Source organism: Breoghania sp. (genome assembly GCF_030066895.1).
Lineage (GTDB): Bacteria > Pseudomonadota > Alphaproteobacteria > Rhizobiales > Stappiaceae > Breoghania.
On the sequence record NZ_JASJAV010000029.1, the window covers coordinates 1 to 57671 of the forward strand.

The following is a 57671-nucleotide window of genomic DNA, read 5'->3' on the forward strand; positions in this document are numbered from 1 at the left end:
GGGGCCCGGCGCCCCCCCCCCCCCCCCCCCCCCCCCCCCCCCCCCCCCCCCCCCCCCCCCCCCCCCCCCCCCCCCACGGAGGGATCGGGGTTTCAAGTCCTTGAAAGCCCCTAGCGCAGACACTCCAGCAAATCCGCCTGGCGGACGACACCGAGCACCTCGTCGTCCTCGCGCACGATGACCGGCTCGTTTGCATCGAGGCACATGTCGATCAGTTCGCGCACCGGGGTGCGGGCGCCGCAGGTTGGGTTGCCGTTCAGCTTCATGCCGTTCGCATCGCCCATGACATCGCGGGCGCGCAGCACGTTGAGCGGGTTCATGTGGGCGACGAAATCGCTCACGTAGTCCGTGGCGGGCTTGCGCACGATTTCCTGCGGCGTGCCGAGCTGCACCACCCGCGCGTTCTCCATGATGGCGATGCGCGAGCCGATCTTCACCGCCTCGTCGAGATCGTGGGAGACGAAGATGATGGTGCGGTTGAGCTTGGCCTGGAATTCCAGAAGCTCGTCCTGAAGGCGCGAGCGGATGAGCGGGTCGAGCGCGGAGAAGGGCTCGTCCATCAGCAGGATCGGGGCGTCCGTAGCAAAGGCACGGGCGAGGCCGACGCGCTGCTGCATGCCGCCGGACAGCTCGTGCACCCGGTTGTCGGACCATTCGGTGAGGTCGACCAGATCGAGCTGGGCGCGGGCGCGTTCGGTGCGCTCCTTCTTGTCGACGCCGGACAGCTCTAGCGCGAAGCCGACATTTTCCAGAACCGTGCGCCACGGCAGCAACGCGAACTGTTGGAAGACCATCGCGACGCGGGAGCGGCGCAACTGGCGCAAGCGTTCGGCCGAGCAATCAGCCGGATCGACCTGCTCGTCGCCGTCGCGCACCAGAATCCGGCCACGAATGACCGGGTTGAGGCCGTTGACGGCGCGCAGAAGCGTCGACTTGCCGGAGCCGGAAAGCCCCATCAGGACGAGCACCTCGCCCTCGTAGACGTCGAAATTTGCTCCCGTGACGCCGACGACCTGGTCGGTTTCGGCCTGGATCTCGTCCCGGCTCATTCCCTTGTCGATGAGCGGCAGAGCGGCCTTGGGTTTCTTGCCGAAGACGATGTCGACGTTTTCGAAGCTGACACTGGGAATGTTTTGGTCTGTCATATCCTGGTTGGCCATATCAGCGGCCTGCCTTGCGGTCGTCCATCTTCAGGAAACGGTCGAGCATGACGGCGATCATCACGATGGCCAGTCCGACTTCGAAACCCTTGGCGATGTTGGCCTGGTTGAGGGCTCGAAGCGTGGGAACGCCAAGCCCGTCGGCCCCCACCAGCGCCGCGATGACGACCATGGACAGCGAAAGCATGATGGTCTGCGTCAGGCCCGCCATGATGGAGGGCATGGCGTAGGGCATCTCGATCTTCCACAGAAGCTGCCAGGGGGTCGCGCCGAAGGCCTGACCGGCCTCGATCAACGGCTTGGGCGTGGAGGCGATGCCGAGCCGCGTCAAGCGGATGGGGGCGGGAATTGCGAAGATCATCGTGGCGATCAGGCCCGGCACCATGCCGAGGCCGAACAGGATCAGCGCCGGGATCAGATAGACGAAAGTCGGGATCGTCTGCATTAGATCCAGGATTGGGCGCAGCACGGTGTAGAAGGTGGCCTTGCGGGCCGCCAGAATGCCGATGGGAACGCCGACGACCATGCATAGGACGGAGGCGGAAATCACCAGCGACAGCGTCTCCATCGTCTCCGTCCAGTAACTCTGGTTGATGACGAAAAGGAGCGCGATGGCGACGAAGAGCGGGAAGCTCCAGTTGCGGCGGACGACCCAGGCGAGCGCCACTGCGCACAGTACGACGACGAGTGGCGGCGGGGTGAGCAGGACCCACAAAAGGCCGTCGATCAGTTGGGAGAGGAACCAGGCGATGCTATCGAAAACGCCAGCGGCGTTATCGGTCAGCCAGTCGACCAGCCATTCTACGCTGCGTCCGATCTGAAGTTTGTGCTCGGCTATCCAGTTCATGCTTGTTCATTCTTCGTGTGGGACAAGGGGATCGTGATCGCGAAATGGCTTCCAGCCGTCCGCACGGCCCCGTGAGGAGGCGGGCATGCGGGCGAAAGGATCAAAACGGAATGATGCGCGCGCTTATGCATGCGGTCGATAGCAAGCTGCGTTCCGGCGATTTCGCCGGGCGTTCGATGCGTGATTGCCGGTGGATAAACCGGTGGCACGGGGCGCCGTCGGTCGCGCGGAGCGGCGGCGTGTTTCGAACGGTCTGCCATGTGGGGCGGGAGCGTGCGTCAACATGATGAGCGGGAAGGCATGGAGGGCCGGAGCGCGAAGGAGTTCCGCGCACCGGCCTCGTGTCCTCAGAGTCCCAGCGAGGCCTTGACCGCGGGCAGGGCGTCCTTGCCGTCGATGGTCTTCACGCCATCGAGCCAGGCGTCGAGAACGTCGGGGTTCTTCTTCAGCCAGGCCCTGGCGGCCGGCTGGGCATCTTCGCCGTCATTGAGGATCGAACCCATGATCTCGTTTTCCATCTGGAGTGAGAACTTGAGGTTGTTCAGCAGCTTGCCGACGTTCGGGCACTCGTCCGTGAAGCCCTTGCGCACGTTGGTGTAGATGGTGGCGCCGCCGTAGTTCGGGCCGAAGACGTTGTCGCCGCCCGACAGGTACTCGATGTCGTAGTTGGAGTTCATCGGGTGCGGTGCCCAGCCGAGGAAGACGATGTTCTTGTTGCGGCGGATGGCGCGGCGGACCTGCGAGAGCATGCCCTGCTCTGAGGATTCGACGAGGTCCATGCCGCCGAAGCCGAACTGGTTGTTCTCGATCATGCCGAGGATCAGGCGGTTGCCGTCATTGCCCGGCTCGATGCCGTAGATCTTGCCGCCCAGGTCGTCGGAGAACTTGGCGATGTCCTGAAAGGTCTTGAGGCCCTTGTCGAACGTGTATTTCGGCACCGCGAGCGTGTATTTTGCGCCTTCCAGATTGGCGCGCAGCGTCTCAACCGAACCGTCTTCGCGATAGGGCTTGATGTCGGCTTCCATGGTCGGCATCCAGTTGCCGAGGAAGACGTCGATGTCATTGTTCTTGAGTGAGGTGTAGGTGACGGGGACGGACAGCAGCTTGATGTCCGGCTCGTAGCCCATGCCCTGAAGGATCACGGAAGTGGCGGCGGTGGTGGAGGTGATGTCGGTCCAGCCGACGTTGGAGAAGCGTACCGTCTTGCAGGCGTCCCCGGCCGCGGCTGCGGAACCGGCCAGACCGACCGCGAAGGCCGCGGCGGTGGCGAAGCGGACAAGGGTGCGGGCAACCGCGCTGGGGGCGGATCTGCTCGTCTGGGTCTGCATCGATAATATCTCCTCATTTATCTCAAGACCGTGCCGTCTGCGGCACATGATAAGGACTGGGTCGGCACCGGGATCGGCGCGTCGGACAAATGGGTCATCGCATCGCGAGCTTTGCAAGGCCCTATTCAGGCCCCTGCACTTTATGAACCGCGCATTGCGAGCCGTGGAAAGACGGTCGCCATCCGCGGTCAAAACGATCTCCGTCAAAGCCCCCGGCACGGACGTCCGAAGTGCCGGACCATGCCCCCGGACAGACAGGGACAGGACAGGCGCGATAAAACTACGCGCGCATGCGCGATGAAGCGCGCGCCCGACCGCATTCCCGTCAATGCGATACACCCTTGCGGGCGATATTGCCGTCGGGGCGAATCCGCCCGCACGACAACACGTTTCAAGCCCGATACGCCGGACACACCCGTTGCGATCGGATCGGCATGATCCAACCGGCCAACATGCCCGGCATTTTCGCAATCCCAAGGGCGAGCCCCTCCCCGCCCTTTTCGGCCGACTTCGCCGAAAGACACGCTACATGCGACAGGCCCACGCGGCGGGCCACCCGGATGTGGCGGATTGCCACGGATCCCGGTCTTCGCAGCATCGGACATGGTGCCGAGCGCGGGCGAGGTCTCTGCAGCCCACATAAGGAAAAACCGGGAATTCCACCCGGCCGACCCGCAGGCGGCGACGCCTCGAACCTTCGCACGCCGAACCTGAGTCCAAGCCGCGAAACTGAGACCATATAAGCACCAACCCGCATCAAAGGCAAATTTTTATTGATTGAGTGTTCAATCAAAAATACTTTAGTCAAAGCCTCAGGAAATTGGATATGCCTCGAATTGGAATGGAAGGCGCGCGCAAGCGTGCACTGATATCGGCGACTGTGGAGACCATCCACGAATGCGGATTCTGCGATGCGACGGTGGCGGATATCGCCCGTCGCGCCGGTGTCTCCGGTGGGCTGGCGCTGCACTATTTCGGATCGAAGAAATCGCTGCTGACGGAGACGATGCGTCATCTGCTCGCCGATCTGGCTCGCGAGCTAAAAGAGGAGCGGGAGAAGGCACATACGCCGCGACAACGGATTTCCGCCGTCATCGCGGCGAGTTTCGCACCCTCGCAGTTCCGGGCGCCGGTCATCTCCGCCTGGCTTGCCTTCTATCTGCAGGCGGAAACGGATCCGGAAACGCAGCGGTTGCTGCAGGTCTATCACCGCTGGCTGATTTCCAACCTGACGCATGAGTTCCGCACCTGCGTGCACAGGCGCGGTTCGGCAAAACAGGCGGCGGAAGGCACCGCCGCATTGATAGACGGGCTCTGGCTGCAACGTGCGCTTGCCAAGGGGCCCGCTGATGCCCGTACCGCCATGCGCCTGGTGGAAGACTATGTCGAACGGCAGATCGAGGCCGAGGCGCCGACAACAAGGGGTGGCCCGAAGGGTCAACGATAACAACGAAGAGAGTGACGCGTGAACCAGTTCGATTACATCATCGTCGGGGCCGGCTCGGCCGGCTGTGCGCTGGCCGCAAGGCTCAGCGAGGACCCGCGCAATGCCGTTCTGCTGCTGGAAACAGGAGGCTCGGATGCCGGGCCCTTCATCCAGATGCCGGCGGCGCTTTCCTATCCCATGAGCATGTCGCTCTATGATTGGGGATTTGAAAGCGAACCGGAACCACATCTGGGTGGGCGGCGGCTTCAGATCCCGCGCGGCAAGGTGATCGGCGGGTCGTCAGCGGTCAACGGCATGGTGTATGTGCGCGGACACGCGGGCGATTTCGATACCTGGGCGAATATGGGCGCCAAGAGCTGGGACTACGCGTCGGTGCTTCCCTATTTCAAGCGCATGGAAACGAGCCACGACGCCAAGAGCGCGTGGCGCGGCACGCACGGGCCGGTTCACGTGACGCGAGGAGCGCGCAAGAACCCACTCTACATTGCCTTCATCGAGGCCGGAAAGCAGGCCGGTTACGCCGAGATCGAGGACTATAACGGCGAACGCCAGGAAGGCTTCGGCGCGATGGAGATGACGGTCTGGAAGGGCAAGCGCTGGTCGACCGCCGATGCCTATCTGAAGCCCGCCCTGAAACGGGAAAACCTGACGCTCATAACCGGGGCGGCGACACGGCGCGTTCTCATCGAGGACAAGCGCGCGCTCGGCGTGGAATATGAGCGGCGCGGCAAGGTGGAGACGGTGCTTTCGGGTAAGGACGTGATCCTGGCGGCGTCAGCGATCAATTCGCCCAAGCTCCTGATGCTGTCGGGTGTCGGTAATGCGGAGGAGTTGAAGCGGGCGGGCATCGATCCGATCGTCCATCGTCCGGGCGTCGGGCTCAACCTGCAGGATCATCTGGAGGTCTACGTTCAACAGGCCTGCGTTCAACCGATCACGCTCTTCAAGTACTGGAACCTGTTCGGCAAGGCTCTGGTGGGGGCGCAGTGGCTGTTCACGCGTACCGGCGTCGGGGCCTCCAACCAGTTCGAAAGCTGCGGTTTCATTCGCTCGCGGGCGGGCATTCCCTATCCCGATATCCAGTTCCACTTCCTGCCGATGGCGGTGCGCTATGACGGGCAGGCGGCGGCCGAGGGACACGGCTATCAGGCCCATGTGGGGCCGATGCGCTCCAAGTCGCGCGGGACGGTGACGCTTGGCGGCGACAAGCCGGAAGATAAGCCGGTGATCCGCTTCAACTACATGAGCGAGACGGAGGACTGGGCGGAATTCCGCCAGGCGATCCGTCTGACGCGGGAGATCTTCGGCCAGAGCGCGTTCGATCCCTATCGCGGCAAGGAGATCCAGCCCGGCGACGACGCGGTGAGCGACGAGGCGCTCGACGATTTCGTGCGCGAGCACGCCGAAAGCGCCTACCATCCGTGCGGAACCTGCAAAATGGGGGATGCGAACGATCCCTTCGCGGTGGTGGACCCGGAGGGTCGGGTCATCGGCGTGGAAGGCCTCAGGGTCGCCGACAGCTCGATCTTTCCGCAGATCACCAACGGAAACCTCAATGCGCCCGCAATTATGGTCGGCGAGAAGATCGCAGATCACACCCTGGGCAAGAGCCTGCCGCCGGCAAGCGCCGTGCCTGCCTGGTGGCATCCGGACTGGCAGAACTCCCAGCGGTAGTGGGCGAGACGGGAACGGGATCGCAACCGTTTCTTGACCTCCGCCATGCTCCATTATCTGAAATCGGGTCGGCCCGCGGTGAAACGCGCGGCCGGCTCTCGACATTCAACACTCGACTCTTGAGGGCCTTTCGGGCCCCATTCGATAGAATTCAAGTCAAATAAGAACAGGAGACCGCCTTATGCGCGCCCAACCAGAAGCGTCCAATTGTATTCACGGTGTTTACTCGCAAGAGACCGAAGGTCCGGAATTCGACAGTGTCTATCCGGCGACCGGCGAGACAATCGCGAGCATGCGCGCGGCGCGCGAAGAGACCGTGAACCGGGCCGTGGCTTCGGCACGCGAGGGCTTCAAGGTCTGGTCTGCGACGCCTGCGATCGAGCGCGGACGAGTGTTGCGGCGCGCCGCCGAGATCCTGCGCGAGCGCAATCGCGAGCTGTCGGAACTGGAGACGCTGGATACCGGCAAGGCGCTGCAGGAAACGCTGGTCGCCGATGCGGCGTCGGCTGCCGAATGCTTCGACTATTTCGGCGCGCTGATCCCCACGATGACGGGCGAGCATATCGATCTGGGTGGGTCGTTCGCCTATACGCGGCGCGAACCGCTGGGCGTGTGCATCCGCATCGGGGCGTGGAACTATCCGATCCAGATCGCCGATTGGAAGGCGGCGCCGGCACTTGCCTGCGGCAATGCGATGCTCTTCAAGCCGTCGGAAGTGACGCCGCTCTCGGCGCTGAAGCTGGCGGAAATCCTGATCGAGGCGGGTCTGCCCAAGGGCGTGTTCAACGTTGTCGAGGGCGACGGGGAGACGGGACGGCTTCTGGTCTCGCATCCCGATATCGACAAGGTGTCGCTGACGGGCTCTGTGCCGACGGGCGAGAAGGTCGCGGCCCTTGCGGGCAGCGGCGTGAGGCAGGCGACGCTGGAGCTTGGCGGCAAGTCGCCGCTGATCGTGTTCGAGAATGCCGATATCGACGATGCGGTTTCCGGCGCGATGCTGGCGAATTTCTATTCCACCGGTCAGATCTGTTCCAACGGCACGCGGGTTTTCGTGCATCGTTCGATCAACGGGAAATTTATCGAGAAGCTGGTGGAGTGCACGAAGAAGATCGTCATCGGCGATCCGATGGACGAGGCCAGCCAGATGGGGCCGCTCGTTTCCAAGGCGCAGTATGACAAGGTGCTCTCCTACATGCGGCTCGGCTAGGCGGAAGGGGCGGAACTCGTCTATGGCGGCGAAGCGGTGCTGGCGACGGCTTTGTGAACGGCTGGTGGGTGCAGCCGACCATCTTCGCCGATGTGGCCGATCACATGAGGATCGCGCGCAAGGAGGTTTTCGGCCCCGTCATGTGCGTTCTGGATTTCGACACCGAGGACGAGGTGATCGCACGGGCGAACGCGACCGAGTTCGGTCTGGCGGTGAGGCTCTTCACCCGCGACATCGCCCGCGCCCATCGGGTCGTGGCGCAGCTTCAGGCGGGGACCTGCTGGATCAACAACTACAACCTGACACCGGTCGAAATGCCCTTCGGCGGCGTGAAAAAGTCCGGCATCGGGCGCGAAAACGGCAAGGCCGCGATCGAGCACTATTCGCAGGTCAAGGGCGTGTATGTGGAGACCGGCAAGGTGGACTGCCCGTACTGAGGGGGCGTTCGGGCGCGCTCTTGCTCTTTCCGATGTTTGGATTCGGAGAGTTGGCGTTAACGGTTGAGTATTGACCTTGTGCGTAATCTACGCACATATGGAATGTGTATCCAACTGGATGAACAGGCGCTCAATGCACACCGTTTGCCAGCTCAAAGCGTTTTATAGAGTGGCTCTTGCGGCTGGGGTGTCGGACGAGGATATCGGGAATCTGGTCACCTATCTGGCGAAGCATCCTGATGCCGGTGTGGAATTGAAGGGTACCGGTGGTTGCAGGAAGGTTCGCTTCGCCATAAGGGGCAACAACAAAGGAAAGAGCGGTGGCGGGCGTACCATTACGCTCTTTTCCGGCGAGGATCTGCCGTTGTTTCTCATAACCGTTTTTGCGAAAAGCCAAAGAATTACGCTCACCAAGGCGGAATGCAATAAACTGCGGATACTCTCGGAGGATATCGTTCAGGAGTATGCGCGACGCGTAACGCCCATTGCTGCTGGAGAAGGGTCATGAGCAAGGCTGTGTTCGATCAGATCGCCGAAGGCCTGGAGGAAGCTCTGGCTGTGTCTTGCGGGCAGAGTGCAGCGTACCAGTTGCACGTGCCCGCCGAAATCGACGTGAAGGCAATCCGGGGCCGCACCGGACTGTCACAGCGCGACTTCTCCTCTACCTTCGGCTTTGGTTTCGACCAACTCAAGCAATGGGAACAGAATCGATCGCGCCCAGTGCGCGCGTTGCGCGCTTATCTTCTGCTCATCAATGCTCGCCCGGTTGAAATGCTGGCGGCCTTGCGTGAGTTGGATCTCGACGGAGAATAATGGGTCTGACGATTCCGTTCAGAACGTGGCTGGATAGGGAAAATGCCCGGTCGCGTTCAAAGTCTCACCCCGTCAGCGGATCGGGCAACTCGTGCACAGTGGCCTGAGGGCAGACCTGCCGGGCGATTTCGCACAAATGCGGGTGGTGGGTGAGGTGGACGACCTGTCCCTTTTCCCCCATTTCCGCCAGAAGCCGGATGGTCTCTCTCGCGCGATCGTCATCGAAGGTTTCGAGAATGTCGTCGGCGATGAAGGGCAGGCTCGCGCGGTTGGCGACGAACTCGTAATAGCCCGCGATCCGAAGCGCCAGATAGAGTTGGAAGCGCGTGCCCTTGGACATCTCCGCCGCCAGCTTGGAACGCCCGGCATGGTCGAGGCCGATGAGCACTTCCCGGTCGCCGTCCGCCTGGGTGGTGAGGCCGGAATGGGCGCCGCGAGAAATCTCCGCAAAGGCCCGGCTGGCCCGGTCCATCATGGAAGACTGGTGGCGGTCGCGATAGGCGCGAAGCGCCTGTTCGGCGGTGAGAATGCCCGCCTGCAGTCGCAGCCAGTCGCGCGCCTTTTCCTCGATCTCCAGCAAAACCGTGCCGCGCTCTTCTTCAAGACGGGCGACGGCGTCGCCGCCGCCGCCGACGGCGGCAAGCGCCTTGTCCGCTTCCCTTTGCGCGCTAAAGAGTTCACGGGTGTGCTGGTCGTGATCCTCCGCGCGCCGCTTCGTCTCCTCAAGCTCTTCCGTCAGGGCCGCACGGTCGACCTTGTCGAGCCGGGCTTCGGCCTCGGCAAGGTCGGGGGCATCAAGCGTCGCCACGATTTCGCTTTCCAGCGCGCCGGTCTGCTCCGCCAACCGCTTGCGGCGTGCGAGGGCCTCGAGTTTACGGGCAACTTCGTCGAGGCTTTCGACCGCAAAATGGGCGGTCATCTCTGCCTTGCGCTGCGCAAGCGCCTTGCCCACCTCCTCGGTCTCATGCTGTGCCTTGCGCTCTTCCTCCAGCGCCTCACGCTTTTCGATGAGACGTTCCTGCGCCTTGCGGGCCGCGGCCGCTTGATCGGCTAGCGTACGGCTCAGATCATGCGAATCTGCTTCCGCTGCCAGGCCCATTTCCTCGGCCAGTGCGCGGGCGGCATCCGTGAACGCCTTTGCGTCGGCTTCCATCGCATCGATGCGCTCGACCAGCGCCTTGCGGGTCTCAAGTGCCGGGGCGAGGTCCGAAATTTGGTCGAGAAGCGCGCGCACGATATCGGGCGACGGCGGCTCATTGGCGCCGACGAACCAGAAGCGGGCGCAGGTGGCTGCCCAGTCCGTCTGCCAGGCCTGCTCAACCTCTTGCGCGCGGTTGAGTGCCTGTTCCCGGCGTTCCGTCTCCGCGCGGCGACGGTCGATGTCCTCGCGCAGGCGTTTCATCTGCGCTTCCGCATCGATCAGGATTTCGGCGCGATCCGTCAGGCGATCAAGCAGGACGTCGGGCTCCGGCGTCTCTCCGGCAGCGGTGAGTGCTGCGGCGAGCTGTGTGCAGGCCGTCTTGCCGTCTTCGATTGCCTGCTTCAGATCACCGTCGTGCCGACGGATTTCCGTGCGTGTTTCGAGTGCGGTTGCGCGGGCCGCCAGCCAGGCTTCGAGATGGGAGAGCGACAGCCCCGCCAACGCCGGATCGGCATGGCGCAGGGCGGCTGCGATTTCGTGGATAAGCGCTTCCGACTTCTCCCGCGCCGTATCCATGCGTTTGCGGGTCTCTGTCGCTTCTGCCGTGAGCCCCGCGAGTTCGACCGTCATGCGGCGATGGTCGGCGCGTTCCGTGCTCTGGGCGAGACGGGCTGCGGTGAGCGCGTCATCCTGTTTAAGGGCGGTCCGGAAGGCATCGGCGGTGGCTGCGTCGAGTTTTGCGCGATGGGTGGTCCATGCGATTTCGCGCGCCTCATGCGCCTGAGCGGCGGCGGCTTCATTGAAGAGACCGGCGGCATTTTCCAGCGCGTCGCGTTCCGCTTCAAGCCGGGCGAGCTTGGTCGACTGATCGGCAGCGCGTTCTTCCAGAAAGGAGAGCGTTTCGCGCAGGTCCTTTTCGCGCGCCTGCCAGTCGCGGATATCGGCATCGCTCGGAAGGGAGAGGCGTGCGAGCGCATCGGCATCGCCCTGCCAAGGGCTGAGTGCCGCGAGTTGTTCATCGAGCCGTTCGCGCGCTTGAGCGATATTGCGTTCGGCGAGACGGCGACGGGCGGCATGGTCGTCGGAACGCAAGGCGGAAAGCGTGGCCTTGAGGTTGGCAAGGGCGGTGCCGTCGGAGGCGCGCGCACCGGCATTCTCGGCAGCCTTTTGCGCGTCGATTTCCGCCTCGTGGGTCGCATCGCGTTCGCGGCGGGCGGTCTCGACATCGCGCGCGATGCCGGAGCGGGTCTCCATCAGCGTGCGCAGGCGTGCGAGGCTTGCCGCGGGCACGATCAGGCGGTCCGGATCCGGCTCGTCGGCACGCTCCAGCGCTTGCAGGATATGGGCGATGCGCGTTTGCGCCTCGCCGAGCTTCAGCCGTTCTTCCGGCAAATCGGCCCCGAAAGAGGCCTGACGGGCGACCTGTTCGCTCAACGCGTCGATGCGAGCGGCAAGCGCGAGGGCCGTTTCGTCCGGAACGATGGCGGCGAGTTCTTCACTCAGCGTTTCGATGCGCCGGGCCGCCTCGCGGCTTCGCTCGGCAAGCCGGGTTTCGTCCTTGATCAGGCCCGGCAGGGCGTCTGCCCAGCCAAGCGGAGCTTCCGGCACATCCTTCAAGGGATCAAGATCGGCGCGCAAGGCACGCAATTGCGCCAGACGCGGCAGGGCCGAGCGAAGGGCGGAAATCTCGGCAATGCGCCGCTTCAGGGCCGCGCCTTCGCTCAACGCGCTTTCGTAGGCGTCCTTAGCCGCATCTCGATCCTTGGCGAGCTTGTTGTAGGCAGCTGCCGTGGTGTCCAGATCCTTGCGCTGCGTGGTCAGATCGTCGAGCCGGGTGCGCAGCGCGCGCAGTTCCGTGTTGCGGGCGTTCTTGCGGTGGATGCCGCTTGCTTTCTCACGCAGATCGGCCAGCGTGTGCGAGAAAGCGGCGAGCCCGGAACTTGCGGAAAAGAGCAGTTGGCCGAGATCTCCTTCGCTTGCCAGAATTGCGTCGCCGCCGGTTTCCAGCGTCTCGTCATCGAGCGAGAACATGGTGCGGTAGGCATCGCGATCCACGCCGCCGAGGGCTGCTTGCAACAGGCCCTCCGGCAACGGGCGGTCGGCATCATCGAGCAGGCTCTGGTTCTGCTTCTTGATGCGCGCGAGTGTCAGCGTGTCGGCGTCCAGTTGCAGCTTCGCGCCGATCCGCATCGCGTCGTAGGAATGCAGGAAGTTGTACTTGCTCTTCATCGGGATCGAATAGAGCAGGTCCAGCCAGGCGGAGAGCAGCGTCGATTTGCCGGCCTCGTTCGGGCCGTAGACGATATGGAAATCGGGGCCTTCGCCGCGCGGGCCGAATTCAAGCGCGTGGTCGGTGAACTTGCCGTATCGGGTGAGGTCGAGGCGTTCGATCCGCATCACTCGTCCTCCGGTCCGGGCACGGCCTGAAGGCGGGCGAGAACGTCCTCAGCCCCTTCCGCGGCCAGCGCATCCAGTAGGGCTTCACGTGCGGCCTCGTCCTCGCCGAGATGGGCGCGGACCTCGCCGGGGAGCTGGCTTGTCAGAGCGTTTGCTAGATCCGCCATCTGGGTGCGAAAGCTTGGGCTTTTCAGGATCTCCTCGTCGATCAGCGCGCGCAGCTCATGCACCGGGGCGCCTGACGTTTCCTCGCCTGTGTTTGCGCTGCCCGCAGGCAGGCGGCAGGCATTGGCGACCTTGTCGATCCACGTGCCGTCGATACTGCCCGCGATCGCCTCTGCCTCGCTTGCCAGAAGGTCCGTATCGCGCCGCAGACGCCAGGCGAGCGGGGTCTCCCCGCTCAGGTCAAGGCGGGCGACCAGATGATCGCACACCGCTTCGGTGCGGGCGGCTCGCAAGGCCCGTTCAAGCGCGGCGACCATGTCGGCCCAATCCTCGATACCGGTGAGATCGATTGCGACGCGCTCGAACTGAGCGGGCGCGATGACGCGTTCCTTCACCGTGATCGAGCAATCGTCGGAGATGGTGACTAGGTTGACCGATTTCGCTCCCGCCTCGCCGATATCGCGGCCTTGCGGAATGCCGGGCATGACGATTGTCGCCTTCGTGCACTGAACGGAACGTTGGTGTATGTGGCCGAGCGCCCAGTAGTCGAAGCCCATGGCTTCCAGTTCTGCAGGCTGACAGGGGGCGTAGGGATTGTGGCCCGGCGCGCCGCCGAGGCTGGTGTGCAGCATGGCGATGTTGATCGCGCCCTCGACCGGCGGCTTGAACTTGTCGAGCAGGCTTTCGGGGGCGTGCGGCTGGTTGAAACTGATGCCGTGGACGGCGACGTCGAAGGGAGCATCGGTTTCCAGTGTCACGGCTTCGGCGCGGCCGGAGAAGGTCGTGACGCTGTCGGGCAGAGTCAGTTCGCAGGTGATGCGAGAGGCGGCGTCATGGTTGCCGCGGATCAGGAAGGTCTTGATGCCCGCTTCGTGCAGGCGGGCGAGTTCGGCGGAAAGAAACAGCGCTGTTTTCATCGAGGTCTGCGCGCCGTCATAGAGATCGCCCGCGATCAGCAGCGCGTCGACCTGTTTGTCCCGAGCCAGATCGACAGTGCGCGAAAAGGCTGTGCGGGTGGCCGCGCCGATCAGGTTCGCCAGATCCGGGTTTCTCAACGCCAGCGATTTCAACGGAGAATCCAGATGAATGTCGGCGGTATGGATGAAACGGAAGGGCAAAGGACTGCTGGTCTCCTGACGGGCAGGCAAAGGATTTCGGGCAAGGGATCAGTTAAGTCGACGCATGGCACATTTCTAGCCGGAGTCGGGAATGGGGGGAAGGCGAAAGGTATGGAGTGAACGATTGCCTTCTTCTCGAATTCCCCGTTTCCGCAACGTTTTCGCATCGCAAACGATGATATGTCGAATTTCCCCGGCTACAACTTTCCCAAAGGTTAGAACCAAGAGGCGAAAACGCCGGGGACAGGGACATGGCATCAATCGGAACGGAACGGGCGGCGCTTGCCGCGATGATGATTGCAGGTGCGGCGATGACCGCGCAGGGGGCACAGGCGGAGCCGGTCAAGGTCGGCATGATCACCACGCTTTCGGGCGGCGGGGCGAGCCTCGTGATCGATGCGCGCGACGGCTTCATGCTGGCGCTCAAGCAGTCGGGCACGAAGGACGTCGAGGTCGTCATCGAGGACGATCAGCGCAAGCCCGATGTGGCGGTGCAGCTTGCCGACAAGATGATCCAGTCCGACAAGGTGGACGTTCTGACGGGCATCATCTGGTCGAACCTCGCCATGGCGGTGGTGCCGTCCGCCACGCGGCAGGGCAAGTTCTATCTCTCCGTCAATGCCGCGCCCTCGCAGCTTGCGGGCCGGGGGTGCAGTCCGAACTATTTCTCCGTCTCCTACCAGAACGACAACCTGCACGAGGCGGCGGGCGCCTACGCCAAGAGTGCGGGCTACAAGAAGAGCTTCATCCTTGCGCCGAACTATCCGGCGGGGAAGAACTCTCTCACCGGCTACAAGCGCTTCTATGAGGGTGAGCTTGCCGGTGAGGTCTACACCAAGCTCGGGTAGACGGATTATGCGGCCGAGATCGCCCAGATTCGGGCTTCCGGCGCTGACAGCGTGTTCTTTTTCCTACCCCCGGCGGCATGGGCATCGCCTTCATGAAGCAGTACGCGCAGTCGGGTGTCGACCTGCTGTTGATCGGCCCGGCCTTCTCGTTCGATCAGGCGACCGTGCAGGCCGTGGGCGATGCAGCGATGGGTGTGAAGAACACGGCCAACTGGTCGAAGGACATCGACAACGCCGCGAACAAGAAATTCGTCGACGGGTTCGTGGAGGCTTACGGTCGGCTTCCCCCCATCTATGCCTCCTATGGCTATGACACCGCGAACCTGCTGCTCTCGGCCATGAGCAAGGCCGACATCTCCGATGCCGACGGTTTCCGTGCGGCGCTGTAGGCGGCCGATTTCGAGAGCGTGCGCGGCAAGTTCTCCTTCGCCTCCAACCACCACCCGGTGCAGGACATCTTTGTGCGCGAGGTGATCAAGGAGGGCGAGATCTACACCAACAAGATCATCGCCACCGCAATCACCGATTGTGACAACGCCTATGTCGGCGACTGCAAGATGTGAGTGAGGTGGTCGGGTGCGCCGTGTTCGATCTCTCCATCGTCATCACCCGGCGGAAGTTCGGGTGATCCATCCGGTCAGGGTGCCGGGATGAGAGCACAATGGATTGTCCGGACGGAGCCGGGCAATGACGGCGGCGGGGATGGGGTAATTCGCGCTGGTATGGTGCGGGCCGACCGCCTGGATGCGATTTTTCCGAATCTGCGAACGGTCCTGCGATGCCTTCCTCATCCCTCGATGTCATCCTCGCGAAAGCGGGGAACCAGCATTCCAGAGACCTTTCAATGATGTCCCTCACTTCGATCCTGTGGTTACTGGATCCCCGCCTGTGTCTTGTGTTTCGAGGGGATGACAATCGGGCGTGGGGTGGGGCTTGTGCCTCCCGTCTTGTCATGTGGGGCGACACGCAGAGGCCCAGTCCCCTCTCCCATGGGGAGAGGGTTAGGGTGAGGGGGTGTCGTCCCTTCCGTATCCACGAGAGCCCGATACCCATCACCTCTCCCCATGGGAGAGGTGATGGGTGCGTGTCGCATTCCTCTCTGCCGATCTGGTGACCGGGGGCATCAAGCGTGACTGCGGCTCTTCTTTTCGATCAGATCCTCAACGGGCTTCAATTCGGCGTCATGCTGTTTCTGATGGCGGCGGGGCTGACGCTCGTTTTCGGCGTGATGGGGGCTGATCAATCTGGCGCACGGTTCGCTCTACATGGTCGGTGCCTTCGCCTGTGCGGGCGTCGTTGGGGCGACGGGTTCCTATTCGCTGGGGCTTATTGCGAGCCTCATCGCGGCGGCTGCGGTCGGGGCGATTGTCGAGGTGGCGGTGATCCGGCGGCTTTACGGGCGCGATCATCTCGATCAAGTGCTGGCGATCTTCGCGCTGATCCTGATGTTTTCCGAAGGCACGCGCTGGCTGTTCGGCTCGTTTCCTCTGTTTCTCGATCTGTCCGTGGCCTTGCGCGGGGCGGTGCTGTTGCCGGGTGGGATCGAATATCCGCTCTTTCGCCTTGCGCTCATTCTGATTGGGCTGGCGCTGGCGGGGGCTCTGATGTGGCTCATTAACCGCACCCGGCTCGGCATCCGCATCCGGGCAGGCGAGGTCGACCGGGAGATGATCGCGGCGCTCGGCGTCGATATCACCAAGCTCTACACCATCGTCTTTGCACTGGGGGTGGCGCTCGCAGGGCTCGCGGGTGCGCTCGTCGGCACGGTGCAGTCGGTGCAGGTGGGCATGGGCGAGCCGGTGCTGATCCTCGCCTTCGTCGTGGTGGTGATCGGCGGGATCGGATCGATCAAGGGCGCGCTTGTCGGGGCGGTGCTGGTCGGTGTCACCGATACGCTCGGCCGGTTCCTGTTGCCCGCCGCCTTCGGCCTCGTGATGGATCCGGCGAGCGCCACGTCGGTCGGCTCCGCGCTTGCCTACATGTCGATCTACATCCTGATGGCGGCCGTGCTGGTGTTCAAACCCGTCGGACTCTACGGCGAGGCGTCGGGCGCATGAACCGGGAAATCGCGCTCAACACGGCTCTCGCACTCGGCCTGCCGGCAGTGGCGCTCATCGCGCAAGGGATGGGTGAGACCTTCACGATCACGCTGGCGACCAAAGTCGCGATCTTCGCGCTGGCAGATGCGGGGCTGAACATTGCGCTCGGCTTCGGCGGACTGGTGTCCTTCGGCCATGCGGCGTTCTTCGGTATCGGCGGATATGCGGCGGGCATTCTGGTGCGTCACGCCATGTATTACGAGCCGGTGCTGACATGGCCCGTCACGCTCGAGGGCACGCAATCTATGCCGGTCATCTGGGCGGTGGCGATTGTCGCGAGCGGACTGGCGGCTCTCGCCATAGGCGCCTTGAGCCTGAGGACGTGCGGTGTGTTCTTCATCATGATCACGCTCGCCTTTGCGCAGATAATCTACTATTTCGCGATCTCCTGGCCGACCTATGGCGGCGGGGACGGTTGTTGCTGGGCTTGCGCAACTCCTTTCCGGGCATCGATACGCTCGATCCGTTGAGCTTCTTTCTCCTCAGCTAGGTTCTGCTGATGATCGTTCTCGACCTGTCGGCGCTGATCACGCGCTCGCGTTTCGGGCTGGCGCTTCACGGTGTGCGGTAGAATGCGGAGCGACTGAAAAACCTCGGCATTCACCCGACCCGCGTGTTGCTGACGGCCTTTGCGATCTCCGGCATGGTGACGGGGCTTTCCGGCGTGTTCTATGCCGATCTCAACCGCTTCGTTTCACCCGCCATGCTGTCCTGGCAGACATCGGGCGAGATCATGGTTTTCGTCATTCTGGGTGGTGTCGGGCGACTCTTTGGGCCGCTGGCCGGAGCCGCGTTCCATATCGTGCTGGAACACAGTCTGGGCTGGGTGTCGGAACATTGGCAGTTCCTGCTAGGGCTGCTGCTTCTGCTCGTGGTGCTGTTTGCGCGTGGTGGTCTGATCTGACTTCTGGCTGGGGAGCGGCGGCATGGCTGATCCGGTTCTCGATATTCGCGGTTTGAGCAAGCATTTCGGCGCGCTGCGGGCGGGCGATCACGTCGATCTCGATCTGCGGCCCGGTGAAATTCATGCGCTGATCGGGTCGAATGGGGTGGGGAAGTCGACCCTTATCAAGCAGATCGCCGGGGAGCTTTCACCCGATGCCGATACGATCCGTTTTGCCGGGCGGGACTGACGGTGCTGGGTGCGGTGGCGCGGGCGCGCATGGGGCTGGCGCGCACGTTCCAGGTCTCTTCCGTGGCGGGCGAATTCTCCGTCTTGCAGAACGTCATGCTGGCGGTGCAGGGGCGCTTGCGGCGGACCTACCGGTTTCTCCGGCCCGCGCTTTCCGATTTGAGACTGTGATCGATCCGGCGCGCAAGGCGATCGCGCGTGTGGGCCTGTCTGAGCGCGAGAGTGTTCGTGCCGCCGATCTTTCGCACGGCGAGCGCCGCGCCCTGGAAATCGCCATCACGTTGAAGGCCTTCCTGCTCGATGAACCCATGGCCGGGATGGGACCGGAAGGCGTGCGGCAACTGACCGGGCTTCTCGACGGATTGCGCAGCCAGGCTCCGATCCTGCTGTTGGAACACGACATGGAGGCGGTCTTCGCGCTGGCCGACCGGATTTTGGTACTCGTCTACGGCCGCATCATCGCCTGCGGAACGGTGGAGGAAATCCGCAACGACCGTGAGGTGCGCGCGGCCTATCTCGGCGAGGAGGCGGGAGCATGAGCACCCTTCTTGAGGTTGCCGGGCTGACGGCCTTCTACGGCGCCTCGCAGGCGCTTTTCGGTGTGGACTTGCGTGTCGGGGCGGGTGAGGTCGTGGCACTTATGGGGCGCAACGGCATGGGCAAGACGACCACGGTGAAATGCGTCTGCCGGATGATGCCAGCTGCCGCTGGTCGTGTCTCCTTTAAAGGAGCCGATCTCACCGGTTTGCACTCTCACAAGGCGGTGAGATCGGCATCGGGCTTGTGCCGGAGGGGCGGCGATGTTTTGCGCCGTTGAGCGTGGAGGAAAACCTCGTCTGTGCCGCGCGGCCGGGCGAATGGGATATGGCCCGGGTCGGGGATCTCTTTCCTCGGTTGATCGAACGCCGTGTCCAGCCCGCGCGCACGTTCTCAGGCGGCGAGCAGCAGATGCTCGCCATCGGCCGGGCGCTGATGACCAATCCGAAATTGCTCATTTCGGACGAGGCAACCGAAGGGCTCGCCCCGGTGGTGCGTCAGGAGATCTGGCGGGCGATCGCGGATCTCAAGCGCGCCGGGCTCGCCATCCTGATCATTGACAAGTCGCTGGCCGATCTCACGGCGCTTGCGGACCACTGCGTGATCCTGGGACGCGGCGCGACAGCCTGGACCGGAGCCCCTTCTGCTTTGAGCGAAGATATCTGCGATAGCTACCTCGGCGTCTGATTTTCTGACTTCGTCATTATTGTCTAATTATAATGATCTTCCGTGTTTTCATAATCCTCTATCCTGTGAACGAAGGTTAATTCTTAAATTATATTAACCATAATATAATTAAAAAGAAAATTATTTTCCAGTTTTTACTTCATAAAAATCGACGGTTAAGCCGAAAAGTGCAGGAATAAAGGGAATGACGCGCGTTCTCGTGATCGATGACGATAAGCTTATTCGAAATGCGCTGCAGGCTGCATTGAAACGACGCAGGTTCACCGTGCGCTTGGCGCAGGATGGCGTGGAGGGCTTGAGGGAAATCGCTTGGCGGCCGGTCGATTCCGTTTTCGTCGATATCTTCATGCCGGGCATGGACGGATTCGAGTTCATGCGTGCCCTGCGCAAGGCGGATCATCAGACCCCGGTCATCGTCATGTCGGGCGTGCGGATCTGTCCGCCCCATCTTTTCGGCGGGTCGGAGGGCGCCGGATTATCTGCGCATGGCCCGCGCACTCGGCGCGGTGCAGGCGCTGCAGAAGCCGTTTTCGCCGGAGGAATTGTCGGAAGCGCTGGAAGCAAGCCTCGGCGCGCCGCGCGATGCCGCAATCGCGACAAGCGGTCCGGGCGGTCGGGGATTTGACGCCGATTTGTGCGTGAGGCGTTAGGACCAGGCATGGATGATCTTGCGGAGCAGGCAGATGCACGGGCCTTGCCAAATGCGCAAACCTTGCTGGCGTGCGGTGTGGCACATGACTTCAACAATCTGCTACTGGTGATGATGTTCTATGCCGACACGCTCGAGCGGCACGGGGAGCTTGCGGCCATGCGGGACGAGATCGCGGGAATCCGACATGCGGTGGAACGCGGGCGCAGGCTCACGCGGCAGCTGCAGACGATTGCGGGGCACGATCCGGTTCCGGTGGAAACGACCGATCCGGACGAGGTGCTGACGTCGATCCAGCCGAGACTGCGGCAAGCCCTGGGCACGCGGGGCTGCCTTGAGGTGCGGATGTCGACGCCCCTCCCGCCGGTGAGCGGGGATCGGAAGCGTCTTGAGGGAATTCTCGTTCTTCTGGCAGAAGAGGCACGTGCGCGCATCGGCACAGGCGGTGCTTTCTCGGTCACGGCGGAAAATGCGGTGAGTTGGAATGGCGGACCTGCATCGTCTCGTGACCATGTGCGCATTCGCCTGGAGGATGACGGCCCGGCGCCCTCTCCCTGAACATATGGCGCGGTTCTTCGAGCCCTATTATGCCGCCAAGCAGTTTAGCGTGGGCTCGGGCTTGCCGTCTCGCAGGCTCTGGCGCGCCACGCGGGCTGGGATCTGAGCGCGGAACGGCGGTCATCGGGCGGCTTGCGGTTCACCCTGCTGCTGCCGTGCGCACTCTGCGAAGAGATACCCTAGGCGGCCGCGTGGGCCTTTGCCCAAGCGATGACGGCCTCGCCTTCGCGCGGCAGGGTGCGGCCGAGACCGTCGTGGAATTCGGCCCAGGCGGCCATGTAGTCGGAGCGCACCGCAGTCGGCACGGGGACGCCGTTGATGACCGCACGCTCAAACACGCGGCGCAGGCCGTAGCTTTCGGATTCGGAGCGGCCGAATCGGTTGACGATCAGCATGTCCGCTCCGTCGGCAAGTTCCCGTTCCAGTCGGGCGACGACCTCGGTGATCGCATGCGGGCTCAACCGGCAGCCGCGCGCCTGCTCGCCGCGCTCTTCCAGAATGCGGATTCCCCAGCCGTCCCGCACGCTCTTCAACGCCATGGTCTTTACGTCGCAGCCTTCGTTCTTACCGCCGATCTGCACCACGCTGGCCATGCGGAAGCCGGACAGGGCGGCCGCGACGTCGCTGAGCAGCGTGTCGACATCCTGGCGCGGTTCGAAGGCGATGGCGGCGAGAAAGCAGGGGGTGATCGTTATCGGTGGTCATGAGGCGGGCCGTTCAATCGTTGCCGGTCGGAAGGTCGAGCAGGCTTTGGGTTGCTCGTGACGGTGCACGCCTTTGGCGCGCACGGCAAGGACGTGTCATTTCATAACGATGCGTTCGGGGTGGGTATAGACGTCGAAGGCGTCGTTGAGGGCGGTGGCGGCAAGCGTGATGCCGGCCGTATCCGCCATGCGCACCGCAAGGGCGGTCGGGGCGGAAACGGCGACGATGACGGGGGCGCCGAGAACCGCCGCCTTCTGCACCATCTCCACGGAAATCCGGCTCGTCAGCAACAGAAGGCCCGGTTCCTTGAGCCTGCCGCTACGCGCAAGCGCACCGGTCAGCTTGTCGAGGGCGTTGCGGCGTCCGACATCCTCGCGCACGGCGACGAGCCCGTCCCTGATCGTCCACCAGGCAGCCGCGTGAACGGCACCGGTGATCGCGTGCAGCGTCTGGGCGGCGAACATTTCCGCCTGCGCCTTCAAGACGGTATCGGCGGAAAAGCGGGTCGCATCATCCACGGTGCGCGGGGCGGGCACGGCCTCCATCAGGCTTTCGATGCCGCACAGGTCGCAGCCCGTCGGCCCGACGATGCGCCGCCGTCGATCTCGAAAATTGTTGGCCATCTGCGTATCGAGCCAGATGGCGCAGGTCGATGCCTTCCGCAAACACGGCAACATCGACGGAGCGGACTTGATCTGCGAGTTCGATCTGGCCCTCCGTCAGGCTGAAGCCGACGGCATAGTCTTCCAGATCAGTGGGTGTGGCCATCATTACCGTATGCGTCGTGCCGTTATAGGTGATCGCGATGGCGGTCTCTTCGGGAACGGCGCGAAGGCCCGATGGCGGCAGCGGCCGGTTCCAACTTATGGCGGGGAATTCGCTGGCAGGTGTGAGAAGCAGCTCCTGCGTCAGCTTACAACCTGTTTCTGCATCGCTCATGGCTTGCCGCTATAGCGTCATGCGGCCTTTCGCTTCGATTAAAAATTTAAGCCGTGCCGGAGGGGCCTTGCTGCCGGCAGGGCGCGAAACCCGGACGGACCTTCGCTTGCCGCCGCAGGGAAAGATATGATCTCGTCCGGTACGAACAAGGCCAGAGGCAAGGGCGGTTCACCTCGAAAAGGCGAGGCGGGGTGATGGACGATAGCCACAAGTGGTCCGGCGAGGCGACGCGCAAGGGCGATGCGCTGGATCTGGAAGAGGGCGTTTTCGAGAAGGACGATCCCAAGGAGATCGCCGCCTCCCTGAAGGCCTCGGCGGAGGCGAGCGACCGGCGCAAGTCGGCGCCCTATCGCTCGGCCATGTCCATGCTGACCTTCTACATCAACCGGGCTGGTCGCAATCTCTCCGAAGAGCGAAAGACGGTGCTGGAAAAGGCCAAGGCCGAATTGCGCAAGGCCTTCGGTCACGTGCCCTGATACCTCCTTATTGTCGCAGTTTCATCATTGTCGCAGTTTCATCTTTTTCGCTTTTTGCCTCGAACCAAAACCCCGGTCGTCGGTTTCACAATTGTACGAAAGCGCCGGAAGGAGACGGCGCAGGATTTTCAAAATGCTCCGGGAGGCCGGACGCGGAATATGAACGACTGTCGGTACGGTCCTGAACAACATGATGTGGTGATAGTCGGCAGCGGGCCCGTGGGGCTGACGCTGGCGCTGTCGCTTGCCCGCTCCGGGCTCGATGTGCTCGTCGTGGAGAGAGCGGCGAACGTGGGAAATTCCGCGTGCGTATCGCTCATCTGGTCGGGCACCCAGGACGTATTGGTGGAACTGGGGGTCGTCGAGAGGTTGATGGAGGAGGGGCTTTGTCTCTCTGCCCGCGCATGCGGGACGCCGATTACGGCGGCACGCTGGTGTCGTTGCCGCTCAGCGATCTGGAGCGGGACAGGTCGTGCCGACCGCTCGTCATTCTGCCCCAGGCCAAGACGGAAGCGCTCTTGTGCGAGGAAATTCGCAACACGGTCGGCGTGGAGATCCGCTTTTCCTGTGAGATGACCGGGTTCGTGCAGGATTCCTACGGTGTCGATGTCGTTTGCCGCCGGTTGGGGCACGAAGAACGCGTTCGCGCGAAATACGTGGTCGGATGCGATGGCGAGCGCAGCATCGTGCGCACGCATATCCACGGCAGCTTGAGGGGCGGGGATACGAGGCGAGCGTCGCCCTGGCCGATGTCCGTATGCCCGGCAGTGAAAGCCTCGATTTTCCCAGGCTGACCACCTCGCCGCGACTGGCGATCGACTTGCCGGTCAAGGACGACCTGTGGCGCATCATGCTTCCCCATTGCGACCGGAGCGAACCGGATCCGGAGAAATGAATCGCGGAGGCCTGCAGGGGGGCTGTTTGACGCCCCGCCGCAGGAGATCGTGCGCTATGAGGACATGCTGCTGGACCGGCGCATTTCGAGCCAATGAGTCAAGGGTCGGATCGTGCTGGCGGGCGATGCCGCGCACATGAACAAGACGCTGGACGGAGCGGGCCTGAACGAGGGCATTCAGGACGCGTATGCACTTTGCAAGGCGTTGGTGGAGGCGGTCGCGGTCGATCATCCCCAGCCGCTTGTCGACTACGTTGCGGCCCGGCGCCGTACGGTGGAACGTCGCCTGCGTCCGCTCACCGATATGGTGATGCGCGCGCTGCTATATGGTGGCGGCAGGATGATCCATCCCGTCTTTGCGAGCGTGCGCATGATCCTGGCCGTTCCCGGCTGGCGACGTCGCATCTTGCGCCGCCTGGTGCTGGTCGATCCTGCGTAAGCAACCGGGATCGACTGCGCGGGCTGCGATGCACTTTCGATAATTCTCGAACAATTTGGCTTGACCGAAGTCACATTCTTGCAGTGCGATATGACTATCGTCACTTCTTGGCACGTTCCCGTACGAGACTGTGAGTTCGAGACCTTTCATGTCCGCGTTCCGCCTTACCGTTCGCCATGATGCCGTGCCCGGCCGGTTGCGGGCGGAAGTGGCGGGTTTGTGCGGAAACAAGGCGATGGCCGAGACGCTGGAGCGTCGGCTTGCCGCATTCGATGAAATCGGACGGGCCCGCATTCGCTTGCAGACCGGGTCCGTCATCCTCGACTTCGATCGCCGCCTCTCCCATGCCCAGATCCTGATCCGTCTGGAAGAGGCGCTCGATGCGCTCCGAGATGCGCCGGGAGCGGACGCTGTACCGACGAGACAGGCAGTCGCCCGAGGGGGCGGCGAGCGTCCGCGGGCGACGCCTCATTTCGGGGCGCTGAGCGAGATCGTGCGCGGACAAGGGGTGGATCCGGAGCGCGGGCTCGATGAGAGCGAGGCGCGGGACCGGCTCGCGCGATTCGGACCGAATGCCTTGCCGGAGGCGCAGGAGCGCTCGCCGGTCGTGATCTTTCTGAAGCAGTTCGACAGTCTGCCGATTCTGTTGCTGGCAGGCTCGATTGCCGTGTCGCTGGCCTCGGGCGGGGTGGCGGATGCGGCGGCGGCGATGGCGGTCGTGGCGATCAACGGGGTGCTCGGCTATGTCACCGAGGTGCAGGCGGAGCCCACGATCCGGCGGCTGGTTGATTCCTCGCAGCAGGAATGTCTGGTGCTGCGCTCGGGCGCGGAACGGATTTCCGCCGTTCGCGCCATCGTGCCCGACGACATCCTGCTGTTGCGCCCGGGGCAGTATGTGGCCGCCGATGCGCGGTTGACGGCGGCCGACGGTCTGATGATCGACGAGTCTGCGCTGACAGGCGAAAGCGTCGCCGTGATCAAGGCGCCCGACGATGGGCTCCATGCGGAGACTGCATTGTCGGAGCGGCGCAATATCGCCTTTGCGGGCACGTTGATCGTGGCGGGTTCGGGCCGCGCCGTGGTGGTCGTGACGGGGGCGGGCACGGAAATCGCCGCCATTCAGCAACTGGCCGATAAGGCAGAGCGACCAAGAGCGCCGATCGAGCGCGATCTCGACCGGATTAGTGCGCGGCTTGTCGGCGCCAGTCTCGCCGCCTGCGAGGTGTTTTTCGGGCTCGGCTGGATGCGGGGCTATTCGCTCTCGGTGATGTTGCGCGATGCGCTGGCGTTGGCGGTCGCGGTGCCGGAGGGCCTGCCCACGGTGGCGACGACGATGCTTGCGCGCGGTATCCGCCAGATGGAGAAATCCGGCATCCTGATCGGTCGTCTCGACGTGGTGGAAAGCCTCGGCGCGCTTCAAACCCTGTGCTTCGACAAGACCGGCACGCTGACGGTCAACTCCATGGTCGCGCGGGTGGGGGAAGCCGGCGGTGTGCGGTTCGAGGCGAATGGTGCCGGACTGGTGCCTGCCGGGCCTGACGGAGATCGGGTCGCTCTCGATGCTCTTCTCGACGTGATCGTGCTCAACAGCGAGGCGGAGGTCACAGTTGCAGGGGCGATAGACGAAGCAGTCTCCTCGGCGACAGAACGGGCCTTGTTTCAGCTTGCGATCGATGCGGGCTGCGGGATCCGGGATCGGCGAGCAACCTTGCCGCGCCTGCGTTATCTCGACCGGGAAAACGGGCGTCGTTTTACTGCCTCCGTGCATGAGAGAGACGGCGACCGGCTGGTGACGGTGAAGGGCAGCCCGGCCGACGTTCTGTCCATGCGCGCGCGGCACTCTGTGGATGGGGCTGCGTCGCGCTTGATGACGTTGCCCGCGGGCGATTTCTGGCGCGCAACGATGCGCTGGCGGCTCTTCCGGCGCGCGTGCTCGCCTTTGCAAGCGGTTCCGCGCAGGCGGGCGTGGGTGATCTGGAGGCGGATTTCATCTTTCTGGGTTTTGTGGCGATGGTCGATCCGGTGCGACCCGGAGCGAAGGATTTCGTCGCCGCGCTCCACCGGGCGGGTATCGCCACCAAGATGATCACCGGCGATCAGGCCGCCACTGCGCAGGCGCTTGCCGAGCAATTCGATCTGGGGGCGGGCGCACCGATCCGGGTGGTCGATGCGGGCGATCTTGCCTCCATCGATCCGGCGGTTCTCGCAGGGCTCGCCCGGCAAGCGCACGCCTTTGCTCGCGTCAGCCCGCAACAGAAGCTCATCCTCGTGCAGGCCTTGCAGGCGGACGGCTCGATCGTCGGCATGACGGGGGACGGCATCAACGACGGTCCGGCGCTGAAGGCGGCGGATGTGGGCATCGCCATGGGCCGGTCCGGCACGACGCTGGCGCGCGATGTCGCCAACGTGGTGATTGCCGGCGACGAATTGCCGACGCTTATCTCTGCCATCGGGCAAGGGCGGGCGGTCTATCGCAATATCCGCCAGTCGCTGGAATATCTGGTGACGACGAACCTGTCGGAAATCATCGTGGAGATGGTGGAAGCGATCCACGGCCCGGGCGAACTGGAAACGCCGATGGAGCTTTTGTGGATCAATCTCGTCACCGACATCTTTCCCGGTCTCGGGCTCGCCATGGCGCGACTGGACGAGGACATCATGCGGGTGCCGCCGCGTGCCGGCGGGGAGCAAATCATTCTCGGCGAGGATGCCAAGCGCATGGGCGCGGACGGGGCGCTGATCGCGGCAAGCGCGATCGTGGTGCATCTGCGCGGGCTAACCTTCAACACACTGGTGATGGGCCAGCTTTCTCTATACGCTGGGCGCGCAACGGTTCGAACGCGGCGGCGTGCGGCTCGACAGGATTTTCGCCAACAGGACGCTGGATGCCGCGCTTGTGGGCTCCATCGCGTTGCAGGCGTTGCCCTTCATAGTGCCTTCGCTCGGGCTGCTTCTCGGCATTGCGCCGCTGCGCAAAAGCGATGTCACCTTCTCCATGGGAACGGCGGTGATCCCCGTCGGCGTGACGCTGGCGCGTCAGGCCCTGTCGCGGGGGCGCGGGACACGGAAAGGGTGCGGGAAAGGGAAAGGACGGGCGATGCGTAACTTCGTGCATACCTCTGAATCGGTCACCGTCGGGCATCCGGACAAGCTGTGCGACCTGATTTCCGACAGCATGGTCGATGCGTTTCTGACGCAGGATCCGCCGCGTTCCGTCAACGCGGAATGCGCGCTGGCCTCCGGCATCGTGTCCTGGCGGTGCGCAGTCGCGGCGAAATGCAGACCGATCTTGCGGGCGTCGTCCGCCGGGCGATCGGGGCGGCGGGCTATACGGGCGAAGGCTTCAACGCTCAAAACTGCACGGTGATGACCAACTCGCGCAGGATGCACAAGGCGGCGTTGATCCGCTGGACGACATGCATGTGGAGCATTCCGCGACGCAGATCGGCTATGCCTGCCGCCATACGCCTGAACTGATGCCCTTGCCGATCGTTGCCGCCCACCGGCTGAGCCGGAGGCTGGAGGTCGCTCTCAAGGACGGCGCCGCTCAGTTCCTCTCACCCGACGGGCAGGTGCAGGTGGCCGTGGAATTTCGCGAACGCAGCCCCGTCCGCATTCACAATATCGGCCTCACCGCTGCCTTGAGTGAGGGCGTGGGTGTCGACGAGATCCGGATGGTCGAGGAACTGCTGCGGAACGAGACGATCCCTGCGGCCTTCGAGGGATTGTCGGTGGCACCGGACCACGAAACCCGCATTCTGGTGCGCACGGTTCCCGCTGCTGGTGAAGGAATGGGACGCCATTCCGGCCTGACCGGGCGCAAGACGGCCGATGACGGCTATGGTGGTTTCTGTCGTCAGGCGACGGGGAGCCTGAGCGGCAAGGATCCGCGCCGGATCGACCGCACCGCCGCCTATGCGGCCCGCCACATCGGCAAATGCGTGGCGGCGGCGGATCTGGCGGGTGAATGCGAGGTTCAGCTTTCCTATTGCGCGGGGCAGGATGAAGCGGTGAGCCTTGCAGTCGATACCTTCGCAAGCGGCCGGATTGCCGATGACGAGATCTTTCGGCGGGTGATGCGTCGGTTCGATCTCACCCCGGCCGCGATCGCCGAGCGCTATCGGCTGTGGCAGCTGCCTGCGGACAATGGCGGGCACTTTTACGCGCGGTTGGCCGCCTACGGCCATAATGGGCCGGGAGGATCTCGGTGCGCCGTGGGAGGATGTCTCGGCTGCTGTTGATCTGGCGGGGTCGCTGGGCTTGGTGTGTGTTGCCCATCCTTCGAGATGCAGCCTGCGGCTGCTCCTCAGGATGACGTTATCGTGTTGTAATGACTGAATAAGTCCTCAACACATTCAACGTCATCCTGAGGAGCCGTCGCCAGACGGCGTCTCGAAGGATGGGCATTCACATGAACGGGGCTACACCGCGGCCCCGCCTCGAACCTCACGAACTCTGAATGCGCCTTACAGGTGCTGTTCCTCGTACTCCGCGCAGGAGTAGCCCAGCATCGACAGTCCCTCGTGGAGATAGTCGGCCAGAAGCGGCGTGCCGCACAGGTATTCGGCGATGTGCTTGTTGTGGGCCTCGGTGGTGTCCTCCACCAGGCTCTCCCAGTCATCCGTGGTGTAGTCCGCCGCGGCCCAGCCACATCAGCGCGACGAGATCGATCTGGGCGTCGACCGTCAGGTTTTCGATCAGCGAGGTCAGTTCCTCCAAGGTCGGATCCTCGCCGCCCTCGTCGATTACGTCCATCGCGTTGTCGTTGTCGGGACCGGAGCCGTTTTCGCTGCTGCCGTCGTCCTTGTCGTCAAGCTCGCGGGCCTTGAAGGCGATGTAGCAGGCGGTTTCCAGCGGGATCGACAGGTCCGGCCGGTCGTTGTCTGTCTGAGGGGAACGCTTCGTCATTGTGGATTGCCTCCGTGACTGAGGGATCTCGTATTCCTGTCAACAGAACCGGGCTCATTCCCTGAGGGACCCTACAATTCTTATTTCAGAAACGCTCGGAAGCGGTTCAAGGCGATGGAGAAGAATATCCCGCCAATAAGGATGAGCGCCATTAGTTGCGGCCAGACAACGGAGAGCTCCGCGCCGCAGAACAGGACCGATTGGGCCAGAATGACGAAATGGGTGTTGGGCGCGGCCAGCATGATCCACTGGATGATTTCCGGCATGCGCGCGCGGGGTCATGCCGCCGGACAGGATCTGCAGTGGCAGCAGCACCAGTACCAGAAGCATGACGAATTGCGGCATGGACCCGGCGACGGTGGCCAGAAAGATGCCGAGCGCGGTGGTGGCGAAGACCTCCAGCGCGGTTCCGGCGAGAAACAGCGACATCGACCCCTGAATGGGGACGTCGAGCAGTCCCTTGACCACGATGAGCAAGCAGCGACACGGCGGAGGCGACGAGCACCACGACGCCCATCGACCAAACCTTGGAGAGCATGATCTCGAACGGCGTTACCGGCATGACGAGTAGATGCTCGACCGTGCCGTGTTCGCGCTCGCGGATGAGGGCTGCCCCGGTCAGGATGATGGCGAGCATGGTGACGTTGTCGATCATCGACATGATCGCGCCGAACCAGCTCGGATTGAGTTCGGGATTGAAGCGGGAGCGCAGCGCAAGCGTCACCGGAAGGTCATCGCCGCTGCAATGGCGGTCCGGGAATTCACTCACCTCGCTGGACACGATGCTCTGGATGTGGCCCGCCCCCGTGAAGGCCTGCGACATGCGGGTGGCATCCATGTTGAGCTGGAGCGCGGGCTGCTTTCCCGCCAGCAGATCGCGCTGGAAGTTGGGCGAAATGTCGAGCGCGAACGTGTCGAGCCCGGCATCCATGCGGGCGTCCATCTGGTCGGTGGTGATGCGCTCGGGCTTCAGGAAGTAGGGCGGGTAGAAGGCCGACGTGAGGCGTGCGGAAAGCGGCGAGCGGTCCTTGTCAACGATGGCGATCGCGGCCTTGGAGAGCGATTCCGGTACGGCTTTGGAGTACGTGTAGATCACCACCGAGAAGGCGAAGATGATCAGGTCGAGCAGGGCGGGATCGCGAACCAGGCCCCGCAATTCCTTCACGCCGAGGTTCCAGATATTCGCGATGCGCATGATCTACCTCGCCTGCTTGCGAAGGAGGAGAGCGCCTGCACCGATCAGCACGGGAATGGCGACGACGAGCGGCCAGAAGGATCCTGCCAATCAGTCGAAGCCGAGTGCCTTGGAGAAGGTGCCGCGCGAGATCATCACGAAATAGGTCGTTGGATAGATCTCGCCGATGACGCGGCCTGCACCTTGCAGCGACGAAACAGGATCCATGATGCCGGAGAACTGCGCGGCCGGAATGAGGGTCAGCAGCGCGGTCGCAAACAGTGCCGCGATCTGGCTCTTGAAGAAGGCGGAGATGACAAACCCCATTGCCGTGGCCGCGATGACATAGAGGAAGCCGCCGGCCAGAAAGGCGAGATAGCTGCCGTTGAAACGCACCTGGAAGGCCAGCATGGCGAAGAGCAGCAGCAGGACGCAGTTCCCCATGACGAGCGCCACATAGGGCAATTGCTTGCCTAGCAGGAATTCCAGCCGGGTGACCGGTGTCACGTAGAGATTGACGATCGAGCCCAGCTCCTTCTCCCGCACGATCGACAGGGCCGTGAGCATGGCGGGGATGAGCATCAGCAGCATCGGGATGACCGCCGGAACCATGGCGACCAGACTTTCCACGTTGGGATTTTAGCGATAGCGGAGGGCGACTGTGAAATCGGCGGCGGCGGCTTCGGGACAGATCTCGTTCGCCTTGCGTTGCAGCCATAGGGCGAACATGCCCTGGACATAACCCGATGCCGTTTCCGCGCGCATCACGTCGCTGGCGAAGTTCGGCGGGATCTCGATCGCCAGACTGATTTCGCCAGCGCGCATGCGCCGGTCGAGATCCTCGTAGTCGGTGATCGGGGCCTTCTCGATGAAATAGCGCGAGCCGGAAATATCGAGTAGGAAATCGCGACTGAGCAAGGTGTCGTCGCGGTCGGGAGCTGCGAATGAGAGGTTCTCGACATCCATGTTGATGCCGTAGCCTATGACGAACATCAGGATGACGGTGCCGAGGATCGCAAGGGTCGCGCGGATCGGATCCTGCTTCAGTTCGATGGCCTCGCGGCGGCTGAAACTGAGCATGCGGCGCAGGTGGAACGGCCGGTGGCGGGGTATTGCGTGCACCTGCTCGCCGGACGTGGTTTCAACGTGAGCGGTGCAGCGCTCCGGTTTGTCCACGATCTCGTCGAGATAGGCGATGAAGGCTTCTTCGAGATCCGCGACGCCGCGCTTTTCAACGATTGCCGCTGGCGTGTCGCTGACTAGAACCTTGCCCGTATGCATCAGCGAGATGCGGTCACAGCGCCTCCGCCTCTTTCATGAAATGGGTGGAGATGAAGATGGTCACGCCGTCGCGGCGGGAAAGGTCGGCCAGGATCTGCCAGAAGGCGTCACGGACGATCGGATCGACGCCCGAGGCGACTCATCCAGAATGAGGACGTCGGGCGCATGGATCATGGCGACTGCCAGCGACAGGCGTTGCCGGATGCCGAGCGGCAGGCCGTCTGGCAGGGAGCCCGAGACCTCCTCCAGATCGAAGCGGGCCAACATTTCCTTCACGCGTGCCGGAATGCGCTCGGCGGGCATGGAGAAGAGGCGGGCGTGCAGTTCCAGGTTCTGGCGCACGGTCAACTCGCCATAGAGCGAGAATGCCTGCGACATGTAACCGACGCGGTGGCGCACCTCCATGTCGTTCGGATCGATTGCACGGCCGAACAGGTCCGCCGTTCCCTCGCTGGCAGGCAGAAGGCCGGTCAGCATCTTCATGGTCGTGGTCTTGCCGCAGCCGTTGGAGCCGAGAAAGCCGAAGATTTCGCCCTTGTGGATGCGGAAGCTGACGGCATCGACAGCGGTGAAATCGCCGAAGTACTTGGTCAGATGGTCGGCCGCAATGGCGATCTCGCCATCGCCTGTGCGTGGCGGGATGACGATGTCGATGTGACCGGCGCGCTCTTCCTCCGGCAGAAGGTCGATGAAGACGGTGTCGAGGTCGTCGGTGCCCGTGCGTTCCATCAGCGCCTGAGGAGTGCCGATCGCCAGAACCTGCCCGGCATTCATCGCGACCAGCAAGTCGAAGCGCGCGGCCTCTTCCATGTAGGCGGTTGCGACGATCACGCTCATGCCCGGCCGCCCGGCGCGGATATCGTCGATCAGTTCCCAGAACTGGCGCCTCGACAGCGGATCGACGCCGGTCGTCGGCTCATCGAGAATGAGAAGGTCGGGGTCGTGGATCAGCGCGCAGCACAGGTCGAGCTTCTGCTTCATGCCGCCCGACAGCTTGCCCGCCGGACGGTCGGCGAAGGGGGGCGAGGCCGGTCGCCTTCAGAAGTTCCTTGATGCGGCGTTCTCGCTCTTCCCGCGCATGGCCGAACAGGCGGCCGAAGAACTCCACGTTCTCGAAGACCGACAGCGTTGCATAGAGATTGCGGCCGAGTCCCTGAGGCATGTAGGCGATGCGCGGGCAGGTTCGGTTGCGGTGCCGCGTATTGGCGATGTTGCTGCCGAGCACGGTGATCGTGCCGTTCTGGATGGCTCGCGCACCCGCGATCAGCGACAGGAGAGTGGATTTTCCCACCCCGTCGGGACCGATCAGGCCGACCATGCAGCCTGCGGGAATGGTGAGGTCGACTGCGCCTCTAGGGCGCGCGTGTATTTGAAGGCGTGGGAAACGCCCTAAAGCAGGCAGACGATTGCGGCGTCCTTATTCGCCGCCGGGATCCGGACCCTCGGCGCTCATTTGACGAGATTGTCCTCAAGCCAGGTCGGCCAGGCGGCATCGGAGTCGACCTTCACATAGGCCACGCCGGGCAGGCCGGTCTTCACCATGGTGATGTAGCGCTGCAGCAGATCGGGATTGATCCGGGCCTTGACGCGGAACATCAGTTTCTGGCGCTCCTCCTCGGTTTCCACCGTCTTGGGCGTGAACTGAGCGACGTTGGCCACATAGGTGATGCTGGCGGGAATGACGTATTTCGGTGCCGCATCGAGCACGATGCGGGCCTCAGCCCCGATCGCCAGCCGTCCGGCCTGGCGGGTGGGCAGGAAGAAGGTCAGATAGACGTCGGCGAGATCGACGAGATTGAGCACCCGGCCGCCGCTGGAAACGATCTCGCCGGGGCGCGCCACGAGATATTGCACGCGGGGCTTCGAGCGTGGAATCCGCGATCTGCGTCTCGATATAGTCGAGCGCCGCCTTGGCCGGGTCGACGGCGGCTTCCGCATCCACGACCTGTGCCCTGGCTGCGGAGATGCTGGCGTCGGATGCCGCAAGCGAGGCCTCTGCCGCCGCCTATGCTGCGCGCGATTGGGGCTCACTCGCCTCGTCGTCATCGAGAACCTGCTGGGAGACGGCGTCGGTGCGCACCAGATGTTGCGTGCGGGCGAGCTTCTTTTCAGCCGCCTCGAGTTTGGCCTTGCGCTGTTCCGTGACGGCTTGGGCCGCACGCTTTTCCACCTCGCGCTGGGTGACGAGACTGTCGGCGGTCTCGATGCCGATTTCGGCGCGGCGCAGTTCGGCTGCCGCCTGGCGCTTCTGGGCGACAAGCTGGTCGGTGTCCATCTTCACCAGAGCCTGCCCCTTCTCGACGAAAACGCCTTCAGAAACGGTGATTTCGGCGATGCGGCCCGCGGTCTTGGCGGCGATGTCGATTTTGGTCGCCTCGAGGCGACCGTTGCCGCTGGCAATGCCTTCGGGAAGGTCGCCATTTGTGAAGTTCTGTCAGAGAGCCGCGCCCCCGGCGATCAGACCAGCGACAATCAGGGCCGGAATCCAGCGCTTGTCGGTAATCTTCATTTCGGGCGTGCTTCGTGATGCGAAAGGGGCTTGTCGAGGGTCTGCGGCCTATGTAACAGCGATACAGTGGCGTTGTGGCGGATACCGGAAAATGTCGCGGTGCAGCGGGAAGATGCTGCCGGCGGCTGTCATCTGAACAGAAGATTCGACGAAAGACCTCTCATGCTTGCCGTCTCCCCCTATGAGAGAGTTTGAATTGCAGACATTATCTCTGACATTTTTACGAAAAAACCTACGATAAGAAGGGCACTGACTTTATGACACGGGTTGGATAACGCGGGCCGGCTGACCGCTCGTGATCCGGATAACGATGTTGGAGATGTGTCTTGGTCGACAGAAAAATCTTGCTGGGCGCGCCGCTCGCAACGGGGCCGCTGCTCGTGGTGCCCGGGGGTCGCCGCGACCGTGGTTCGCACCGGACGCCCTCTGGTCAAGGGAGCGCTTAAGGTGGGCCTGTCCGCGTTTGCCGAAGCTCGGCGGACGGGCGCGCAGGTCTACGAGGATCTTGAGGACATCGTGGCCGAGGTGAAGGAAGACCTGAACGGGGACGCGGAAGGCTAAGACGCGGCCGCGACTCCGGCCGAGGTAGGGGCGGCAACTGCCGACAGGGCCTGACATGTCCGCAACCGCACCGCTTCGCGCCAGCATCGCCCATCGCACGCCGCGCCGGTTGCGCCTCCTGGTGCCGAAGATCGAGGGAGATGCGCTCCGGTCCACAGATCTCGCCGACCGAGTCGCGCTGATCGAGGGAGTGAGCCACGTCGTTGCCCGTCCGGCGACGGCGAGCCTCATCGTGGAGTGTGCGGACAGCGAGGCCGTTCTGACGGCGATGCAGGACGACTGGCTTGTGCGCATCGGCCCGCCACCGAAGGCCGTGCCACTGGAGGTTCGGCTCAAGTTTCTGGCGCTGCAGATCGACTCAGGCTTTGGGGCGCCGCTCGGCCGGGCTGGTGGACTTGCGCGGCAGCGCGGTCGCAGTGCTGTTGCTGGCGGCTGCCTACCAGATGTTCCGGGGTAATATATGCGGATTAGATCGTCCCGTTTTGCACGTGAAGAGGTGTGAGCCAGTCACCTCTCCAATGGGGAGAGGTCGGCGCGCATGCGCTGGGTGAGGGGTGGAGATATCTCCGTATCCCCGAGAGCCTGACGCCCCTCACCCCAACCCTCTCCCCACGGGAGAGGGGGCGAAAGCGGCCAGCTACCTTTGGGAGCCGGCCGGTTCCTTCAAGGAGAAGCCCGGTCCGCCTCAGCACGCTTCCATGCTGCGGCCGTGCGGTTCCTTTTCCAGATCTTCGGCCAGTGCTCGCAGGGCGGGGGAGACGGTGATCGGGTAGTCGGGCGTGTTCTCCAGCCGCTTGAACGCCTCTGGCACATGGGCCAGTTCGTTGGTCGCGTGGGTGCGGATCTCGTCGAGAGTGGGCAGCGGCTCCACCAGAGCGCCGTCGCGCAGGATCGGCTTCAGCAGGGGTTCGCCGGGGGCGATCTCGTCGGTGCCGGTGATACGGTCGCCCGCAATCAGGCCGTCGGCGTCGAGCGTGCGCCAGACCTGGGTCGCGCCGGGCCAGTAGGACTTGCCTTCCGCCAGTTTGCGCTGGGCGGTTCCCTCGTAGACCTTCAGCTTGTAGCCGCAATCGAGCGAGGGGAGATCGTCGGAGGTCACGAGGCTGGTGCCGACGCCGTAAAAATCGATCGGGGCTTCCTTGGCGATCAGCTTCGCCAGTTCGTATTCATCAAGCCCGCCGCTTGCCACGATCTGCAGGTGACCGAGGCCGCCGTCGTCGAGGATCTTGCGAACCTTCCGCGCATGGTCGGCGAGATCGCCGCTGTCGATGCGTACGCCCTTCAGGCGGATGCCCTGTTCGTGCAGCTTCGACGCTAGTTCCACCAGACGGCGCGCAGCGCGCTCGATTTCGTAGGTGTCGAGCAGGAAGACAGTTTGCTCGGGACGGGCCACAGCAAAGGCGCGGAAGGCCTCAATCTCGTCGGTGAAGGTTTGGACGAAGGAATGGGCCATCGTGCCATAAAGCGGGATGTCGAAGTGACGTCCGGCGGGAACGCTCGTGGTGCCGTTGAACCCGGCAAGATAGGCGGCGCGAGCGGCCAGAATGCCGCTTTCGCCGGAATGCGCCCGGCGCAGACCGAAATCGACAATGCCCTTGCCGGGGGCCGCCAGCATCATACGCGCGGCCTTGGTGGCCACCAGCGTCTGGAACTGCAGGAAGTTGATGAGACGGGTCTCGATCAACTGCGCCTCGGCGACAGGTGCAGTGATGCGCACCAGCGGCTCATGGGCGAAGACGACGCTGCCCTCGGGCACGGCGTCGACATGGCCGGTGAAGCGGAAATCGGTGAGATATTCGGCCAGTTGATCGTAGAAGTCGTCGGCCTGACGCAGCCAGTCGATTTCGCCCTGATCGACGCGTGCGCCCAGCAGGAAGCCGATGAGCTGTTCCAGTCCGGCGCTCATCAGGAAGCCGCGGTTCTTCGGCATGCAGCGCACGAAGAACTCGAAAATGGCGGTGCCGTCCATGCCTGCGGAGCGATAGGCCTCCAGCATGTTGAGCTGATAAAGGTCGGTCACCAGAAGGCTGTGGCCGAAATCGGTCTTGGAAAGAGTATCTGCCATGGGTCTCATGCCGCGATTTCACTTGAGGCGATGCGGATCGCGCCCGCAGCATCCATCGCGGCCAGCGCCGCGTTCAGGGAACCGTCCAGATCGATCGCCCGGCAGGCGTCCTCGATCAGAACGGTGTCAAAGCCTTCCTTCACGGCGTCTTCCACCGACCAGCGCACGCAGAAATCGGTGGCGAGCCCGCAGAAGAAAAGCCGCTTGAAACCGCGTTCGCGCAGGTATCCGGCAAGGCCGGTCGGCGTTTCGCGGTCGTTTTCGAAGAAGGCGGAATAGGAGTCGATCTCGCGCCGGTAGCCTTTGCGCAAGATGAGTTCGGCGCGCTCAATGCGAAAGTCGGGATGGAAATCCGCGCCTTCTGTGCCTTGCACGCAATGGTCCGGCCACACCGTCTGCGGGCCGTAGGCCGCAGCGATGGTGTCGTAGGGCTGAACCTCCGGTTGCGCGGAGGCAAATGAGAAGTGACCGGCCGGGTGCCAGTCCTGCGAGGCGACGACATGGTCGAAGCGATCCAGAAGGTCGTCAATCACCGGCACGACCGTATCCCCACCGGGCACGGCCAGCGCGCCACCCGGTATGAAGTCGTTCTGGAGATCGATCACCACGAGGCAATCGCTGTCGGTCGGCCGAATATCGGGCAATTCGCAGTCCCTCGTCTTTTGCTCTACCTGATAATATAGGCAGGCAACGACATCCGCACATGGCTGCACTCATTGCAGGGCAGAGGGCGCGGGTCAATGCGGTGAATGAAAAAAGAACTGAGGCTAGCTGTACACCTCATCTGACGGGTTGTGCGTCGCTCCCGTCGGTTGTTTCGATATCGGAACTTCAGGAAATGTGCCTTTGTCAGATGAATAGATAGTATTCTGGCTTTCTAGCAGAAATGTTGGTTGTCCCCGTGGGGAGGAGGATATGAAGAATTTTATCTTTGCGGTTTTCTTCGCCTTTCACGCTGTCGCGGCTACCGCGGCGCCGCGTTGTGACGAAGATCGTCAAATATTTCTCAATGAAGACGGTGGCGAAAGAGTAATATTTTATCATTGGGAAGGTGCAAACAACTGGGAGAGATATTTCCGATTTGAGACTTGGCGCGGGAAGAAGCACATTTGGAGTTTTGTTGGAACGTGGGACTGTTCCACTGGCGCCGCTATTTGTTTTCTGAATATCGAGCCTATGAATGGACACGAGAATGACAAAGTTACCCACGTTGCCATCGAAACAATAGACGAAGACAAAGATGGGAATTTTGAGTGGTATATATTTCAATGTTAAAGCAGCGTTTGTATGTCAACGGCGGCGTCAACGTTGAATGGCACGTCGATAGCGAAGATAAAATAGTTCTTCTGCCGAATATATACAAATATTTTTGTTGTAGAAAATCTAATTAATTCAGCCCCACATTCCCTCATTCCGGACAAGTGAGGCGCAGCCGAACGCTGATCTGAAATCCAGCGCAACAAGGGCGGCACAACCGCTCCACTTCCTTCTCTTCTCCCCCCACAGTCGTCCGAGTGCACTTCAAGTACGCACGATCACAAATTAGGCGATTACCGTAGGCGTCCGGCGCCCCTTTGCGTAGGGGAAGAAAACGCCAAAACGCATTTATGAAAAGGAATGCGAAATCGTTTAAATTGCCTATGTCGTATTTACCGAGTTGGCACGCCTTCTGCTTATAGGGAAACAGAAGGGTTTGTTTCCTGCCCAATCTTTCAGGGCGACACGTTGCAGGAGGTCGGTGATGAAGGGAGCACATCTGGCGGTGGAGGCGATGACGCACAGCTACCGGGGCGCCGGCCGTTAGCGATGTGACGTTTCAGGTCGAACCCGGCGAAGCGCTGGCACTTGTCGGCCGGCCCGGGTGCGGCAAGTCGACATTGTTGCACATCATGTCCGGTCTGATCCTTCCCACGCAAGGCAAGGTGCTGATCGACGGGCTGCACATTACCGGGCCGTCGCCGAAATGGGTCGTGATGTTCCAGCAGCCCTCGCTCTATCCGTGGATGAGCGTGGCGCAGAACGTGGCGTTGGGGCTGAAGTTCACCGACCGCAAGCGCGAGATAGTGACCCGCGTGCCGGAGATGCTGCGGCTCGTGGAACTCTCCGATTATGCGGATCGCAACGTGCAGAATCTGTCCGGCGGCCAGCAGCAGCGCGTGGCACTTGCCCGCTCTCTGGCGACTGCCCCTGAAGTGCTGCTGCTCGACGAGCCGTTTTCCGCTCTCGATGCTTTCACCCGCGGGACGCTGCAGCGCGACGTGCGCCGCATCGCCAAGGAACTCGGCATCACGCTCGTGCTGGTCACGCACGATCTGCCCGAGGCGGTGGTGATGGCCGACCGGGCGCTGGTGCTGTCCGCCAATCCGGGACGGCTTGCCGACGTCGTCGATATCGATCTCGCCAATCGCGACGACCTGAGATCTCCGGAATACGCGGAAGGGTGCGGTCGGCTTGCCGCTGCCTACGAGCGCGCCGCGGGGCGCGAACTGGGCGCTCCGGAGACGGCGGGCGATACCGGATTTTCCGACAATCACGGCTTGACTGCGGCGCGCCTGGCGGCGCGCTGATGGAATTCACCTCGACGAACGACCGGAAAAGGGAACTGAGATGAGCGATCACGACAAGAGCTGCACCGATGGCACGGACTGGGACGACGAGTATTTCACAGGCGATTTCACCCGTCGTCAGACCCTCGACATGTTTGCCGCCGGCGGACTGATGGTGGCGCTCGGCCCCCTGATCGGGGCGATGAGTTCTCCCGCCTTTGCCGCGGCCGACGATGAGGTGGTGCGCATCGGTTATCTGCCGATCACCGACGCCACCGCGCTGCTGGTCGCGCATGGCATGGGCTATTTCTAGGCCGAGGGCCTGAAGGTGGAGCGCCCGACTCTGATCCGCGGCTGGTCGCCGCTGGTGGAAGGGTTCGTCGCGGGCAAGTTCAACCTCGTCCACTTCCTCAAGCCCACCCCGGTGTGGATGCGCTACAACAACAAGATCCCCGTCAAGCTGACGGCCTGGGCGCACACCAACGGCTCCGGGCTGGTGGTCGGCGGATATACCGGCATCGAGGATTTCTCCCAGCTCGGCGGCAAGCAGGTGGCGGTGCCGTTCTGGTACTCCATGCACAATTTCTGGTACTCCATGCACAATATCGTGCTGCAGTACGCGCTGAGGCAGTCGGGCATCAAGCCGGTCATCAAGTCGGCCACCGAGCCGCTTGCGGCCGACGAATGCAACCTCCAGATCCTGCCGCCGCCGGAAATGCCTGCCGCGCTCGCGGTCCAGAAGATCGACGCCTACATCGTCGACGAGCCGCCGGGCCTGCTCGGCGACGACACCGCGCCGAACCCCTCGGAAGCCTCGCTCGCCGCGCTCGGCTCCTGCATCGCGGTCGGCCTGCATGCCAATGCGATCCATCGCGGCATCACCATCAACTCGCTGGGGCTGGAGCTTGAGGGCGACCTCAACATCACGGCCGTGTGGGGAACGGGCGATGTGTCGGAAAAGCCGGTCGGGTTCACCGACGTGCGCATCATCGTCCACATGGATGCGGATGCGTCGCAGGAGACGATCGACGAACTGATCACGCATGTCACGCAGTGGTTGCCGGTGTTCAACACCTTCTCGCGGCCCGTGAACATGGTCGCGCAGTCTGCATGATCCGGCGGCCTGATCGGGCTGATTGATTGGGCGGCCGGACCGGCCGTCGAGAGGCCTATGGCACCAACCGCGGGAGAGGGGACGGGCCCGCTCCCGCGGCTTCCAACCACAAGGAAACGAGACCATGACGACTGAGACGAAAATCCGGACCTCCAACGAGGCGCTGAGCGCGTCCCGAGGCCCCGCCGCCCAGAACTCCGCCATGATCGAAGAGGTCGCTCGGATTTCCCGAACCGATCTCTGGTGCCTCAGGTGCACGACATCGATCTTTCCGGCGTCTATCCGGAAGAGGTGATGCACAGCCTGGGTGCCGCCAGTGCCTATGCGCCGCATGCGCCGATGGACGGAAGCGCGCCGGACCTGGAAAGCTCGATCCGCGCCATGTCGGTGGTGAGCGAGCACTGTCTTTCGACCGGCTTTTGCGTGTGGTGTCAGGATGCGCTGGGCTGGTACATTGCAAATTCGGAAAACGAGACGCTGAAGACGACGCTGAGGCCGAAGCTTCTCACCGGCGAAACTCTCGGCGGCACGGGCCTTTCCACCCCGATGAAGTCGCTTTTCGGTATCGAGAAGCTGCGGTTCAAGGGGGAGCGGGTGGACGGTGGTTATGTCGTCACCGGCATCCTGCCGTGGGTTTCCAACCTCGGTGACGATCACTATTTCGGCGTGATCTTCTCCCTGTCGGACGGGCGCATGGTGATGGCTGTCGCCGATTGCGCCACGGATGGGCTCAAGATCGTGGTAAACGACGAGTTCGTCGCGCTCGACGGCACGCGCACCTTTGCGGAGCAGTTCCGCAAGGCGTTCATTCCGGACGAGGCCATTCTGGCCGCCCCCATCGACGACTACATCCCGCGCATTCGTGCAGGCTTCATCCTGCTTCAGGCGGGCATGGCCTTCGGCCTCATCCGCAACTGCATCGACCTGATGGATCAGGCGGGGCAGTCGCTGTCGCACGTGAACCGTCATCTGCCGGATCAGCCGGACGATTTCCTCGAGCAGCTTGCCGGGTTCGAACGCGAGGCCTTCGAGCTGTGTCAGACCCCCTACGATCTCTCCAAGAAGTATTTCGTGCGGGTGATCGAGGCGCGGCTTGCCGCGGGCGAGGCGACTGTGGCCGCCGCCCACAACACGATGCTCCATTGCGGCGCGCGCGGATACGTCACGCGGCACGGCGCAGCGGCGTCTGCGCGAGGCCTATTTCGTTGCCATCGTGACGCCCACCACCAAGCAGTTGCGAAAGATGCTCGCCGATCTCGGCGAGGCGTAAGCGTTTCCGGCGGGGATGAGGAGAGGCGACAAACGACGTCTCCCGGCTCCGCCGCACCACCAGAGGGACCAGACGTGGAAAGGACCGCATCATGACGGACAAGAGCCTGTTGTCGCCGGAAGAACTCGCGGAACTGATGGAACGTGAGCCTTGCGTGATCATCGATACGCGCGATCCGGAGAGTTATGCGGCGGGGCATATTCCCGGTGTGGTCGACATGCACGACATCTTCACCTATCCTGCGACGTCCTCGTCCGACGGCATCGCAGAACTGCGCCACAAGTTCGCCGAGGAATTCGGCGCTGCGGGGCTTTCCGGCGAAGAGACCGCCGTCATCTACGAGCAGTCCATGGCCACGGGCTTCTGCCAGTCGTGCCGCGGGTACTTCCTGCTGCAATATCTGGGCTATCCGAAGGTGAAGGTGCTGCACGGCGGGTTCGCTACCTGGGACGCGGCGGGGCTTCCCGTCTCTACCGATGCGGTCACGCCGACGCCGAAGACTTTCCCCGTTTCCGAAGTCGGCGCGGATCTGATGCTTGATGTTGCTGACATGATGGATGCGATCAAGACGGACGACATCGTCAAGCTCGATGTGCGCGATATCGATGAATGGATCGCGGAAAACTCCTCGCCCTACGGCAAGGATTTCTGCCCGCGGAAAGGGCGGGTTCCAGGCGCGAAGCGGATCGAATGGTACCGGATGATGAAGCCGACGGCGACCGGTCCGATGATCAAGACCAAGCCGGAAATCCTGGCCGAATGCGCGACTGTCGGCATCACGCCGGAGACGCCAGTTTATCTCTACTACTTCAAGGGTGCGCGGGCTTCCAACACCTATCTGGCGTTGAAGGAAGCGGGCGTGAAGGACGTGAAAATCTACTTCGGATCCTGGAACGAATGGTCCCGCGATCCCGAACTGCCGATCGAGGAAGGCTTGCCCTACTAGGTCGAAGGATGCTGGTGTGAGCTCACCGCGTACCCCTCTATCGCTTAAGGGGACGTGGCAAAGATGTCCGATGCCGACACGCGGCCAAGGGCTCGATCCATCATACGACCGGGGCAATCTCGCCCCGGTCGCACGAGACGAAAAGGTAGGAACATGAACGAACCGATCATCATCGTGGGCGCCGGTCAGGCCGGTCAGAAGGCGGTGGAAACGTTGCGCCAGAAGGGCTATGAGGGCGATCTGGTCATGATCGGGGACGAGCCGTTCCACCCCTATCAACGTCCGCCGCTCTCCAAGGCCTATCTGAAGGGCGAGATGGACGAGGAACGCCTTTTCCTGCGTCCGCCTGCCTATTTCGAAACCGCTGCGATCGATTTTCGCAAGGGCGCGTGGGTCAGCGAGATCGATCCGGCATCCCACACCGTGACGCTGGAAGACGGAGAGAGCCTAATCTACTCCAAGCTTCTCATCGCCACGGGAACGCGGGCGCGTGCGTTGCCCATCGAAGGTTCGGATCTGGCCGGTGTCTTCACCTTGCGCACCATGGCCGATATTGCCCCGATCCGAGCAGCGCTTGAGGCGGCGGAATGGGTTGCGATCGTCGGGGGCGGCTATATCGGAATGGAATTTGCCGCCGTGGCGGTCGGTTTCGGCAAGGAGGTCACCGTCATCGAGGTGCAGCCGCGCATTCTGGAGCGCTCCGTCGCACCGGAAATCTCCAACTATCTGCAGGATCTGCATCGCTCCAAGGGCGTGCGGCTGGAGCTGGGCTCGGGCGTGGCACGGCTTGACGGCGAGGGTGCCGTCTCTGGCGTTGTGCTGGCAAACGGCGAGATGGTGCCTGCTGATCTCGTGCTGGTCGCGGTGGGAGCGGAGCCGGTAGCGGAACTGGCTGCGGCCGCCGGACTGGCGGTTGAAGGCGGTATCGCGGTGAATGCGGCGTGCCGCACGTCGGCGCCCGACATCTATGCGGCGGGCGATTGCACGGTCTTCCCCTCTGCCCGCTTCGGCCGGACCATCCGACTGGAAAGCGTGCAGAATGCTTGCGATCAGGCCAAGGCGGCGGCCGCGGCGATGCTGGACGAGGATGTCTCCTACGATCCGGTGCCGTGGTTCTGGTCGGATCAGTACGACGTCAAGCTGCAGATCGCAGGGCTCTCTCAAGGCTATGATCGCACCGAGATCGAAGGATCACCGGATGAGGGGCAGTTCGCGCTCTCCTATTACGCGGGCGACCGGTTGCTGGCGGTCGATACGGTCAATTCGCCGCGCCAGCACATGATGGCGCGGAAGATGCTTACCTCACAGTAGGCTTCGGAAAAGTCACCACGCCAGGCCTTCGCCTGAGCGAGACAAAAAATCACCTGAACTCACCTTCAAGAGGAGAAAGGGCAATGTCGAACGTCGCCAGTCTGAGCACTACCGAAGCGGATCTGGCTCCGCTGATGTCGAAGTTGGAAATGACCGAACTGGTCATGGCCGCGAAATTCACCAAGGGGCTGACCTGGAAGCAGATCTCCGAAGCGGCCGGCATGTCGGACGTGTTCGTCGTCTCCGCCTGCCTCGGCCAGAACTCGCTGCCGAAGGAAGCCGCCGCCAAGGTCGCGGAATTCCTTGGTCTCAGCAATCGGACCAAGGACGTCGAGATTGCCCTGCAGCTGCCGCCGAAGAAGGGCCAGGAGGCGGAGATCGTCTCCAAGGATCCGCTGATCTATCGGTTCTTCGAGATCACCTATGTCTACGGTGACACGATCAAGGAACTGATCCACGAGGAATTCGGCGACGGCATCATGAGCGCCATCGATTTCGACCTGAAGGTCGACCGCCTGCCGAAACCCCAAGGGCGACCGCGTTCAGGTCACCATGTTGGGCAAGTTCCTGCCGTACAACCAGTGGTGATAAGGATCGGAACGGCACGGTGAGGCCGGGCCGTCCCTGACCATCTATCCGCGTCTCAACGCGGCCGATTGCGATGATGTGGCTGCGGGCCATGCTCCAGCGGCCCGCGGTCCGTTGTTTGTCCTCGATCGAGGGGTGGCCGGGATCCGTCAGGTTGACGGCGAAAGCGTGGCGATCGGGGCTGAGTTCCACGCGCGCGTCGGGGAAGTCGAGAAACTGCAGGGTCGCGGGATAGTAGGCCTTGTAGAAGGCTTCCTTGATCACGAAGACGAGCTTTGCGACATCGACGCCAGGCATCTGAAGCCCACGTTCCTCCGGCCGGCAAATGGCTTCGGCAAGAGAAGGTTTCAGCGGCGTCGACGGTTCGATATCGATGCTGAGGCCTGCGAAATAGGTGTCGCGTCCGGTGATCGCGGCGGCCAGTCGATCGGAATGGGAAATCGAGTCAACGATGCCATAGGGCCAAAGTGATCGGCGGTTGGAAGCGGCCGGAATGGCACAGGGTTCGATGCCGAGGCCGCGAAGCGCCTTGCGCGCACAACTTCGTCCTGCACAAAACCCGAGCCGCCGTTTGGCAACCGCCTGAGAGATTTCCGCTTCCTCGCGGGCAAACTAGAGGCTGCTGACAATCGTCGGGTAGCCTGCAGGCGAAGGTCGCCTCCTGAGGTGCGTAGGCGGCTATCGCCGTTTCCAGAGCGTCATTGAACATTCCGCATCGCCTTCCCCCCAAGGTGCGTTGCGAGCAGCGCGTTTGTTGTTCTCTCTACATTGCGCCCATCAACAGGACGGCGAAAGGATAAGGATCGCTGATCCAACTCTTTTCGATCCGCCAGCCGGCCGCCGCGGCCAGCTCGGCCAGCATGTCATAGGTATATTTGTGCGAATTCTCGGTGTGGATCGTCTCGCCCACGGCAAAGGCGATCTCCTTGCCGCCCAGATGCACCGTCTGGTTCTTGCGTGAGACCAGATGCATTTCGATCCGGCTTTCGGCGGCGTTCCAGATCGCGCGGTGGGAGAAGGCCTCCAGATCGAAATCGGCGCCGACTTCCCGGTTGAGACGGGCTAGGAGATTGAGATTGAAGGCGGCCGTCACTCCTTGCGCATCGTCATAGGCGGAGATCAGCACGGATTCCTCCTTGGCGAGATCGGCGCCGAGAATGGAGCGAACGTCTTCTCCGAGCGTTATCAGGGCCGATTTAAGGAAGTCGACGGCGGCCTCGGGCGCAAAGTTGCCGATGGTGGAGTCGGGAAAGAAGCCCACGTGAGGACGGTTGCGGGTCGCCTCGGGCAGGGTGTGAGGGGCCGTGAAATCGGCAATGAGCGGCAGGACGTTCAGGTTCGGGAAATCGGCGTTCAGGGAATTGGCTGCCTCGTCGAGCGCGATCTGGGAGATGTCGATCGGAACGTAGATCGAGATCTGCGGAGCGGCATCCAGCAGGGTCCGCGTCTTGGTGCTGGCGCCGGAGCCGAATTCCACCAGGACGGCATCGTTGTCGATGGCCTCACTCAGATCCTCGGAAATGGCATGGAGCAGCGCCGTCTCCGTCCGAGTGGGGTAATATTCGGGCTGCTCGCAGATCTCTTCGAACAGACGCGAGCCTTCCGCGTCATAGAGATATTTGGTCGGTAGCGTCTTGGGATATGCGCTCAACCCGGCTATCGCATCGCGGAGCAGGTCGTCGGAGGACGGGATTTCTCCCTCCTCCATCGTGATGTCCGATGTGTCCGACATGGCCATGCTTACAGATCCGTTGCGAGACGAAAGCCGGAAAACTGCCAGCGCGCGTCGGTGGGAAAGAAGTTGCGGTAGCTGATGCGGTCATGGGCGGTGGGCGTGGCGCAGGAGCGGCCGCGCAGCACCATCTGATTAACCATGAACTTGCCGTTGTATTCGCCGATCACCCCTTCGGGTGCGCGATAGCCGGGGTAGGGGGAATAGGGGCTCATGGTCCATTCCCACACTTCCTGACGCATGCCGGGCCTGAGGCGCGTGGGGCGCGGGCCTTCGGGCAGGGGCGTTCCAGGGGAAAGGGTGGCTGCGGCCAGTTCCCATTCGAATTCGCTTGGCAGCCTGTGACCAGCCCTCTGCGCATAGGCGGCGACCTCGAAGTAGCTGACGTGGCAGACCGGTTCGTTCGGATCGATGTTCTGACGGCCGAAAAGCGTGTAGCTCGACCAGCCGTCATCGTCGCGCCGCCAGTAGGCCGGCGCCTCCCAACCCTCCCGGTTGACGGTCGCCCAACCTTCCGACAGCCACAGGTTGTGGCACCGATAGCCGCCGTCCTCGATGAACTTCATGAATTCGCCGTTGCTCACCGGCCTGTCGGCGATGGCGATATCGCGGATGAGGGCCTCATGGCGGAGCAACTCGTTGTCGAAGCAGAAGAGGAAGACTTCGCCCTCGTTCTCTCGCCAGCCGATTTCGTGAATGCCGGCTTCCAGAGGCTGCCAGGAAATCGGGGCAAGCGGGTGGGCAGGCGCGCGGGACATGTCAGACTGGGCGCAGACCGGATCAATGGGCGACAGCGAGAAGGCGTGCTTGATGTCGGTGAGCAGTAATTCCTGGTTCTGTTGTTCCTGGTGAAGGCCCATGATGACGAGATCGGCGATCTTGCGGTCGCAGCTCTTCATCAACGTGTGCATTGCGTGGTCCACATGGGCGCGATAGTCGGTGACGGCCGCGATGCCCGGACGGCTGAGAAGCCCGCGCGAGGAACGTGGATGGCGCGGGCCGACGGCCTCGTAATAGGAGTTGAACACATAGGAGAAGATGTCGTCGAAAACCTCGTAGCCGGGCAGATGAGGCTTCAGAACGAAGGTTTCGAAGAGCCAGGTCGTATGTGCGCGGTGCCATTTGGTCGAACTAGCGTTGGGCATGGACTGCAAGGTCTGGTCTTCGGCCGACAAGGGGGCCGAAAGGGCTTCGGTGTCGCTGCGCACGCGGGCATAGGATGCATCGAGCCGGCTTCGCCAGCCTGCATCCGCTTTCACCGTTTCGTCGGCTGGATTCTCCTTCAGGTCGAACATGGAAACTTCCCCATCATGATTGGCCTCTTGAGGGTGGGCACCGACGGTCGGCGCAGGGGCGGACGTGCCGCATTTTGCAAGCCCCCCGTACACGGTAGAGATTCAGTGCCGCTTCGTAACCTAGTACTGCAGGTTGATTTGGCGAGACTGTGATGATGTCTGTTTGACGCAAGGAAAAGAGGGGGAGTAAGGGCAACTCCCAAGATTGATGGTCGTCAGGGGAGGGTCTATAACCTTAAGACAATTGACAGGGGGCTGATATCTTGCCTAAGATAGTAACTAGTAAAAGCGGGCTGGTCACGCCCCTGCGCCACCGGGTCCGTCTCGTCCTGTGCCAGCGGCTGCTACGGCTTTCTGGCCCGTCAGACGACACGGTATTTTTGTGCGCGAAATCTCATCTTTCTTCCGGCGGACCGTCGGGTGTCGGGTGGTCTCCGAAACCGGTTTCTCCAAATCCGGCTTCTGTTGCGGGGACATACCCCAGAACCAGATCGCGACGGCGTGGGTCGCGGGCGAAGCTGCCGCCGCACCGCAGCCTGGAGGTGGAATCCGGCATGGGGCCGGGCTACTTGCGACATCGAAGGCGATCCGATGGCTGATACGCTTTTTCTTGACGACTGGGACGCTCTTACCCGCGAACGCGATGCGCGGTTCGCGGCAACTCTCGACAGGGTCTTTGCCTATCATCCCTTCTACAAGGATCTTCTGACCCGCGCCCGACTCCGGCGAAGGGACATTTCCGGCATATCGGATCTCGCCAAGCTGCCGGTGACCACCAAGAAGGACTATCTCGCCAATCCGGGCAATTTCGTCCTCGCGTGGCCGGAAGCGGCTTCGGCCGAAGAGAGCATCATCTGGGATGTGATGCATACGGCCGGAATGAGTGGGGTGACGGGAACCCCGGCGCCGTTAGTCTCCACCAACTATGATTTCTTCAACATCCTGGCGCTCAATCGCAACATACTGCGTCTGTGCGGGGCGAGCGAGGCCGACAGCATTCTCAACCTGTTTCCGCTGACGCGTCACCCGCAGGGGGCGTTTGCGCGCGTCATGAACGCGGCTGCCGCCTTCAACATTCCCGTCACCGCGGCCATGCCCGGATCGCCCAATGCGCGCCAGCCGGATATCGGCAATTCGCTCGATGCGGTGGTGGCGATCGCTGCGCGCAGCGAGGCGACGATTCTGTGGGGCGTGCCGTCCTATATCCGCAAGATAGTGGCGCGGGCGGAGGAGATGGGCGTGGTTCTGGCCCATGTCCGGCTGGTCTTTGCCACGGGCGAGGGATTTGCGGAGCAGGCCCAGACCGAAATCGTGGAACGGTTGAAGCGGTTGAGCGCCAACGATCCGCGCGTCAGCGTCTCCTATGGCGCGAGCGAGATGCAGGGGGGCATGGTGGAATGCGTGCCCGGGTCGGGCTACCACAATCCGGCTCCCGATCAGTTCTGCTTCGAGGCGGTGGATCCGGATACGCACAAGCCGGTGCCCGACGGCGAGGAAGGGCTGATCTTGCTGACCCGTTTCGATCGGCGCGGCACGGTGATATTGCGCTATTCGCTGGGGGATGTGGGGCGGCTGACCCGCGAGCGCTGCCCCCATTGCGGCGCGCTGACGGAGCGGATTGTCGGCCTGCCGCGGCGGATGGACGGTTTCTCGTCAAGATCCGCGGGCGGCTGGTCGATCCCCAGGCGTTGAGTGATGCACTGGCGGGCGAAGCGTCCGTGGCCGATTTACAGGCTCTGGTGGAAAAGGAAGAGGAAGGCGACGTGTTGTCGAGCGATCGCTTGCGCATCAAGGTCGCGCCGACCGGCAAGCCGGACGAGAAACTGTCGAAACTGCTGGTTCAGCGCGTCAAAGCGGTGACGGGCGTGCGGTCCGTCATCGAACTGACGACAGCGGAAGATCCCATGCTCGCGGGAGGCGGCTGGACGGTGAGGCCGCTGGTCGATCTTCGCAAGAAAAGGCGGCGGTAAGGGCTGCGCCGCATTCAGGGGATTGTTTGAGGCATGGGCGTGGATTCGCCCGGCCTCCCTTTGCCTACAATCGCGTGGCGACGACCTTCTGATAAAGCTCGCCGAAAAATGTCTGCTTGGTCCAGGAGGACTGATCGGAGTTCTTGCCGAACTTGCGGATCTCCGATGCGCAGAGCGAGGCTGCGAAGGGCTCCAGATAGCGGAATACCGCTCACATGATTGGGCCCATCGGGTGGAAGCGGTTCCACTGGTGGTAATCGACGAATACCGCCTTGCCGCCCGGCCGCACCGCCGCGAGCACATTGTCGACGACCTGATACTTGTAGTTGTCCGGCACTTCATGCAGCAGGAAGAAGCAGCAGACGCCGTCGCGTTCGCGGCCGTAGGGCTCGATCGCATTGGCGTGCAGCACGGTAGCGTGCGGGAAGCGCGCCAGTTTCTTGCGGCTGCGCGCAACCTGGATCGGCGTCACGTTCCGCAGTTCGAACCGGCCCGTGGGACCGACACGCTCAGCGAGTTGCACGACCAGATGGCCGTAGACGTTGGCCGGTTGCATGATGTCGTCGCCGGCTTTGAATTCGTCGACGGCGCATTTCACTAGCCGGTTGGCATTGCCCCACAGGATCGTCTGCACGATGATCTGGCGGTCAAGCAGCGGAACAAGCCGCGGATTGACGAAGCCCAGTCGTAAATGTCGTGCATGTAGTCGGGAAGTGCAGGCATTTCGACGGTTGGGGGGAGTCTTCGATTTCTTCGGCGACTGACGGGGCGTTTTCAAACAAAGAGACATTAGATTGAGAACCTTCGGGCATGTTTCGATCGGCCCGGCGTCCGGGATTTTTCGTTCCCCTTTCCTCCGTGCGCGTCTCCTCCCAGAGTTACCTCCCAGATGTCTTGCGCAAGATAACGGCAGTCGCAGCACACCAAGAGTATCCTCCGGTCAAACCGCTCCAGTTTGACCGGTGAGTAACAACTCCAGGTTATTGGCTGGAGCATATTCCATGCAACCGGATCTATGCGATCTGGTTGGAATACGCATTGTGCAACTGTATTTTGCGCCGACCCGAGAATTGTCTTCGCTATAAATGCCGGGCGCCAGCGGCCTTTTTGTCTCCCCCTGGTTGGTTTGTCGGCTAGTAAGCCGGAAACACGGGAGAATTCGGGCATTCCAGAGGTAACTGCGTTCGAGCGACGCATCTTGGTGAGGCAATATGTACAGGCATAAAGCTTCCGCAGCGCGATGGTCACGCATGCGGGAGCCGCCGAATTTCTTTGTCTAAAACGCAGGTTTCAGGGGGACGTTACACGACTTCACTTTGTTGAGAGGAGCAGTCCTCGAGCCGGGAACGGTCCGACCAGGGGAAGATCTGGCGCAGGGTTTCGTCCACGTTGCCGGCGGGCAGGGGGGCAACTGAAAAGGTAACCCTGTACCTGGGTGCAGCCTTCGCTGCGCAGGTGTTCCAGTTGCTCCTCAGTCTCCACGCCTTCCGCCGTTGTGTCAATGGCGAGGCTGCGGCCGAGGCCGGTCAGGGCGCGAATGATCGCGTTGGCTTCGGGGCGCTCGGAAAGGGTGCGCACGAAGGACTGGTCGATCTTGATCTTGTCGAAGGGGAATTTCTGCAGGTAGCTCAGGGATGAGTCGCCGGTGCCGAAATCGTCCATGGCGATCTGGATCCCGAGGCTCTTGAGATCCCGCAGGGACTGCAGGTTGGCGTCGCTGTCCTGCAGGAGGACCGATTCGGTGATCTCCAGCTCGACGCGTTCCGGGGCAATGCGGGAGACCCCGAGCGCATGGGCGACGGCCTCCACCACCTCGTTGTTGCGGAACTGCACGGGCGAGAGATTGATCGCGATCTTGACCTCTTCGGGCCAGCGCGAGGCCTCGCGGCAAGCTTCTTCCAGCACCCATGCACCGATTTCGACGATCAGACCAATCTCTTCGGACAGCGGGATGAATTCGGCGGGCGAGACCAGGCCGCGGATGGGATGGTTCCAGCGCAGCAGCGCCTCGAAGGCACAGATCTTGCCGGTCTTCATGCTGATCAGCGGTTGGTAGTGGAGCTGGAACTCCTTAGCCTTCAGAGCGTGGCGAAGGTTCAGCTCCATGGTGCGGCGCGCCTGCAGGCGGGCATCCATGTCGGGTTCGAAGAAGCGGAAGACGCTGCGCCCGTCATTCTTGGAGCGATAGAGCGCCATGTTGGTGTTTTTCAAAAGGCGATCGGGTTCCAGCCCGTCGGTGGGGGTTACCGCGATGCCGATGCTGGTGCCGATGACGACGTGGTGGCCGTCTATCTGGTAAGGCTGGCCGATATAGTCGGATCAGGCGGGCGGCGAGCTCGCTCGCCTCGACCGGGCTTTCCATGTCCGTCTGGATGATGGCGAACTCGTCGCCGCACAGACGTGCGACGAAATCGGTCTTGCGCAGGGATTGTCTTGGAGCGTTTGGCCACCGCCTGCAGGAGCTTGTCGCCGACCGGATGGCCGAGCGTGTCGTTGACCTCCTTGAAATGATCGAGGTTGAGACAGAGGACAGCGACCAATCCCTGATTGCGCTGGGTGCGGGTGAGCGCATCCTGCAGCCCTTCGCGGAACAGGACCCGGTTGGGCAGATCGGTCAGGGCGTCATGGTGCGCCATATGCGCGACGCGGGCTTCCACCTTGCGCCGTTCGGTGAAGTCGACCACGGACATGACGAAGCATTGCCGACCCTCCATCTCCATGCGACGGACATAGGGGTGGACTTCGATCTCGTCGCCGTACATCCTGGCCCTGATAGGGCTGGTCCAGCCGCTTCAGGAAGACGGCAAAATCGGCACGGCTTTCCGGGTGCAGCGTGTCGAGCATGGACATGTTGAGGAAGTCGGCGCGTGCGTGGCCGTAATGGCGCACGGCGGCCTCGTTGACATGCAGGATCTGCAAGGTGTCGCTGGCCACAAGCCATGTGGGGTTGGGGTTTCCCTCAAACAGCAGGCGGAAGGAACGCTCGCGTTCCTTGATTTCCGCGATGTCGGTCAACGTGACCGAGACGAGATCGCCGATGGGGGAAGCGCCGACCTTGAAATAGCGTCTTCCGTTCTCGCCATCATAGGTCACTTCGAAATTGACGCGCGTGCCCTGTTGGACCGCGCGGGCGAGGTTTCCCACGACCTCCGCCTCCTCCAGACGGAGGCCGAGGTCCGACAGGCGGGCCCATTCGAGCCGGTTGGCGGGCATGTTGAGCAGTTGTGGGGCGCCGTTGTTGAAGGCGACGAACTGGAAGTCGACGGCCCGGTTGCAGGCGTTCCTGATTGCCGTCAGGGCGATCATGCCGTCATCGGTGGCGTCGAACATGGTGTCGAGCACGTCATACTGGGTGTCGCGCCGATCCAGCACGATGATGAAGACCGGCGGGCCCCAAAGGCTCGAAAGCGGCAGGGCCCACAGGTCGTAGGTCTCGAAATTGCCTGCGGCCACCTGATGGGTGGTCACGCGTGTCGGTTCACCGGAAGTTCGGCTGAATTCGATCGCATCGCGCAGACTATGGGTGCGGACGGTGAGAAGGGCCGAGAATGCGGCGCCGTCTCGCGAAACTCCGCCCCATTTGCAGAACATCTCGCCCACGCGCGCGCGATTGAACTCCCCGTTCTCGTCCTGAACCACCAGAGCCAGGCTGTCGGCGAAATGGCCGAGGTTCCCCAGGGCGACATGCTCGTAGGGCGGCAGCTCGGGTGGAGTCGTGCGTTCCGAACGCCAGCGCAAGAGCACGAAATCGATCACGCGGCGTGACGTGCCGGTGTCCGGTTCGCAACGGGAATGGGACGGAAAAACTTGGGAATTCAAGGAGTTTATCCTCGGCAAGCGATAGTGCGGCGGGTTCGATCCGTTCCTCTGTATTGATACGCATAAAAGATCTTACGATAGGCTAAACAAAACTGGATTTGCATCTCCGCGATTTCGGAGTTTTTCTGATCTCTCGGGCTGTACCTGCAGAACAAGAAGTTAGACGGATAAGTAATTGGGGTTATTGAATCCGCCGGCGTTCTCTCGGTTTTTGTATTCGCATCCTTCAAGGGAAGACGGATTCTCCTCGTGTCGAACCCGATCCATATGGAGTTTTATTCCGATGAATTCACTTGATGTGAAAAATTACTTCATCTCATGGCGTTTCGTTGGTATTGGGCATATGCCCGGCTTGCGCGGCTACCGGACCGAATGGGGATCCCGCTTTCATAGCCGGGGTTTGTTATATTCCTGTGTCACGGAAGGCTGATCGCTCATGCCCCTCAATCCGCTTCGCCGCGTTGATCTCGTCATTTTCGATTGTGACGGGGCGCTGATCGACAGCGAGCCGAATTTCCGCGCGCGCCATGGCCGTGGCCCTGACGGAATCCGGACTGCCGATGGAGCCGGACGACGTGCAGCGCGAATTCACAGGGATGATGGAAAAGCCGATGCTGGCGGAGTTGCAGTGGCGCGGGATTGCCGACACCGATGCGTTCAGCGCGCGCTGACGTGCGTCGCTCTTTGCCAATTTTCGCGAGGAATTTCACGAAATCGACGGGATCGGCGCGCGGTCTTGATACGCACAAGTGCGTCGCTTCCAACTCAACGCGTGAGCGGCTGGAAAACAGTCTCGGCATTCTCGATCTGTGGGACGCGTTCTCGCCGCATATCTTCAGCGCGGATATGGTGGAGCACCCCAAACCGGTGCCCGATCTGGCGTTCCATTGTCTGAGAACCTTCAATGTGGAACCTGCGCAGGCGGTCTTCATCGATGATAGCACGTAGGGCATCCATTGCGCCAAGGCGGCGAAACTGACAGCAATCGGTTTTATCGGGGAAAGCGAGGCGCGGCTCGATCAGCGTGCCGTGTTGACGGCGGCTGGTGTGGATGCTGTCGCGGTCGGTGTCGGGGAACTTGAACGCCTTCTGGCGGCAAGCATGGTCGCGGTCGTCTGACGTTTTCTCTGCGGACAGATAAAGGCCGGCTGAAAGGTTCAAGTCGCTCTGCCGGACTTGTCGATTTACTTCTTCTGGCTGATGAAGCGGGTCTCTAGATAGGCTTCCAGCGCTTCCGATCCGCCTTCGGTGCCGTATCCGGAATCTTTGATGCCGCCGAAGGGTACTTCCGGCAGAGCAAGGCCCAGGTGGTTGATCGTCAGCATGCCGGACTTAACCCTCGCGCCTAACGTCTGCGCCGTTTCGCTCGAACTCGTATAGGCATAGGCCGCAAGCCCGAAGGGCAGGCGGTTGGCTTCCGCGAGCGCCTCGTCCGTGTCGGTGAAGCGGTTGATCACCGCGACCGGGCCGAAGGGCTCCTCGTTCATGATGCGGGCTGAGGTCGGCACGTCGGTGAGAACCGTCGGCTCGAAGAAATAGCCTTGGTTGCCGATACGCTTGCCGCCGGTGCGCAGAGTGCCGCTTGCATCAACCGCGTCGTTGATCATGCCCTCCAGTGCCGGGATGCGGCGTTCGTTGGCAAGCGGGCCCATGTCCACGCCGTCTTCCAGACCGCTGCCGACCTTCATCGCTTTGGAGGCTTCGATGAAGCCTTCAGTGAATCGATCGGCGACGCCTTCCTGAATGAGGAAGCGGGTGGGCGACACGCAGATTTGACCGGCATTGCGGTACTTGTGCACCGTCATCTGCTTGAGCGCCTTGTCGATGTCGGCATCATCGAAAACGAGGACCGGGGCGTGACCGCCGAGTTCCATCGTGGCGCGCTTCATGTGCAGTCCGGCGAGGCCCGCGAGCTGCTTGCCGACCGGAGTGGAGCCGGTGAACGAGATCTTGCGGATGACCGGATGCGGGATCAGGTATTCGGAGATCTCCGCGGGCACGCCGTAGACGAGGTTGACCACGCCCTGCGGAATGCCCGCATCGACGAAGCAGCGGATGAGTTCTGCCGGGGAGGCCGGCGTTTCCTCCGGCGCCTTGACGATGATCGAGCAACCGGTGGCAACGGCGGCCGACAACTTGCGCACGATCTGGTTGATCGGGAAATTCCACGGCGTGAACGCGGCGACCGGGCCCACGGGAACCTTCATCGTCATCTGTACGACGCCGGGCGCGCGCGCCGGGATGGTCTGGCCGTAGGTGCGGCGGCCTTCCTCGGCGAACCAGTCGATCGTATCGGCGCCGCCCAGGATCTCGCTCTTGGCCTGGGCAAGCAGTTTGCCCTGTTCCTTGGTCATCATCCAGGCGATGTCGTCGGCGCGCGCGCGCAGCAGATCGGCGGCCTTGCGCATCAGCTTGTAGCGGTTGAAGATCGGCGTCTCGCTCCACACCTGGAAGCCGCGTTCCACGGCGGCGAGCGCCCGGTCTAGATCCGGCTTGCCCGCATGGGCGAGGCGGCCGATTTCCTGACCCGTGGCAGGATTGATGATTTCCAGAGTGCGGCCGTCGGCGGCATCGCACCACTCTCCGTCGATGAAGAGCTGGACGTTCGGGTAGTTTATCATTGGGATCTCCCAGTTGTGAATCTTGCACCCATCTTCGGGGCGTTCATGTCGGGGCCGGAAAGAGCGTCCTCGTTCAAGAACCTTCAATAACCAAAGGTCCCTTCTAGCTCCTCCTCCGGAATGGTGACAGCGGCGAGGCCCGGTCAGAAACAGACCGGGCCGCAGGGTGGGCGGTGCCCGACAGGTCTTGAGTTACCGCGGTATTGTGGCGAGGCAAGGTCTGGGCGCTGAGTTCTCCTAGCATGCCGTGCGAAAAGTTCGAAGGTGATCCGAACCACTTATTTTTTGCACTTCGTGAACGATCCTCACGAAAACAACGGATTGCCGCAACGTATTTAGCGGCAGATTGTTGATGCGAGATGCGAATGATCGCGCTAGCGTTGGTGATCAGGCAACGCCCTGCGGTTTGAATGCAGGTGTCGCAAATGCCGAAACGGAGAATGCCTAAGTCGGGTGCCGTTGAGCTTTCCGAAGTTCGGGAAGGGGATTTGGTGCGCGCGGTTTGCAGTCCCGGCTCGATTTCCGCCGGTTACGGGCAAGCCGCTTTGACCGGTAATGCGGACAGGCGATCGGACGGGAGGGGCTCCGGTGATCGCGATCCGCTTCAGGGGACGGCCTTGGCAGTGAATGGGAATACACCGGAAATGATCGGCTTTTTTCTCATACCGCAATTTTCTATGATCGCCTTTGCGTCCGCGATCGGACCCTTGCGCCTTGCAAATCATCTGAGCGGAAAGCCTCTCTACGACTGGGTGCTGCTATCTCGCGAAGGCGGCGGGGAACGGGCGAGCAACGGTATTCCCGTCGGCGTCGACCATTCCTACGTCAACGCGCCGCTGCTGTCGACACTTGTCGTGTGCGCCGGGATTGACGGGCACTGGTTCGATGATCTCTATGTTCTGGCCTGGCTCCGGCGCATGGCGACGAAAGGGATGGCGCTCGGCGCAATCTGCACGGCGAGCCACATTCTTGCGCGTGCGGGACTGCTCGACGGGTATCGCTGCACCGTTCACTGGGACAGTCTGGCAAGCTTCACGGAGAATTTTCCCGAACTCGTCGTGACCAGCGAGCTATTTGCCGTCGATCGCAATCGCTTCACCTGTGCGGGCGGAACGGCTGTGGCCGACATGATGCTGCATCGCATTGCGGCGCGCCATGGCGAGGATCTGGCGGCGCGGATTTCCGAGCAGATGCTGCACGACAAGATCCGCCCGCCGCCATGCAGCAGAATGCGGTCATCCAGCAGCCGCTGGGCGTGGAGTGGCAGGATATTCAGGTAGCGATCAAGCTGATGCTGGTGATAATCGAGCAGCCGCTCGATCTTCTCACATTGTCCAAGAAGCTTGGACAGTCGCGGCGCAACGTGGAGCGTCTCTTCCGCACCTACATGAACTGTTTGCCCGGCAAATATTATCTGGGTCTCAGGCTGATTCGGGCGCGCCAGCACCTCCACCAGACATCGAAGATCGTGCAGCAGGTGGCCGTTTGCTGCGGCTTCTCCTTGGCCGCGCATTTCAGCCGGTGCTACCGCGATCACTACGGCGTGCCGCCGCGCTCCGATTAGATCGAGCATTGCTACCGCATGAGCGCGTTCGCGCAGAGCATGGAGGAACCTCCCATGCCGCCGGTTGCGGTCATTGCGCAGGCGGGCGAGGAGGAAGGTGAGGAGCGCGAAGGGTGGTTAGCGCGGAGGAACGGGACGCGAAAGGCAGATAGTTCGAAAAACGGCTCCGGGACGATGACCCGCCCCGTCTTGACGGTGGGGTTCGTGCTCACGAACAACTTCACGCTGACGGCGCTTTCAAGCTTCATCGATGTCCTGCGCCTTACCGCCGACGAGGGGGACGGAAGCCGTCCGATCCGATGCCGGTGGCGCATTCTCGGGCGTCTGGGCGAAGCACGTATGTCCAGTTGCGGGATCCCCGTTTCGCCGGATGTGGAATACGATTCTTCGGGGCTCGATTATCTGGTCGTGGTTGGCGGCCTGCTTCATCGCGGGCCGCAGATCGGTCCGGCGGCGACCGCCTGCCTGCACAAGGCGGCGCGCGCCGGAATTCCGCTCATCGGGGTGTGCACGGGCAGTTTCGTGCTGACGCGCCTGGGGCTGATGCAGGATCGCGCGTGCTGCGTGAGTTGGTATCACTTCGGCGATTTTGTGGAGGAGTTTCCCGATCTCGTGCCGGTGGCCGAGCAGCTTTACATCGAGGATCGCGACCGCATCACCTGTTCTGACGGGGCGGGCGTGGTCGATCTCGCCGCCTTT

50 protein-coding genes and 10 pseudogenes (1 of these 60 running past the window's edge) are annotated in these 57671 nt (G+C 62.5%); 36 read left to right on the plus strand and 24 right to left on the minus strand.

Features of this window, described 5'->3' with window-relative positions:
• Positions 1–110: 110 nt before the first annotated feature.
• The 3 genes from choV to QNJ43_RS21610 form a co-directional block, all read right to left on the minus strand.
• Positions 111–1145, minus strand: coding sequence for a choline ABC transporter ATP-binding protein (choV, locus tag QNJ43_RS21600; RefSeq protein WP_300472978.1), 1035 nt, complete (start codon positions 1143–1145; stop codon positions 111–113).
• A gap of 16 nt (positions 1146–1161) precedes the next feature.
• The gene (gene choW / locus QNJ43_RS21605) at positions 1162–2007 is read right to left on the minus strand and encodes a choline ABC transporter permease subunit (protein WP_300472980.1); all 846 of its coding nucleotides are present in this window, start codon (positions 2005–2007) and stop codon (positions 1162–1164) included.
• Positions 2008–2354: 347 nt separating this feature from the next.
• Positions 2355–3335 (minus strand): choline ABC transporter substrate-binding protein, encoded by a 981-nt coding sequence (locus QNJ43_RS21610; RefSeq protein ID WP_300472981.1) that lies wholly within the window; start codon positions 3333–3335, stop codon positions 2355–2357.
• Between the two features lie 826 nt (positions 3336–4161).
• Here QNJ43_RS21610 and betI point away from each other — a divergent pair.
• The 5 genes and pseudogenes from betI to QNJ43_RS21635 all read left to right on the plus strand — a co-directional run bounded on the left by betI (position 4162) and on the right by QNJ43_RS21635 (position 8913).
• Positions 4162–4782, plus strand: a complete 621-nt coding sequence (gene betI, locus QNJ43_RS21615; RefSeq protein ID WP_300472983.1) for a transcriptional regulator BetI — start codon at positions 4162–4164, stop codon at positions 4780–4782.
• 18 nt (positions 4783–4800) lie between these two features.
• Complete coding sequence (gene betA / locus QNJ43_RS21620; RefSeq protein WP_300472985.1) at positions 4801–6456, plus strand: choline dehydrogenase; 1656 nt, start codon at positions 4801–4803, stop codon at positions 6454–6456.
• 181 nt (positions 6457–6637) lie between these two features.
• Positions 6638–8100: pseudogene (gene betB / locus QNJ43_RS21625) on the plus strand (betaine-aldehyde dehydrogenase).
• Between the two features lie 133 nt (positions 8101–8233).
• A complete protein-coding gene (locus QNJ43_RS21630; protein WP_300472988.1) occupies positions 8234–8608 on the plus strand; it encodes a type II toxin-antitoxin system RelE/ParE family toxin in 375 nt (124 codons plus the stop codon).
• The gene (locus tag QNJ43_RS21635) at positions 8605–8913 is read left to right on the plus strand and encodes a transcriptional regulator (protein ID WP_300472990.1); all 309 of its coding nucleotides are present in this window, start codon (positions 8605–8607) and stop codon (positions 8911–8913) included. Before QNJ43_RS21630 ends, QNJ43_RS21635 begins: the two co-directional genes overlap by 4 nt.
• 64 nt (positions 8914–8977) lie before the next feature.
• Here the strand turns inward: QNJ43_RS21635 and QNJ43_RS21640 are convergent, their stop codons facing one another.
• A complete protein-coding gene (locus tag QNJ43_RS21640; protein ID WP_300472992.1) occupies positions 8978–12451 on the minus strand; it encodes an AAA family ATPase in 3474 nt (1157 codons plus the stop codon).
• Entirely contained in the window at positions 12451–13734 is a 1284-nt protein-coding gene (locus tag QNJ43_RS21645) for a DNA repair exonuclease (RefSeq protein WP_300472994.1), read from the minus strand. The genes QNJ43_RS21640 and QNJ43_RS21645 overlap by 1 nt, the downstream gene beginning before the upstream one ends.
• Positions 13735–14024: 290 nt before the next feature.
• Here QNJ43_RS21645 and QNJ43_RS21650 point away from each other — a divergent pair.
• The 6 genes and pseudogenes from QNJ43_RS21650 (at position 14025) to QNJ43_RS21670 (ending at position 19037) form a co-directional block, all read left to right on the plus strand.
• Positions 14025–15145 (plus strand): annotated as a pseudogene (locus QNJ43_RS21650) (ABC transporter substrate-binding protein).
• Between the two features lie 566 nt (positions 15146–15711).
• Positions 15712–16639: pseudogene (locus tag QNJ43_RS21655) on the plus strand (branched-chain amino acid ABC transporter permease).
• The gene (locus tag QNJ43_RS27625; protein WP_346433093.1) at positions 16636–17151 is read left to right on the plus strand and encodes a branched-chain amino acid ABC transporter permease; all 516 of its coding nucleotides are present in this window, start codon (positions 16636–16638) and stop codon (positions 17149–17151) included. The pseudogene QNJ43_RS21655 and the gene QNJ43_RS27625 overlap by 4 nt, the downstream one beginning before the upstream one ends.
• A 143-nt stretch (positions 17152–17294) precedes the next feature.
• Positions 17295–17585, plus strand: a complete 291-nt coding sequence (locus tag QNJ43_RS27630) for a hypothetical protein (RefSeq protein WP_346433094.1) — start codon at positions 17295–17297, stop codon at positions 17583–17585.
• Between the two features lie 22 nt (positions 17586–17607).
• Positions 17608–18352, plus strand: a pseudogene (locus tag QNJ43_RS21665) (ABC transporter ATP-binding protein).
• Positions 18349–19037: pseudogene (locus QNJ43_RS21670) on the plus strand (ABC transporter ATP-binding protein). The pseudogenes QNJ43_RS21665 and QNJ43_RS21670 overlap by 4 nt, the downstream one beginning before the upstream one ends.
• Positions 19038–19176: 139 nt before the next feature.
• Here QNJ43_RS21670 and QNJ43_RS21675 read toward each other — a convergent pair.
• Entirely contained in the window at positions 19177–19437 is a 261-nt protein-coding gene (locus tag QNJ43_RS21675; protein WP_300472996.1) for a hypothetical protein, read from the minus strand.
• A gap of 85 nt (positions 19438–19522) precedes the next feature.
• Between QNJ43_RS21675 and QNJ43_RS21680 the strand changes: the two genes are divergently transcribed.
• On the plus strand, positions 19523–19687 hold the full coding sequence (locus QNJ43_RS21680) for a hypothetical protein (RefSeq protein ID WP_300472999.1): 165 nt from the start codon (positions 19523–19525) through the stop codon (positions 19685–19687).
• A gap of 8 nt (positions 19688–19695) precedes the next feature.
• On the plus strand, positions 19696–20244 hold the full coding sequence (locus QNJ43_RS21685; RefSeq protein ID WP_300473002.1) for a hypothetical protein: 549 nt from the start codon (positions 19696–19698) through the stop codon (positions 20242–20244).
• Between the two features lie 179 nt (positions 20245–20423).
• On the opposite strand, the gene QNJ43_RS21690 is transcribed toward QNJ43_RS21685, so the two are convergent.
• Both QNJ43_RS21690 and fdhD read right to left on the minus strand, forming a co-directional pair.
• A complete protein-coding gene (locus QNJ43_RS21690) occupies positions 20424–20939 on the minus strand; it encodes a DUF2478 domain-containing protein (protein ID WP_346433103.1) in 516 nt (171 codons plus the stop codon).
• A gap of 105 nt (positions 20940–21044) precedes the next feature.
• Positions 21045–21720, minus strand: a pseudogene (fdhD, locus tag QNJ43_RS21695) (formate dehydrogenase accessory sulfurtransferase FdhD).
• Positions 21721–22082: 362 nt separating this feature from the next.
• Between fdhD and QNJ43_RS21700 the strand changes: the two are divergent.
• From QNJ43_RS21700 to QNJ43_RS21730, 7 genes are all read left to right on the plus strand, one after another.
• Positions 22083–22364 (plus strand): DUF3175 domain-containing protein, encoded by a 282-nt coding sequence (locus tag QNJ43_RS21700; protein ID WP_300473004.1) that lies wholly within the window; start codon positions 22083–22085, stop codon positions 22362–22364.
• Between the two features lie 386 nt (positions 22365–22750).
• The gene (locus QNJ43_RS21705; RefSeq protein ID WP_300473006.1) at positions 22751–23158 is read left to right on the plus strand and encodes an FAD-dependent monooxygenase; all 408 of its coding nucleotides are present in this window, start codon (positions 22751–22753) and stop codon (positions 23156–23158) included.
• Positions 23159–23371: 213 nt separating this feature from the next.
• On the plus strand, positions 23372–23698 hold the full coding sequence (locus QNJ43_RS21710; protein ID WP_300473011.1) for an FAD-dependent monooxygenase: 327 nt from the start codon (positions 23372–23374) through the stop codon (positions 23696–23698).
• A gap of 148 nt (positions 23699–23846) precedes the next feature.
• The gene (locus QNJ43_RS21715) at positions 23847–25784 is read left to right on the plus strand and encodes an HAD-IC family P-type ATPase (RefSeq protein WP_300473015.1); all 1938 of its coding nucleotides are present in this window, start codon (positions 23847–23849) and stop codon (positions 25782–25784) included.
• Positions 25709–26803 (plus strand): HAD-IC family P-type ATPase, encoded by a 1095-nt coding sequence (locus tag QNJ43_RS21720; protein ID WP_300473018.1) that lies wholly within the window; start codon positions 25709–25711, stop codon positions 26801–26803. Before QNJ43_RS21715 ends, QNJ43_RS21720 begins: the two co-directional genes overlap by 76 nt.
• The gene (locus tag QNJ43_RS21725) at positions 26796–27065 is read left to right on the plus strand and encodes an S-adenosylmethionine synthetase N-terminal domain-containing protein (RefSeq protein ID WP_300473020.1); all 270 of its coding nucleotides are present in this window, start codon (positions 26796–26798) and stop codon (positions 27063–27065) included. Before QNJ43_RS21720 ends, QNJ43_RS21725 begins: the two co-directional genes overlap by 8 nt.
• Positions 27066–27120: 55 nt before the next feature.
• Positions 27121–27939: a methionine adenosyltransferase domain-containing protein gene (locus QNJ43_RS21730; protein ID WP_300473022.1), complete on the plus strand. Its 819-nt coding sequence runs from the start codon at positions 27121–27123 to the stop codon at positions 27937–27939.
• A gap of 225 nt (positions 27940–28164) precedes the next feature.
• On the opposite strand, the gene QNJ43_RS21735 is transcribed toward QNJ43_RS21730, so the two are convergent.
• The 5 genes and pseudogenes from QNJ43_RS21735 to QNJ43_RS21755 form a co-directional block, all read right to left on the minus strand.
• Positions 28165–28302 (minus strand): DUF3775 domain-containing protein, encoded by a 138-nt coding sequence (locus QNJ43_RS21735; RefSeq protein WP_300473024.1) that lies wholly within the window; start codon positions 28300–28302, stop codon positions 28165–28167.
• A gap of 13 nt (positions 28303–28315) precedes the next feature.
• On the minus strand, positions 28316–28606 hold the full coding sequence (locus QNJ43_RS21740; RefSeq protein ID WP_300473026.1) for a DUF3775 domain-containing protein: 291 nt from the start codon (positions 28604–28606) through the stop codon (positions 28316–28318).
• Between the two features lie 80 nt (positions 28607–28686).
• A pseudogene (locus QNJ43_RS21745) lies at positions 28687–29801 on the minus strand (ABC transporter permease).
• A gap of 3 nt (positions 29802–29804) precedes the next feature.
• Positions 29805–32426: pseudogene (gene rbbA, locus QNJ43_RS21750) on the minus strand (ribosome-associated ATPase/putative transporter RbbA); the annotation flags it as partial.
• 84 nt (positions 32427–32510) lie between these two features.
• A pseudogene (locus QNJ43_RS21755) lies at positions 32511–33474 on the minus strand (HlyD family efflux transporter periplasmic adaptor subunit); the annotation flags it as partial.
• Positions 33475–33975: 501 nt separating this feature from the next.
• Here QNJ43_RS21755 and QNJ43_RS21760 point away from each other — a divergent pair.
• Positions 33976–34131, plus strand: a complete 156-nt coding sequence (locus QNJ43_RS21760; RefSeq protein WP_300473029.1) for a DUF5132 domain-containing protein — start codon at positions 33976–33978, stop codon at positions 34129–34131.
• Positions 34132–34186: 55 nt separating this feature from the next.
• Positions 34187–34588 (plus strand): hypothetical protein, encoded by a 402-nt coding sequence (locus QNJ43_RS21765; RefSeq protein ID WP_300473030.1) that lies wholly within the window; start codon positions 34187–34189, stop codon positions 34586–34588.
• A 228-nt stretch (positions 34589–34816) separates the two neighbouring features.
• On the opposite strand, the gene QNJ43_RS21770 is transcribed toward QNJ43_RS21765, so the two are convergent.
• The 3 genes from QNJ43_RS21770 to QNJ43_RS21780 all read right to left on the minus strand — a co-directional run bounded on the left by QNJ43_RS21770 (position 34817) and on the right by QNJ43_RS21780 (position 37405).
• On the minus strand, positions 34817–36196 hold the full coding sequence (locus QNJ43_RS21770) for a nicotinate phosphoribosyltransferase (protein WP_300473033.1): 1380 nt from the start codon (positions 36194–36196) through the stop codon (positions 34817–34819).
• Positions 36197–36201: 5 nt separating this feature from the next.
• Positions 36202–36840, minus strand: a complete 639-nt coding sequence (gene pncA / locus QNJ43_RS21775; protein ID WP_300473036.1) for a bifunctional nicotinamidase/pyrazinamidase — start codon at positions 36838–36840, stop codon at positions 36202–36204.
• A 205-nt stretch (positions 36841–37045) separates the two neighbouring features.
• Positions 37046–37405, minus strand: coding sequence for a hypothetical protein (locus QNJ43_RS21780; RefSeq protein WP_300473038.1), 360 nt, complete (start codon positions 37403–37405; stop codon positions 37046–37048).
• 599 nt (positions 37406–38004) lie between these two features.
• On the opposite strand from QNJ43_RS21780, the gene QNJ43_RS21785 reads away from it, so the two are divergent.
• The 8 genes and pseudogenes from QNJ43_RS21785 to QNJ43_RS21820 all read left to right on the plus strand — a co-directional run bounded on the left by QNJ43_RS21785 (position 38005) and on the right by QNJ43_RS21820 (position 44442).
• Positions 38005–38763: an ATP-binding cassette domain-containing protein gene (locus QNJ43_RS21785; RefSeq protein ID WP_300473040.1), complete on the plus strand. Its 759-nt coding sequence runs from the start codon at positions 38005–38007 to the stop codon at positions 38761–38763.
• 40 nt (positions 38764–38803) lie between these two features.
• Entirely contained in the window at positions 38804–39055 is a 252-nt protein-coding gene (locus tag QNJ43_RS21790) for a hypothetical protein (protein WP_300473044.1), read from the plus strand.
• A gap of 15 nt (positions 39056–39070) precedes the next feature.
• Positions 39071–39856: an OsmC family protein gene (locus QNJ43_RS21795; RefSeq protein ID WP_300473046.1), complete on the plus strand. Its 786-nt coding sequence runs from the start codon at positions 39071–39073 to the stop codon at positions 39854–39856.
• Between the two features lie 252 nt (positions 39857–40108).
• Positions 40109–41221: an acyl-CoA dehydrogenase family protein gene (locus QNJ43_RS21800; protein ID WP_300473048.1), complete on the plus strand. Its 1113-nt coding sequence runs from the start codon at positions 40109–40111 to the stop codon at positions 41219–41221.
• The gene (locus tag QNJ43_RS21805; protein ID WP_300473050.1) at positions 41218–42072 is read left to right on the plus strand and encodes a rhodanese-like domain-containing protein; all 855 of its coding nucleotides are present in this window, start codon (positions 41218–41220) and stop codon (positions 42070–42072) included. Before QNJ43_RS21800 ends, QNJ43_RS21805 begins: the two co-directional genes overlap by 4 nt.
• A gap of 153 nt (positions 42073–42225) precedes the next feature.
• The gene (locus tag QNJ43_RS21810) at positions 42226–43383 is read left to right on the plus strand and encodes an FAD-dependent oxidoreductase (protein WP_300473052.1); all 1158 of its coding nucleotides are present in this window, start codon (positions 42226–42228) and stop codon (positions 43381–43383) included.
• A gap of 164 nt (positions 43384–43547) precedes the next feature.
• A pseudogene (locus tag QNJ43_RS21815) lies at positions 43548–43856 on the plus strand (cyanate hydratase); the annotation flags it as partial.
• Positions 43857–44139: 283 nt separating this feature from the next.
• Positions 44140–44442: a hypothetical protein gene (locus tag QNJ43_RS21820; RefSeq protein ID WP_300473055.1), complete on the plus strand. Its 303-nt coding sequence runs from the start codon at positions 44140–44142 to the stop codon at positions 44440–44442.
• 292 nt (positions 44443–44734) lie between these two features.
• On the opposite strand, the gene egtD is transcribed toward QNJ43_RS21820, so the two are convergent.
• Both egtD and egtB read right to left on the minus strand, forming a co-directional pair.
• Positions 44735–45703 (minus strand): L-histidine N(alpha)-methyltransferase, encoded by a 969-nt coding sequence (gene egtD, locus QNJ43_RS21825; RefSeq protein WP_300473057.1) that lies wholly within the window; start codon positions 45701–45703, stop codon positions 44735–44737.
• An 8-nt stretch (positions 45704–45711) separates the two neighbouring features.
• Positions 45712–46998, minus strand: a complete 1287-nt coding sequence (egtB, locus tag QNJ43_RS21830; RefSeq protein ID WP_300473060.1) for an ergothioneine biosynthesis protein EgtB — start codon at positions 46996–46998, stop codon at positions 45712–45714.
• Positions 46999–47589: 591 nt separating this feature from the next.
• On the opposite strand from egtB, the gene QNJ43_RS21835 reads away from it, so the two are divergent.
• Together QNJ43_RS21835 and QNJ43_RS21840 are read left to right on the plus strand one after the other, a co-directional pair.
• Entirely contained in the window at positions 47590–48690 is a 1101-nt protein-coding gene (locus tag QNJ43_RS21835) for an AMP-binding protein (protein WP_300473063.1), read from the plus strand.
• The gene (locus tag QNJ43_RS21840) at positions 48687–48968 is read left to right on the plus strand and encodes a hypothetical protein (RefSeq protein ID WP_300473066.1); all 282 of its coding nucleotides are present in this window, start codon (positions 48687–48689) and stop codon (positions 48966–48968) included. The genes QNJ43_RS21835 and QNJ43_RS21840 overlap by 4 nt, the downstream gene beginning before the upstream one ends.
• Before the next feature lie 211 nt (positions 48969–49179).
• Here the strand turns inward: QNJ43_RS21840 and rquA are convergent, their stop codons facing one another.
• From rquA to QNJ43_RS21860, 4 genes are all read right to left on the minus strand, one after another.
• Complete coding sequence (gene rquA, locus QNJ43_RS21845; RefSeq protein ID WP_300473068.1) at positions 49180–49758, minus strand: rhodoquinone biosynthesis methyltransferase RquA; 579 nt, start codon at positions 49756–49758, stop codon at positions 49180–49182.
• 521 nt (positions 49759–50279) lie between these two features.
• Positions 50280–51104 (minus strand): EAL domain-containing protein, encoded by an 825-nt coding sequence (locus tag QNJ43_RS21850; RefSeq protein ID WP_300473072.1) that lies wholly within the window; start codon positions 51102–51104, stop codon positions 50280–50282.
• A 152-nt stretch (positions 51105–51256) separates the two neighbouring features.
• Positions 51257–51652, minus strand: a complete 396-nt coding sequence (locus tag QNJ43_RS21855) for a GGDEF domain-containing protein (RefSeq protein WP_300473074.1) — start codon at positions 51650–51652, stop codon at positions 51257–51259.
• Positions 51591–52787 (minus strand): PAS domain-containing protein, encoded by a 1197-nt coding sequence (locus tag QNJ43_RS21860; protein WP_300473077.1) that lies wholly within the window; start codon positions 52785–52787, stop codon positions 51591–51593. The genes QNJ43_RS21855 and QNJ43_RS21860 overlap by 62 nt, the downstream gene beginning before the upstream one ends.
• A 527-nt stretch (positions 52788–53314) precedes the next feature.
• On the opposite strand from QNJ43_RS21860, the gene QNJ43_RS21865 reads away from it, so the two are divergent.
• On the plus strand, positions 53315–53458 hold the full coding sequence (locus tag QNJ43_RS21865) for a hypothetical protein (protein WP_300473080.1): 144 nt from the start codon (positions 53315–53317) through the stop codon (positions 53456–53458).
• A gap of 94 nt (positions 53459–53552) precedes the next feature.
• Here the strand turns inward: QNJ43_RS21865 and QNJ43_RS21870 are convergent, their stop codons facing one another.
• Complete coding sequence (locus QNJ43_RS21870; protein ID WP_300473083.1) at positions 53553–53948, minus strand: hypothetical protein; 396 nt, start codon at positions 53946–53948, stop codon at positions 53553–53555.
• A gap of 23 nt (positions 53949–53971) precedes the next feature.
• Positions 53972–55408: an NAD-dependent succinate-semialdehyde dehydrogenase gene (locus tag QNJ43_RS21875; RefSeq protein WP_300473085.1), complete on the minus strand. Its 1437-nt coding sequence runs from the start codon at positions 55406–55408 to the stop codon at positions 53972–53974.
• Positions 55409–56115: 707 nt separating this feature from the next.
• Here QNJ43_RS21875 and QNJ43_RS21880 point away from each other — a divergent pair.
• The 3 genes in view from QNJ43_RS21880 to QNJ43_RS21890 are tightly spaced (at most 54 nt apart) and all read left to right on the plus strand, a layout consistent with a single transcriptional unit that may run on beyond the window.
• Entirely contained in the window at positions 56116–56688 is a 573-nt protein-coding gene (locus QNJ43_RS21880) for an AraC family transcriptional regulator (protein ID WP_300473087.1), read from the plus strand.
• Complete coding sequence (locus tag QNJ43_RS21885; protein WP_300473090.1) at positions 56628–56972, plus strand: helix-turn-helix domain-containing protein; 345 nt, start codon at positions 56628–56630, stop codon at positions 56970–56972. Before QNJ43_RS21880 ends, QNJ43_RS21885 begins: the two co-directional genes overlap by 61 nt.
• Before the next feature lie 54 nt (positions 56973–57026).
• Positions 57027–57671: the 5' portion of an AraC family transcriptional regulator gene (locus QNJ43_RS21890; protein ID WP_300473092.1), read on the plus strand. The gene runs 159 nt beyond the window's last position; the window shows 645 of its 804 coding nt (coding positions 1–645); the start codon lies at positions 57027–57029; its stop codon lies beyond the right edge, outside the window.

Coding starts and splice junctions, on each gene's coding strand:
- QNJ43_RS21770 (WP_300473033.1), bottom strand. CDS start 36,196: ATGGCAGATACTCTTTCCAAGACCGATTTCGGCCACAGCCTTCTGGTG.
- QNJ43_RS21810 (WP_300473052.1), top strand. CDS start 42,226: ATGAACGAACCGATCATCATCGTGGGCGCCGGTCAGGCCGGTCAGAAG.
- QNJ43_RS21875 (WP_300473085.1), bottom strand. CDS start 55,408: ATGATAAACTACCCGAACGTCCAGCTCTTCATCGACGGAGAGTGGTGC.
- QNJ43_RS21630 (WP_300472988.1), top strand. CDS start 8,234: ATGCACACCGTTTGCCAGCTCAAAGCGTTTTATAGAGTGGCTCTTGCG.
- QNJ43_RS21635 (WP_300472990.1), top strand. CDS start 8,605: ATGAGCAAGGCTGTGTTCGATCAGATCGCCGAAGGCCTGGAGGAAGCT.
- choV (WP_300472978.1), bottom strand. CDS start 1,145: ATGACAGACCAAAACATTCCCAGTGTCAGCTTCGAAAACGTCGACATC.
- egtB (WP_300473060.1), bottom strand. CDS start 46,998: ATGTTCGACCTGAAGGAGAATCCAGCCGACGAAACGGTGAAAGCGGAT.
- QNJ43_RS21685 (WP_300473002.1), top strand. CDS start 19,696: ATGGATGATCTTGCGGAGCAGGCAGATGCACGGGCCTTGCCAAATGCG.
- QNJ43_RS21765 (WP_300473030.1), top strand. CDS start 34,187: ATGTCCGCAACCGCACCGCTTCGCGCCAGCATCGCCCATCGCACGCCG.
- QNJ43_RS21640 (WP_300472992.1), bottom strand. CDS start 12,451: ATGCGGATCGAACGCCTCGACCTCACCCGATACGGCAAGTTCACCGAC.
- choW (WP_300472980.1), bottom strand. CDS start 2,007: ATGAACTGGATAGCCGAGCACAAACTTCAGATCGGACGCAGCGTAGAA.
- rquA (WP_300473068.1), bottom strand. CDS start 49,758: ATGTCTCTTTGTTTGAAAACGCCCCGTCAGTCGCCGAAGAAATCGAAG.
- QNJ43_RS21850 (WP_300473072.1), bottom strand. CDS start 51,104: ATGGATGCCCGCCTGCAGGCGCGCCGCACCATGGAGCTGAACCTTCGC.
- QNJ43_RS21610 (WP_300472981.1), bottom strand. CDS start 3,335: ATGCAGACCCAGACGAGCAGATCCGCCCCCAGCGCGGTTGCCCGCACC.
- QNJ43_RS21865 (WP_300473080.1), top strand. CDS start 53,315: ATGGCCGTGGCCCTGACGGAATCCGGACTGCCGATGGAGCCGGACGAC.
- egtD (WP_300473057.1), bottom strand. CDS start 45,703: ATGTCGGACACATCGGACATCACGATGGAGGAGGGAGAAATCCCGTCC.
- QNJ43_RS21725 (WP_300473020.1), top strand. CDS start 26,796: ATGCGTAACTTCGTGCATACCTCTGAATCGGTCACCGTCGGGCATCCG.
- QNJ43_RS21790 (WP_300473044.1), top strand. CDS start 38,804: ATGAGCGATCACGACAAGAGCTGCACCGATGGCACGGACTGGGACGAC.
- QNJ43_RS21715 (WP_300473015.1), top strand. CDS start 23,847: ATGTCCGCGTTCCGCCTTACCGTTCGCCATGATGCCGTGCCCGGCCGG.
- betI (WP_300472983.1), top strand. CDS start 4,162: ATGCCTCGAATTGGAATGGAAGGCGCGCGCAAGCGTGCACTGATATCG.
- QNJ43_RS21740 (WP_300473026.1), bottom strand. CDS start 28,606: ATGACGAAGCGTTCCCCTCAGACAGACAACGACCGGCCGGACCTGTCG.
- QNJ43_RS21720 (WP_300473018.1), top strand. CDS start 25,709: ATGGTCGATCCGGTGCGACCCGGAGCGAAGGATTTCGTCGCCGCGCTC.
- QNJ43_RS27625 (WP_346433093.1), top strand. CDS start 16,636: ATGAACCGGGAAATCGCGCTCAACACGGCTCTCGCACTCGGCCTGCCG.
- QNJ43_RS21700 (WP_300473004.1), top strand. CDS start 22,083: ATGGACGATAGCCACAAGTGGTCCGGCGAGGCGACGCGCAAGGGCGAT.
- QNJ43_RS21885 (WP_300473090.1), top strand. CDS start 56,628: ATGCAGCAGAATGCGGTCATCCAGCAGCCGCTGGGCGTGGAGTGGCAG.
- QNJ43_RS21680 (WP_300472999.1), top strand. CDS start 19,523: ATGGCCCGCGCACTCGGCGCGGTGCAGGCGCTGCAGAAGCCGTTTTCG.
- QNJ43_RS21835 (WP_300473063.1), top strand. CDS start 47,590: ATGGCTGATACGCTTTTTCTTGACGACTGGGACGCTCTTACCCGCGAA.
- QNJ43_RS21675 (WP_300472996.1), bottom strand. CDS start 19,437: ATGATCCGCCTTGCGCAGGGCACGCATGAACTCGAATCCGTCCATGCC.
- QNJ43_RS21805 (WP_300473050.1), top strand. CDS start 41,218: ATGACGGACAAGAGCCTGTTGTCGCCGGAAGAACTCGCGGAACTGATG.